The sequence below is a fragment of the Ignavibacteriales bacterium genome (assembly GCA_026390815.1).
In the GTDB taxonomy this organism is placed as follows: domain Bacteria; phylum Bacteroidota; class Ignavibacteria; order Ignavibacteriales; family SURF-24; genus JAPLFH01.
Map to the genome: position 1 here is coordinate 1 of JAPLFH010000005.1, position 57,671 is coordinate 57,671.

At 32.3% G+C, this 57,671-nt stretch carries 50 protein-coding genes (1 of these 50 running past the window's edge); 13 read left to right on the forward strand and 37 right to left on the reverse strand.

The features are described from left to right. The 13 genes from NTX22_00545 to NTX22_00605 all read left to right on the forward strand — a co-directional run. On the forward strand, nucleotides 1–205 hold a 205-nt coding region (locus NTX22_00545), incomplete at its 5' end, for a hypothetical protein (GenBank protein ID MCX6148992.1). 400 nt (nucleotides 206–605) lie between these two features. Then, nucleotides 606–950, forward strand: coding sequence for a type II toxin-antitoxin system RelE/ParE family toxin (locus NTX22_00550; GenBank protein ID MCX6148993.1), 345 nt, complete (start codon nucleotides 606–608; stop codon nucleotides 948–950). Nucleotide 951: 1 nt separating this feature from the next. Next, entirely contained in the window at nucleotides 952–1,227 is a 276-nt protein-coding gene (locus tag NTX22_00555) for a helix-turn-helix transcriptional regulator (GenBank protein MCX6148994.1), read from the forward strand. Nucleotides 1,228–1,395: 168 nt separating this feature from the next. Beyond that, entirely contained in the window at nucleotides 1,396–1,959 is a 564-nt protein-coding gene (locus NTX22_00560; GenBank protein ID MCX6148995.1) for an ORF6N domain-containing protein, read from the forward strand. Between the two features lie 497 nt (nucleotides 1,960–2,456). Then, nucleotides 2,457–2,663, forward strand: a complete 207-nt coding sequence (locus NTX22_00565; GenBank protein MCX6148996.1) for an AbrB/MazE/SpoVT family DNA-binding domain-containing protein — start codon at nucleotides 2,457–2,459, stop codon at nucleotides 2,661–2,663. Next, nucleotides 2,660–3,034 (forward strand): type II toxin-antitoxin system VapC family toxin, encoded by a 375-nt coding sequence (locus NTX22_00570; protein MCX6148997.1) that lies wholly within the window; start codon nucleotides 2,660–2,662, stop codon nucleotides 3,032–3,034. Before NTX22_00565 ends, NTX22_00570 begins: the two co-directional genes overlap by 4 nt. Before the next feature lie 360 nt (nucleotides 3,035–3,394). Beyond that, nucleotides 3,395–3,742, forward strand: a complete 348-nt coding sequence (locus tag NTX22_00575) for a four helix bundle protein (GenBank protein MCX6148998.1) — start codon at nucleotides 3,395–3,397, stop codon at nucleotides 3,740–3,742. Between the two features lie 405 nt (nucleotides 3,743–4,147). Beyond that, nucleotides 4,148–4,438: a nucleotidyltransferase domain-containing protein gene (locus tag NTX22_00580; protein MCX6148999.1), complete on the forward strand. Its 291-nt coding sequence runs from the start codon at nucleotides 4,148–4,150 to the stop codon at nucleotides 4,436–4,438. Then, nucleotides 4,431–4,799, forward strand: a complete 369-nt coding sequence (locus tag NTX22_00585; protein MCX6149000.1) for a DUF86 domain-containing protein — start codon at nucleotides 4,431–4,433, stop codon at nucleotides 4,797–4,799. The genes NTX22_00580 and NTX22_00585 overlap by 8 nt, the downstream gene beginning before the upstream one ends. Before the next feature lie 482 nt (nucleotides 4,800–5,281). Further along, on the forward strand, nucleotides 5,282–5,515 hold the full coding sequence (locus tag NTX22_00590; GenBank protein ID MCX6149001.1) for a hypothetical protein: 234 nt from the start codon (nucleotides 5,282–5,284) through the stop codon (nucleotides 5,513–5,515). Then, nucleotides 5,515–5,748: a type II toxin-antitoxin system HicA family toxin gene (locus NTX22_00595; protein MCX6149002.1), complete on the forward strand. Its 234-nt coding sequence runs from the start codon at nucleotides 5,515–5,517 to the stop codon at nucleotides 5,746–5,748. Before NTX22_00590 ends, NTX22_00595 begins: the two co-directional genes overlap by 1 nt. A gap of 632 nt (nucleotides 5,749–6,380) precedes the next feature. Beyond that, nucleotides 6,381–6,854 carry a hypothetical protein gene (locus tag NTX22_00600; GenBank protein ID MCX6149003.1) on the forward strand — a complete coding sequence of 158 codons (474 nt, stop codon included), beginning with the start codon at nucleotides 6,381–6,383 and terminating at the stop codon, nucleotides 6,852–6,854. Next, nucleotides 6,832–7,023, forward strand: a complete 192-nt coding sequence (locus NTX22_00605; protein MCX6149004.1) for a hypothetical protein — start codon at nucleotides 6,832–6,834, stop codon at nucleotides 7,021–7,023. The genes NTX22_00600 and NTX22_00605 overlap by 23 nt, the downstream gene beginning before the upstream one ends. Nucleotides 7,024–7,137: 114 nt before the next feature. Here NTX22_00605 and NTX22_00610 read toward each other — a convergent pair whose 3' ends face one another. From NTX22_00610 to rny, 37 genes are all read right to left on the reverse strand, one after another. Then, the gene (locus tag NTX22_00610) at nucleotides 7,138–7,284 is read right to left on the reverse strand and encodes a hypothetical protein (protein MCX6149005.1); all 147 of its coding nucleotides are present in this window, start codon (nucleotides 7,282–7,284) and stop codon (nucleotides 7,138–7,140) included. Nucleotides 7,285–8,112: 828 nt separating this feature from the next. After that, nucleotides 8,113–11,913 carry an Eco57I restriction-modification methylase domain-containing protein gene (locus NTX22_00615; GenBank protein ID MCX6149006.1) on the reverse strand — a complete coding sequence of 1,267 codons (3,801 nt, stop codon included), beginning with the start codon at nucleotides 11,911–11,913 and terminating at the stop codon, nucleotides 8,113–8,115. A 233-nt stretch (nucleotides 11,914–12,146) separates the two neighbouring features. After that, on the reverse strand, nucleotides 12,147–12,683 hold the full coding sequence (locus tag NTX22_00620) for a hypothetical protein (GenBank protein ID MCX6149007.1): 537 nt from the start codon (nucleotides 12,681–12,683) through the stop codon (nucleotides 12,147–12,149). A gap of 216 nt (nucleotides 12,684–12,899) precedes the next feature. Continuing rightward, nucleotides 12,900–13,490, reverse strand: a complete 591-nt coding sequence (locus tag NTX22_00625) for a hypothetical protein (GenBank protein MCX6149008.1) — start codon at nucleotides 13,488–13,490, stop codon at nucleotides 12,900–12,902. 146 nt (nucleotides 13,491–13,636) lie between these two features. Next, a complete protein-coding gene (locus NTX22_00630; protein ID MCX6149009.1) occupies nucleotides 13,637–14,716 on the reverse strand; it encodes a hypothetical protein in 1,080 nt (359 codons plus the stop codon). A 376-nt stretch (nucleotides 14,717–15,092) separates the two neighbouring features. After that, nucleotides 15,093–15,263: a hypothetical protein gene (locus NTX22_00635; GenBank protein MCX6149010.1), complete on the reverse strand. Its 171-nt coding sequence runs from the start codon at nucleotides 15,261–15,263 to the stop codon at nucleotides 15,093–15,095. 146 nt (nucleotides 15,264–15,409) lie between these two features. Beyond that, entirely contained in the window at nucleotides 15,410–15,967 is a 558-nt protein-coding gene (locus tag NTX22_00640) for a 2-oxoacid:acceptor oxidoreductase family protein (GenBank protein MCX6149011.1), read from the reverse strand. Nucleotide 15,968: 1 nt separating this feature from the next. Further along, the gene (locus NTX22_00645) at nucleotides 15,969–16,790 is read right to left on the reverse strand and encodes a thiamine pyrophosphate-dependent enzyme (protein ID MCX6149012.1); all 822 of its coding nucleotides are present in this window, start codon (nucleotides 16,788–16,790) and stop codon (nucleotides 15,969–15,971) included. Beyond that, complete coding sequence (locus tag NTX22_00650) at nucleotides 16,787–17,857, reverse strand: 3-methyl-2-oxobutanoate dehydrogenase subunit VorB (protein ID MCX6149013.1); 1,071 nt, start codon at nucleotides 17,855–17,857, stop codon at nucleotides 16,787–16,789. Before NTX22_00650 ends, NTX22_00645 begins: the two co-directional genes overlap by 4 nt. After that, nucleotides 17,854–18,141: a ferredoxin family protein gene (locus NTX22_00655; GenBank protein ID MCX6149014.1), complete on the reverse strand. Its 288-nt coding sequence runs from the start codon at nucleotides 18,139–18,141 to the stop codon at nucleotides 17,854–17,856. Before NTX22_00655 ends, NTX22_00650 begins: the two co-directional genes overlap by 4 nt. A 160-nt stretch (nucleotides 18,142–18,301) precedes the next feature. Continuing rightward, on the reverse strand, nucleotides 18,302–19,204 hold the full coding sequence (lipA, locus tag NTX22_00660) for a lipoyl synthase (GenBank protein ID MCX6149015.1): 903 nt from the start codon (nucleotides 19,202–19,204) through the stop codon (nucleotides 18,302–18,304). Nucleotides 19,205–19,284: 80 nt separating this feature from the next. Continuing rightward, nucleotides 19,285–20,934 (reverse strand): 2-oxoglutarate dehydrogenase, E2 component, dihydrolipoamide succinyltransferase, encoded by a 1,650-nt coding sequence (sucB, locus tag NTX22_00665; protein MCX6149016.1) that lies wholly within the window; start codon nucleotides 20,932–20,934, stop codon nucleotides 19,285–19,287. A gap of 195 nt (nucleotides 20,935–21,129) precedes the next feature. Next, nucleotides 21,130–23,226, reverse strand: a complete 2,097-nt coding sequence (locus NTX22_00670) for a dehydrogenase E1 component subunit alpha/beta (protein ID MCX6149017.1) — start codon at nucleotides 23,224–23,226, stop codon at nucleotides 21,130–21,132. Between the two features lie 115 nt (nucleotides 23,227–23,341). Then, complete coding sequence (gene lipB / locus NTX22_00675; protein ID MCX6149018.1) at nucleotides 23,342–24,064, reverse strand: lipoyl(octanoyl) transferase LipB; 723 nt, start codon at nucleotides 24,062–24,064, stop codon at nucleotides 23,342–23,344. Then, nucleotides 24,036–25,436, reverse strand: coding sequence for a dihydrolipoyl dehydrogenase (gene lpdA / locus NTX22_00680; protein MCX6149019.1), 1,401 nt, complete (start codon nucleotides 25,434–25,436; stop codon nucleotides 24,036–24,038). Before lpdA ends, lipB begins: the two co-directional genes overlap by 29 nt. A 226-nt stretch (nucleotides 25,437–25,662) precedes the next feature. Then, the gene (locus NTX22_00685) at nucleotides 25,663–26,523 is read right to left on the reverse strand and encodes an EamA family transporter (GenBank protein ID MCX6149020.1); all 861 of its coding nucleotides are present in this window, start codon (nucleotides 26,521–26,523) and stop codon (nucleotides 25,663–25,665) included. A 64-nt stretch (nucleotides 26,524–26,587) separates the two neighbouring features. Further along, entirely contained in the window at nucleotides 26,588–27,298 is a 711-nt protein-coding gene (locus NTX22_00690; GenBank protein MCX6149021.1) for an endonuclease III, read from the reverse strand. A 359-nt stretch (nucleotides 27,299–27,657) separates the two neighbouring features. Then, nucleotides 27,658–29,136, reverse strand: a complete 1,479-nt coding sequence (locus NTX22_00695; protein MCX6149022.1) for an IS1182 family transposase — start codon at nucleotides 29,134–29,136, stop codon at nucleotides 27,658–27,660. Between the two features lie 190 nt (nucleotides 29,137–29,326). After that, a complete protein-coding gene (argF, locus tag NTX22_00700) occupies nucleotides 29,327–30,259 on the reverse strand; it encodes an ornithine carbamoyltransferase (protein ID MCX6149023.1) in 933 nt (310 codons plus the stop codon). Nucleotides 30,260–30,519: 260 nt separating this feature from the next. Continuing rightward, the gene (arcC, locus tag NTX22_00705) at nucleotides 30,520–31,464 is read right to left on the reverse strand and encodes a carbamate kinase (protein MCX6149024.1); all 945 of its coding nucleotides are present in this window, start codon (nucleotides 31,462–31,464) and stop codon (nucleotides 30,520–30,522) included. Next, a complete protein-coding gene (locus NTX22_00710; GenBank protein MCX6149025.1) occupies nucleotides 31,461–32,780 on the reverse strand; it encodes a cyclic 2,3-diphosphoglycerate synthase in 1,320 nt (439 codons plus the stop codon). The genes arcC and NTX22_00710 overlap by 4 nt, the downstream gene beginning before the upstream one ends. Nucleotides 32,781–32,909: 129 nt before the next feature. Beyond that, the gene (glmS, locus tag NTX22_00715) at nucleotides 32,910–34,742 is read right to left on the reverse strand and encodes a glutamine--fructose-6-phosphate transaminase (isomerizing) (GenBank protein ID MCX6149026.1); all 1,833 of its coding nucleotides are present in this window, start codon (nucleotides 34,740–34,742) and stop codon (nucleotides 32,910–32,912) included. Between the two features lie 259 nt (nucleotides 34,743–35,001). After that, nucleotides 35,002–40,695, reverse strand: a complete 5,694-nt coding sequence (locus NTX22_00720; protein ID MCX6149027.1) for a C25 family cysteine peptidase — start codon at nucleotides 40,693–40,695, stop codon at nucleotides 35,002–35,004. Between the two features lie 182 nt (nucleotides 40,696–40,877). After that, nucleotides 40,878–41,339 carry an IS200/IS605 family transposase gene (tnpA, locus tag NTX22_00725; GenBank protein ID MCX6149028.1) on the reverse strand — a complete coding sequence of 154 codons (462 nt, stop codon included), beginning with the start codon at nucleotides 41,337–41,339 and terminating at the stop codon, nucleotides 40,878–40,880. 192 nt (nucleotides 41,340–41,531) lie between these two features. Continuing rightward, complete coding sequence (locus NTX22_00730; GenBank protein MCX6149029.1) at nucleotides 41,532–43,469, reverse strand: nucleoside-diphosphate sugar epimerase/dehydratase; 1,938 nt, start codon at nucleotides 43,467–43,469, stop codon at nucleotides 41,532–41,534. Beyond that, a complete protein-coding gene (locus NTX22_00735; GenBank protein ID MCX6149030.1) occupies nucleotides 43,466–44,065 on the reverse strand; it encodes a sugar transferase in 600 nt (199 codons plus the stop codon). The genes NTX22_00730 and NTX22_00735 overlap by 4 nt, the downstream gene beginning before the upstream one ends. 526 nt (nucleotides 44,066–44,591) lie before the next feature. After that, the gene (locus NTX22_00740) at nucleotides 44,592–45,752 is read right to left on the reverse strand and encodes a DegT/DnrJ/EryC1/StrS family aminotransferase (GenBank protein MCX6149031.1); all 1,161 of its coding nucleotides are present in this window, start codon (nucleotides 45,750–45,752) and stop codon (nucleotides 44,592–44,594) included. A 7-nt stretch (nucleotides 45,753–45,759) separates the two neighbouring features. Next, a complete protein-coding gene (locus tag NTX22_00745) occupies nucleotides 45,760–46,983 on the reverse strand; it encodes an O-antigen ligase family protein (protein ID MCX6149032.1) in 1,224 nt (407 codons plus the stop codon). Between the two features lie 342 nt (nucleotides 46,984–47,325). Continuing rightward, nucleotides 47,326–48,018 carry a methyltransferase domain-containing protein gene (locus NTX22_00750; protein MCX6149033.1) on the reverse strand — a complete coding sequence of 231 codons (693 nt, stop codon included), beginning with the start codon at nucleotides 48,016–48,018 and terminating at the stop codon, nucleotides 47,326–47,328. 43 nt (nucleotides 48,019–48,061) lie between these two features. Next, entirely contained in the window at nucleotides 48,062–49,285 is a 1,224-nt protein-coding gene (locus NTX22_00755; protein MCX6149034.1) for a glycosyltransferase family 4 protein, read from the reverse strand. Nucleotides 49,286–49,342: 57 nt separating this feature from the next. Next, entirely contained in the window at nucleotides 49,343–50,185 is an 843-nt protein-coding gene (locus NTX22_00760) for a D-glucuronyl C5-epimerase family protein (protein ID MCX6149035.1), read from the reverse strand. A gap of 165 nt (nucleotides 50,186–50,350) precedes the next feature. Continuing rightward, nucleotides 50,351–51,430: a glycosyltransferase family 9 protein gene (locus tag NTX22_00765; protein ID MCX6149036.1), complete on the reverse strand. Its 1,080-nt coding sequence runs from the start codon at nucleotides 51,428–51,430 to the stop codon at nucleotides 50,351–50,353. 100 nt (nucleotides 51,431–51,530) lie between these two features. Next, nucleotides 51,531–52,688: a glycosyltransferase gene (locus NTX22_00770; protein MCX6149037.1), complete on the reverse strand. Its 1,158-nt coding sequence runs from the start codon at nucleotides 52,686–52,688 to the stop codon at nucleotides 51,531–51,533. An 89-nt stretch (nucleotides 52,689–52,777) separates the two neighbouring features. Beyond that, entirely contained in the window at nucleotides 52,778–54,331 is a 1,554-nt protein-coding gene (locus tag NTX22_00775) for a polysaccharide biosynthesis C-terminal domain-containing protein (protein ID MCX6149038.1), read from the reverse strand. Between the two features lie 319 nt (nucleotides 54,332–54,650). Beyond that, nucleotides 54,651–55,490, reverse strand: a complete 840-nt coding sequence (pheA, locus tag NTX22_00780) for a prephenate dehydratase (GenBank protein ID MCX6149039.1) — start codon at nucleotides 55,488–55,490, stop codon at nucleotides 54,651–54,653. Then, nucleotides 55,487–56,101, reverse strand: a complete 615-nt coding sequence (coaE, locus tag NTX22_00785) for a dephospho-CoA kinase (protein MCX6149040.1) — start codon at nucleotides 56,099–56,101, stop codon at nucleotides 55,487–55,489. The genes pheA and coaE overlap by 4 nt, the downstream gene beginning before the upstream one ends. 104 nt (nucleotides 56,102–56,205) lie before the next feature. Beyond that, on the reverse strand, nucleotides 56,206–57,671 hold the 3' portion of the coding sequence (gene rny, locus NTX22_00790) for a ribonuclease Y (GenBank protein ID MCX6149041.1). Its footprint extends 112 nt past the window's final position; the window shows 1,466 of its 1,578 coding nt (coding positions 113–1,578); its start codon lies beyond the right edge, outside the window; its stop codon occupies nucleotides 56,206–56,208.

Consider the following 57,671-nt stretch of genomic DNA (forward strand, 5'->3'; position numbering starts at 1 on the left):
TTTGCATTTAGCTGAATCAAAATTAAAATATCATCAACAACAGGCAAAATTACCTTATGAAGAAAAATTTAAAATAATTTTAGCATTACAGAAGATAGATTCTGAGATGAGGAATAATAATAAATTGAGAAATAAAAATAATATTAAAAATAGAGCCTGGTACCCACAGGATTATGAACCGGAAGAAAATAAAGATGATATATAATGAACAATTGTAATGCGCAAGCAGGAATGGCAGCTTTAAAAAATAATTTTGTCTCATTTCTATTGCCAAGTTCCGATCCCGAGAATCGGGACGCGAAACTAAATTTAGTTGTTAGTCTTAAATTCTTAACTCAAGACTAAACACTAAAAACTTAAAACTCGGTAACTAGGTTATTCTTCCTTCTGTTTTCTGAATTCTGTTTTCTGATTTCTATTTCTCGACTTTTTCTAACTAAACACTAAAAATTCAAAACTTAATTTGTTATTCCTCCTTCTGTTTTCTGATTTCTATCTTTTGACTTTTTTAACTAAAAACCAAACACTAAATTAATTGTTAGCACAATAGATTCTATAAAAAATAGCATTTTACTTTGGTTCACAAATAGGTTAACTTTGTCTGCGTGAGAGAAATAATATTTTATAAAACCGCTAATAATAAAATTCCGATTGAGGAGTTTTTTGAATCGCTTTCTGATAAGCAAGCAGAAAAGATTTTATGGGTTTTACGTTTAATAAAGCAACTAGAAAGAATTCCTGTTGAATATTTTAAGAAATTGGAAAGCACTAATGATATTTGGGAAGTAAGAGCTAGTTCGGGAAATAATGAATTTCGATTGCTGGGTTTTTGGCATAAATCCAACTTTATTGTTTTAACTAATGGATTTAGAAAGAAATCTCAAAAAACACCTAAAACAGAAATAGAACTGGCTGAAAGCAGAAAAAAAGGTTTTTTAGAAAGGAGCTAAAATGGATGATTTAGAAAAATATATAGTAAAGAGAAAAAGTAAGAGTAAAAAATTTGCTATGAGTTTTGAAAAAGGTTACGAAAGTTTCAAGATTGGGATATTGCTTCGTCAAGCAAGAGAAGAAGTTGGGGTAACTCAAAAAGAGCTTGCAGAAAAACTCAGCACCAAAAAGTCTGCAATCTCTCGAATTGAAAATCACGCTGAAGATATTCGTCTCTCCACACTGAAGAGTTACTTAGAAGCATTAGGTAAAAAATTACAAATAAACATACAATAAATTAAATACTATAGTATTGACATTTAAGTTTTTGTTTTTTGTGCCTACCTGCCGGCAGGCAGGCCTGCTTGCTTCGGGCAAGTCAAGATATTTTAAATAATTTTTACATCATCCACCTGCCTTTGCCGGCAGGCAGGTCATCCATCAACCATTGCGGCTTGCCGCACTATGTGTCAACAAGCCGCTCAACCGGGCAGCGCTTTTCAAGGTGGCTTTTTTTCATTTGTAAGTTTTGTTTTTAAAATCGAATTGCTTATTCAAGAAACTCGAGATATCAATGAAGCAGTTAAAAATAATCCCGATAAGTTTCCTGAAGGATATGTTTTAGAACTTACCAAAGATGATTGGGATTTTTTGAAGTCGAAATTTTCGACTATAGATAAAAGGAAAAAAGTTGAATCATCAAATGTGGTCGAAAATTTCGACCACCTCGAAAAACTAAAATATTCGCCATATTTACCAAAAGCCTTTACTGAAAAAGGTTTGTATATGCTGGCAACAATATTAAAAAGTAATATCGCTACTCAAACAACCTTAGCTATTATTGAAACGTTTGCTAGAATAAGAGAATTATCAAAGAATATTAAAGATTTGTCAGAAATAAAAGATGATAGTAAAAAAAATAGGATGTTAAAAAAAAGTGGGCAAATAATTGCTGAAATACTTGATGATAATATGAAAGTTACCGATACAGAGACATCAATTGAAATTAATCCTGCCTACCGCATTTAGCAACCTCTGGCTGAGGCAGGTTTGCCGTATTAAAATTTAAGCACTTAATAAAGAAGAAAAAAGATGATTAAATTTTGCATTTTTCTAGGCAAGCAAAAACTTAATTAGTTTTTAGTTCTTAGTTTTAAGTCTTTAGTTATCTTCTTTTAACTCAATACTCGATTAGTCTTCTGTCTTAACTTAAAACTAATAACTCAACACTAAACACTGAATAAGGCTCAAAACTAAAAACTCTAGCATTTTTGTCTTTTGTCGTCTTTCGTTTATCGTTTCTCAATTTTTAACTAAAAACTAAGAACTAAAAACTCAAAACTGAATAGGACTAAGCACTAAAAACTTAAAACTGAATAAGGCTCAAAACTTAAAACTAAATAAGACTCAACACTGAATAAGGCTCAACACTAAAACCTATGTTGCTTAGTTTTTCTGCATCGATATAATATTGACATACCGAAAACTTATCGATATATTTATTGTAAAACAATAAATAAAATAATATGACTACTGTAACAGTTTCACCAAAATATCAGGTAGTAATCCCAAAAGAGATCCGGGAGAAACTAAAATTAAAACCTGGTCAAAAATTACAAATAATACAGTTTGAAGATAGGATTGAATTTCTTCAAATAAAAAATATCAGGGACGCCCGTGGTTTTTTAAAGGGGATGAATACCGATATTGAAAGAGAAGGAGATAGGCTTTGAACCTGGTCGATTCATCTGGTTGGCTGGAATACTTTGTCGATGGAAAAAACGCAAAATTCTTTGCACCTGTTATCGAAGATACTGAGAACCTGATAGTATCAGTAATAAATATTTATGAAATTTATAAGAAAATACTGATCGAAAAAGATGAAAATAAAGCACTTCAATCGGTTAGTTTAATGCAGCAGGCTAAAATTGTTGAGGTAAATTCATCTATTGCAATCCAGGCAGCAAAACTAAGCAGTTTATTAAAATTACCAATGGCTGATAGCTTAATATATACAACCGCACAAATATTTAATGCTGTTTTATGGACGCAGGACGTAGATTTTAAAAACCTTGAGAATGTTAAATATTTTAAAAAGAGTTAAGACATTTTCAAACAGGATCTCTATTTATTAAAAATCCTTTCTTTAAACATTTACCTTTTGATATTTGACCTTTGAAGTTTCATAACTATAAACTCAACACTTAATTAGTCATTCTTCCTTCTGAGTTCTGTTTTCTGAGTTCTATTGACATGTTCCGACTAAAAACTATTTCCTTCATCTTTTAACTTTCGGCTTGTAACTTGCAACTAATTTCTTCCTTCTGTTTTCTGATTTCTATCTTTTGACTTTTTTTAACTCAAAACTCGATTAGTCTTGTGTCTTAACTCAAAACTAATAACTCAAAACTAAAAACTGAATAGTGCTCAACACTAAAAACTAAATTAGTGCTCAAAACTAACTATGAAGAGTATTGTAAAAGAAAAATCTTTTCAATTCGCATTAAGTATAGTGGCTTTGTATAAAAAATTGATAAATGATAATGAATATGTAATCTCTAAGCAATTATTAAGAAGCGGAACAAGTATTGGTGCAAATGTAGAAGAAGCGCAAGCTGCTCAATCTGGCAAGGAATTTATTTCTAAAATGTCCATCGCTTCAAAAGAAGCTCGTGAAAGTAACTACTGGCTTAGACTTTTAAATGAATCACAATTAACTAAAATAAATTTAGAAAACTATATCAAAGACTCAGAAGAAATTATCAAGTTGTTAACTTCAATAGTAAAAACAACGCAACAAAAACTCAATTAATTCTTAGTTTTTAGTTTTAAGTCTTTAGTTATCTTCTTTCAACTCAAAACTAAACACTAAAAACTCAGCACTAAACACTGAATAAGACTAAACACTAAGAACTCAAAACTAAAAACTGAATAGTGCTCAACACTAAAAACTCTAGCAGTTTTGTCTTTTTACATTTGACGTTTCACTTGTGCCTTTTTCTAACTAAAGACTAAACACTGCACACTCAAAACTTAATTAGTTGTTAGATCTTAGTTTTAAGTCTTTAGTTAAGCTCTCTTAACTAAAAACTCGATTAGTCCTGTGTCTTTTAACTAAAAACTAAACACTCACAACTCAAAACTGAATAAGACTAAACACTCAAAACTTAAAACTAAATAGCGCGCAACTTTATTGAAAAATTAAAACTGAAAAATAATGAATAGAAAAACAATTATAGAAAAATTAAAAGTTTATAAAAGTAAATCGGATTATAGTCATAAAATTAAAGAGTTGGGTCTGTTTGGTTCTTACGCAACAGGAAAAAACGCTACTAAAAGTGATATTGATGTTTTTGTAAAACTTGAGCCTGCTAAAATGTTTGATTTAATCAGTATAAAAAATGATTTAGAAAAGTTGTTTGGTAAAAAAGTAGATATTATCGCTTTAAGAAAATCTATGAATGAATATCTTAAAAATCAAATTAAGCAAAATGGAATTTATGTTTAATCTTGGTCTTGTAAAAGAAGTATTGAGTCAAATTCTTACCGCCACAAACACAATACAAAAAAGAGTCAGATCGATTAAATCACCAGATGATTTTCTAAAAAACGATAGGAATTTAGAGAAACTTGACTCATTATGTATGCTGTTGATTGCTATTGGAGAAAGTATTAAAAATCTTGATAAAATAACACAAAGGACTCTGCTTAAAAAATATCCTGAATTTGAATGGAAAAAGGCTATGGGTATGAGGGACATTATTTCTCATCATTATTTTGACTTGAATAGCGAAGTGGTTTACCAGGTCTGTAAAGAGGAAATTCCTAAACTCAACAAAGTCATAAAAAATATCTACTCCGCAATTTAATAAGTTACGATTGTAATATTATTTTTATTATTAAAAACTCGATTAGTCTTGTGTCTTTTAACTAAAGACTAAACACTCACAACTCAAAACTGAATAAGACTCAACACTAAACACTATAATAGTTGTTAGTTCTTAGTTTTAAGTCTTTAGTTATTCTCTTTTAACTCAATACTCGATTAGTCTTCTGTCTTAACTCAAAACTAATAACTCAACATTAAAAACTGAATAAGGCTCAAAACTCGATTAGTCTTGCGTCTTAACTAAAAACTAATAACTCAACACTAAACACTCTAATTGTTCTTTCGTTTGTCGTTTCTCAATTTTTAACTAAAAACTAAGAACTCAACACTAAAAACTATGGTAGTTCTATTTTTTGACCTCTGACGTTTGACTTTTAATAACTCGTACTTGGTTTAAATGAGAATTTCATTTGTTATAAATCGAAAAAAAATGCTTTTATTTTAAAAAGGGTGTGGAGCAAAATGGAAAAAATTATAAATGTACATATTGAAAAGTTACCCGAAGGATATTACCTTGCAACTTCTGAAGATATTCAGGGATTAGTTGCACAAGGCAGAACTATTTCAGAAACCTTAGAGATTGCGCGAGATGTTGCAAAAAAGATTATGGAAGCTCAAAAAGATACTTCTGGCATTTTAATAGAATTAACTGAAGCCGGAACCAAATTTGACTATCCTCTTGTTGTTGGGTTATAATGGGCAGATTAAGTGGTTATAAGTATCGAGACGTTATTAAAGGTATTAAAAAATTTGGATTTGAGTTTTATAGGCAAGCAGCCGGCAGTCACGAAATCTGGTTCAATCCTTCGACTAAAAGGTTTACTACAATTCCAAATCATTCAGGCGATATACCCGAGGGTACTTTAAGAGCGATACTAAAACAAGCGGATATTACTACAGAGCAATTTCTATCACTTAAAATGAATTAAACTAAAATAGTAGTTAATTTTTAGTTCTTAGCGTCTTAACTCAAAACTAAAAATTCAAAACTAAAAACTAATAACTCAAAACTAAACACTAAATAAGACTAAACACTCACAACTCAAAACTGAATAAGACTAAACACTCAAAACTCTACCTGTTCTATCTTTTGACTATTTTTTAACTAAAAACTAATAACTCAACACTCAAAACTAAAATAGTTGTTAGTTCTTAGTTCTAAGTCTTTAGTTAAGCTCTTTTAACTCAAAACTAAAAATTCAACACTAAAAACTCAATTTGTCTTTCGTCTTAACTAAAAACTTAGAACTTGCCTACCCTGCCTACCCTGCCTACCGCAGGCAGGCGTCAGGCAGGCGCCAGGCAGGCTCAAAACTAAATTGGTTGTTAGTTTTAAGTCTTTAGTTATCCTCTTTCAACTCAAAACTAATAACTCAAATCTAAACACTTGAATAGTGCTCAAAATCGCAGCAAAGCGTAGATCCCGTGAATCGGGACTAAAAACTCTATTAGTTTTGTCTTTTCGTTTATCATCTGTCGTTTTACGTTTCATAAATTCATAACTTACCTGCTTAATTTATCTGCTTTTTATAAAGGCAGGAATGAAGTAGGAATAAAAAAGATGAGACAAAAAATATATATTGATACTTCAGTTATTGGGGGTTATTTTGATGAAGAATTCAAAGCGGTATCAAGAAAATTTTTTAAACGGTTGGAACAAAAAGAAATTATTTTTGTCCTGTCGGATTTATTAAATCTTGAGTTAATAAATGCACCAAGAAGGGTAAGGGAACTTCTTAATAAATTTCCTAAAAACTGTTTTGAGTATGTTATATTTACTGAAGAAGCAGCAGATTTAGCCGACAAATATGTAACTGAAGGTGTTGTTGGTAAAACTAGTATCGAAGATTGTCGTCATATTGCTTTAGCATCCATTAACAGGGTAAATGTTTTAGCGAGTTGGAATTTTAAACACATTGTAAATTTGGAAAAAATTAATGGTTATAACTCCGTAAACATAAAATCAGGCTACGGCATTTTAGAAATCAGGAGTCCAAAGGAATTGATTCATTATGGAAACAAAGAGCAAGATTAAAAGAAAACATAATTTTGATAAAAATTTTGATGCAGTGCAAATGATGTGTGATATCCGTGATAAAATAAGTTTCGAAACGCAGAATATGTCTTTTGAACAATTGAAACAATATATACAAAACAAATTAAAAACAGACTCAGTTATTAACCTGCAAATAAAAGATAACTAAAACATACTCTGGTAAAGTTGAAAAAAAGTGTAAATATAAATTTGTGTTAAAGTTTATAATGCTGCATTGTTTAGAAAGTAAATTTATTAATTTTTAATCATAAATGAGTCCGGTCTAAAAAGCTAATATTGCCCAATTGTCATTCCCACGAACCTGCCTGCAGTAGGCAAGCCTGCCAGCGGTAGGCGGGAGTGGGAATCTATTGCAGTTATAAATGTTGTTGGATTCCCGCTTGCCTGCTGCAAGCAGGTTTTCACGCATAGGCGTCAACTTAAGGATATCAATTACTGATTAATTAATTGCTAATTATTTTATTTTTCGGTTTAATAAGCATTTTTTATTATATCATGCCTACGGCATTTTGCTCTATTTATTCTTTCTGTTTCTACAATTATATCATCCCTCTGGGATGAAGAAATATACATCCCGATAGGCTTGCCTGCTGCAAGCAGGAATGAAATATTTATAGGAAAATGAATAAAAAAGCAAATAAAATCCCTTTAGGCTTGCCTGCTGCAAGCAGGGATGATATATAAAAACCTTATTTATTCTGAAATCAAAACAATTGTACCAATTTTGATTGAAAAACATAATCGTTAAGTTGACGCCTATGAGATAAGATCGGGATTTCATTTTATTTAACATTTTTGTTTTTGTTCTTTACGTATTAGAATTTCTAAAATGTCCATAGTTGTTAATCTGTTATATGCCATTATCTCCTCAATAACTGATAATAATTTGAGGGACAATGTTAGTCAATTTATTAAAAACTATGGGTGGAGAATACTTTTGGACTTTGACAATTGGTCTATCAGAAGGCAAACCGCTTTCAAGATCATATTGAAAACAGATAGGTACACTTCTCAATTCTATTATAAGCAGACTTCGGTTTATAAATCTGGTTCACAATGGATAATATACAAGGATAATTTACGGACGGTGGAATAAGTGAGAGTGTTTAATAAAAATAGTGTTAGCCTTTATTGCATTTGCATTGATTGTTGTGGAACTAAGGAGGATTGAACGCTTAAAAATTTTTTAGAGAAAGTAATATTTGGAAAACGACTTTTATACTTTGTTGGATGCCACTTATTTCTGTTCAACTATTTTAATTTCTTCTTCTGTTAAGCCGTAAAGTTTATAAACTAATTCGTCAATTTTCTTTTCAAGTTCATTGGTGTCGGTTTGTTGGTCCTTGCTTTTTACAGCTATTATTTTTTCAACGATTTTTACAAAGTCATTTTGATTTTTAGCTTTCTTAATTCGCAATTGTCCAACAGGTCCAGGATAATACTCAAATCGATAATCCATTAGTTTACCGTAACTCTTAAAATAAAAATCAAGCAATTTTGAGTTTACTAATGCAAGTATAAATTTCAAGTCATACTCTTTTGCATACTCTTTTTTCAAAGCAACTATTGTAGTGTCTGCACTTGAATAAAATTTCTTTTCGTCTAAAGCAAATGTGTTTTTAGAAGCTTTAAAACGGCAGACTAATTTATGGCTGTTAAATGTGTCAGGGTCTCGTCCCCATTGCAAATCATACCACCTAAGTTTACCAGATTTTGCCTCTCTGCGTTCTGAAAGTTTTTCTTTGAATTGCGTTAATCTCTTAAGTAATTCAGGATATTCAGCAATATCTTCAATTTCGTTTGTGTAAATTAATTGTCGATCTTCAACTGGATTAATTGAATACCTTGTAATGTCGCCAACCTTAATCCAAGTTTTTACAAATTTTTTGGGAATGCTTTTAAATTCTTTTGTTGTTGTAATAAACGCTTTATCAAGTCCTGTAACAATGCCTTGTGTACAATTTGCAATGGTTTCTAAGAGCACTGTTTCGATCTCAATTTTCTTATAAATATTTAATTCGCTTTCCTCTCCGAATACCCATTTTGATTTATTTTTTATATCGTCATTAAAAATTGAAATTGTTGTGAAGTTTTCTATTTCAACGGACTTTATTTTTTTGCTGTCAATATATTTGTAGTTGAAAGTATCTCCTTTTTTCGCCTCTCTTTTTTGAAATGTTGCTATTGAAGTCTTTATTCCAATACCGTCGAAAATGGTTACATTTTTAAAGTCGATAATTTCTTTAATGGAGAACGTATTGGCTAATGACTTTCTTAGTTTTTCGGCAAACTCCGCTTCAAGCCAGTAGCGTGAGGTGATATAACTGATAATACCGTTTGATTTAATTGCTCTTAAACCTTGTAAAAAGAAATAATAATAAATGTCGGCTTTGCCGTCAAATATTTCTTTGAAGTTGTTTTTAAAAACTTCTCTTTCTGCTTGGGAATACATTTTAAAATTTACGTAAGGTGGATTACCAATAACCACATCAAATCCATCAAATTCTCCTGCATTATTCAACACTTCTGGAAATTCAAAACGCCACTCAAAAGAATTCTTATAAATGGCATTGCTTTTTATTTCTTCAATTTCTTTAAAGAGTTTATTGATATCAAATTCTAACTTTTGTTGCTTTTCCTTTTGTGATTTTTTCTGTTTGCTGTCCAGTTCGAACAACTTGCCTTGGGTTAACAAAGTGTCAAGATCACCGCTTAGGTTTTTCAATTTTATTTGTTTGGAATCATTTTTGCCTATTTCAGTTCTAAAATCGCTTTTAATACTATCAATAATTTTTTGCAAATCTCTTTTTACATCACGATTTTTTTCATTTTTATAATCGTTCACAAAACCTCTGTATGCCTCCATATCATACTTAATACTTTTAAGAGCTTTGCTCAAATCTGCATCTAATGCAAAACGGCTTAACAAACTGTTTCCACATTTTATGTTGATGTCAATATTTGGAAGTGTTTCTAATTCCTCAAACACTTCGCCTCCGCTTTGTGTAACGGTTGGCTTGTAGTAAGCATTTTTCAAGAGCTCTATCCACAAACGCAAACGACAAATTTTTACAGAGTTAGGATTGATATCAACTCCAAATAAACAGTTTTCAATAATGGTTTGCTTTTCGTGAAAAAGAGTTTTTTGAAGCCGCTGAATTTCCTTACTTATTGGTTTACCGCCTTGTAGTTTATATTCTAAAATATTGCCTTTCGGATCGGTAATTATTAGTTCATCATTTACAATTTCAATTTCGTAACCGCTGATGCTGTTGCCTTTTTGGTCTGCAAGTATTCCTAATTCTGCTTTTATACTTATTATTTCATTGAGTGATGAAACCAGGAAATGACCTGAACCTACGGCTGGATCGCAAATGCGAAGTGAATTGACTATTACATTGGCTTTTAAAATGTCCTGCGTTTTAAAAAGTTGTGAAGTGTAATTTTTTACATCTTCAAATTTGTCGAACAAAGATTTTCCATTTGGAGATAATGCTGCATTAAATTTTTCTACCACAGCCAAGCGGATTGACTGTTTGCACATATACATTGTTATAAATCCAGGAGTAAAAATTGAACCATCTTTGTAGCCGTTTATTTTCTCAAACACTTTACCAAGCACCGATGCATTGATAAGGGTTTTGTTGTCTTCCTGAACATCTTCTGTCCCTTCACTGGCAAAGTCATAAGCATCTAAAAACTGAAAAAGATAATCCAGGGTAGGCAGCTTGTTTGCCTTCTTCTTTATATCTTTTAAAATGGTTGTATTGATTAATTCAAGTTGTCCTTCATTATCAAGCGAATTGATTTTGATTGTTCGGTCTTCCAATTCACTGATTTCAAAAAGCGAACTGTTTAAGTATGGAATACGGTTGTATTTTCTTTTTATTGCCTCCGTTCTATCATTTAGGTTTACTGCTAAAACTTTGTGAAAGAGTTTAAATAATTCGTCAAAGTCGTTTATAGTTTCGGTGTTTAAAAAACGATAATCTTTGTTGCCTTGATGATAAGTTATTAATTGTCCTTCCAGTAATTTGAGAAATAAAATCCTGTTTATCCAGGTAATGCAAAGCTCTAAGGAAACATTGAAAATTCTTTCGTCTTTGGTTTCTCCGTAACTAGTTTGGTCGGGTAGGCGATGAAATGGATCGTCTGTAATTAACGCTTCAATGGTCGCTTCGATAATGGAAGCTGTGTTGCGGTTTACATTTTTTCTTCTGATGATGTTTTTGCCATTTTCTTTCGCTTCTTCCAGTCCAATGATGTGAAGCAGTTCCTTGTAAAACTTTTCGTCAAGTGAATTGCTGTCATTTGGCGTTGCAATTTTTAATAAATGCTGTGGAGAAAGTATTTTGAGCAATGCACTTAATTCTCTATCATCTTCTTTTTTATTGTTTCTTAAAATAGTGTCGTACTCTCTGATGTCGAAGTAAACGCAAGGAATGTCAACATCCATTTTGGGAACTATTTTAGCAATTTCCTCATAAAACCAAGGATTGTCTTTTTTGTCGTTGAGTTTAGTTTCGTAAAGTTTTTTGATTTGTGTATTGCGGTAAATATGCTTGTCAAAATAGTTAGCGTCTATGATATACCACTCGTTTACATTGGTCATCACAAGCTGTTTCAATTGGTTGTTACCAGCCTGGATTCTCTCGTCTAAATAATAAAGTATAAGTTCGTGAAGTGCTTTTTTGTTGGGATTGTCAGCCGAAACCATTTCGTTAATGTTGGTCGGTCGTTTGGCTTCAATGATTACTCCAACTTCGCTGTCGGTGGTTTTGCCTAAATGAATTACTAAATCCTTTCTGTCTTTGGTATTGATGGCGTTGGTGTCTTTGTAGAAGGTGTCTCGCAAAAAATCACGCAGATCGTTTTTTAAGTGTTCTTCACTTTCATCTTTAGGTCGGCTTTCAATAGCACTAATCCTGGCAAGCAAAGCGATCAGGTTTGTTTTGAAAAGATCTATTTCACTTCGCAAAGGTTTTTGCTTTAAGAATGCTTTGAGTGCTTTTTTCGGTGTATGCGTTGCTAATTTCATAAAACAATCACTGTAAATTAATTAGGTTGTAGAGTTAAGTTTAAAAACAATGTTTATTTTAAATGTGCAATCAAACAGTTGTCTTTAGTAATTCCAGTAAAATATTTTTACACTCAAACTTAACAGCCTGGTTTTATTATTCAAAACTTTTTTATTTCAGTTTTGAGAAATGATCTATACAAATGCTGAATGCGAAAACGGCGTCCGCCTTGATTGGCGGGTTAGGTTGTTTTTTACCTTTTATAAATGATAAAAGTATTTGACGTATCACTTAATGTATCAACTGAAGTTTGAGAAACAGTTTTGTAGTAATTTATTCTCAATCTAAATTTCCCAATACTGTTTGAATCCAGATATGCTGTTGCGTGAAGATTATATTTTCTCGATGGAAGTATTCTTATAATTTTACTCCCTTCGAATAATATTCCACGATTCAATTGCTTCCAATTGTTATCACCAATATTTTTTTCAAAATAACCGTCAGTCCCTTCTGCAATCAGCAATTTATCGTGGTCAATACCAGCAGCATAACCATCACCTAAATTTGTGTAAAATGTATCTGAAGATGAATTAATAACTGTAGCTAAAACTAAAGCAAAACTATTAGAAAAATCATCGCCAATATAAAACTCAGATTTCTCTGTTTTTATTTCTAAATTTCCATAGAAATCTTTTTCGTTTGGTATCAGTGGATTGTTATCATTTGAACAATTCCAAGAAAATAAAATAGCTAATGCTATTAAAGTTGTTTGAATAAATATTTTCTTCATAACTTCTTATCCATTATTATTTTTGTAGAACAACCTAACGACGTTGCGCCTAACCCGCAGCCCATAACAACAATGCAACTTTGAAAAACAAACGCCAATAATTTTATAATTACTTTTTTATTGCGACCTACTTTAAAGAGCAACTACCTTTTACAACGCTACTTTATAACAACACAAATGTCGCAATGTTTAAAGCAGTCGGCCTTGAAGAACAGGTTATACAACTTTTACTTGTTGAAATAGTTTATCCCATTCCTTTTCAGCAATTCTAATTAGTTCAAATGAATCAATAATTTCATTTTCATTACAATCATAAACGGGCAAAGATAATTCAGCGTCATTTGCCTCTTTAGGATCAATCTCGACTTCATCTTTATAAAAAGTAATCTTAGCAATATTATTTTGAGAAATAGTCACTTTCAGTTTACCCAATTTGGGGAACAATCCAGATCTACTTTCACGTAAGGTAGAATGCTTCAATCGATTCGCAATATCGCCAGACACTTTTAGATTGATGTCATTGTTCACAAAATCTTCTATCATCTGCTTGTTTTTAGATATTGATTTTAAATAGTCTTTCAAATTCCACAGCCAAAGGAAATAATTTTCAACATCGTCTTGGATGCTTTCAAAATCACGAAATTTATGAATTGTATATTTGGTTGTTGTTCCATCATCAAAAGTATAACTCCAACCAGTTCCTTTACCACCAAAATCACTCAATTTTTTATTAAGTCTGCTAAGTTTTGAAAACAATATTAATATTTCACTGTATTTCATTAGTTGTATAACGGCGTTGCTTTTCACCCGTCCGCCACAAACAGCAATACTGGGATGAAAAACTACCGCCAATAATATTTAACAATTTTATTTATTAGAACAATGTTGCAAGTTATGCTTACCTTTTTCACCTAACCCGATAATTAGAAAAATGTCACAATGAAAAACGGCGTTTATTTTATTAGCGGATTAGAATTTTTTTTACGCAATTTCTCCATATAGAATTTTTCTAAATCATCCAGATTAATATTTGACAATTTTGTATGTGCGTTTTGAAACCAATCTTTTATTTTCTTCAAATTATTGATGTCCTCTTCTTTTTCTAAATTATCAATAATATTTTGCAAATAATTTAGTATGCCTTCTGAATGATATTTTAAACGAGAAAAAATATATTCCTTATTCTCGATGAAAAATCTCTGATAATCTTTTTGAGAATTAAATAGATTAAAGAATTTATATTTAATCTTACGAAAGTATTTTTGAAATCTCCCTTTAAGAGATAACTGATTTTTATTTTTAATCGTGTCTTTTAAATTGGGAAAGACAGTTATTAAACCTTCACCATATTCTTTTAGGAAATCTAAATTCTTTTTGGCTTTCATAAAAAATGCATAGCTTGCCAAAACGCCATATTTAGGAATGAATAAAAACTGAAGTGTAATAAAGGTAAGCCACCAAGAAGAAAACAGTTCTAACTTTTTATAAATATCTTCAATTCTGACAAATGATATTTCTGTTTCTTTATTATCGCATATCGCAACTATAGTTGAACTCTTAACAGTAAACCTATGGTTTTTCCCATTTCTAATTATTCTCATTTCTTCAATTGTTTTGGAATCTAATCCAAATGCCCTTAAATGACTAAATACAGCTGTCTTCTCATTTAGACTAATTAATGGTGCTTGAAAATCTGACAATAAATATGAGGCAAATTTATAAAGTGATGCTATTTCCCAATGCATTGAGATAATAGAAATTTTCTTGTAAATACATTCTTCTTGCTTATTAACACTAGCAAGTATAGTTGTATAAATATCACTGGTAAATGTTTCATTTAAAATATCAATAACAATTTGTGGTTTTTGTAATACAATATTTTCCAGATTATCAAAAGCCCTTGATGAAATAGCATTATAATTTTTAAAATGCTTTTCTAAATATTTTAAGGTATCAGTTTTTCTTGATGAAAGAATTTCTTCTTTCCCAAGGAATTCAAATATTGTTTGTTCAAAATCAAATTTTACTTTCATATATAATACTGACCATAATGCCTAATTATTACATGTTCTGCATTCAATTATTATTTAAGGAAGATAGATATGCATGCATTTGCATATCAACGTTCCAATAATAAGAACTATAAAACAGTATTTGTTTTTATTCAATACTTTTAAAATTTTAAAAAATCTATATTAAAATTTCTCTGGAATTACTTCGTTAATTTTGTAATTGGTCTTGCCTGCTGCAAACAGGTTTGGTGTTCTATCGTTTACCCCCGTTTTTTGTTCTCAACTTAAAACTTTAACTAAGCATTGTCAATCAATTTTTTGTCTTTTAATTGCGCGCATTGCAAAAAAAGATAAAGCAATAGCAACAGTTTTAATTATCTGCATGAAAGCTAACAGATCATTTATATTCTTGAAATCCAAGTTTTTTAAGCTTCATTAAAAGTTCATCTGCGCTTCTTTTAATATTATAATCTTTTGATTCTTTAGTAAACGCAATTTGTATTGCCTTGTACGGTTTATCAAACATATTATTTTCAAAATACAAATATGCCAGCCTTTCATAAAACAATCCTCTCTGCGGTTGGTCCTTTATGGCAGCTTCCCAAAAGTTTAGTCCATTTTTGTATTTAGCTGATTGTAAAACATTTAATGGAATAAAAAACCCCGGTAATTCCGGGGATTAAAATAGAATTTAATTTTTTCTTATTACTTTTTCTAACTCTGCATTAAAATTCCTTCAGCTAATTCCATCCCTCGTTTTAGTGCTTGCTCATTCAGTGGTAATAAATGATGATATCTTTCGGGAAGAACTTTCTTCAATCCTTTTAAAATGTTTTCGAACTCAATGATTGGCTTTTTCTTTAAAAAAGCACCAAGCATAATCATATTTAGAATTTTAGTATTCTTCATTTTAGCTGCTTCGTTAGCTGCATCAATACCCACTATATCAATGTCAGTTCTGGTTGGAGGATTAACTGAAGTGGAGGTATCATACAAAAACAGCCCACCTGGTTTTACAGCTTTTTCAAATTTATCTATCGATGGTTGATTTAAAGCTATCACAGTATCGAATTTTGTAAGTATTGGTGAACTGATCATCTCTTCACTGATAATTACAATACAGTTAGCTGTTCCGCCGCGCATCTCTGGTCCGTAGGAAGGCATCCAGCTTACTTCTTTATTTTCCATTACTCCAGAGTAACAAAGTATTTGTCCCATTGAAAGAACACCTTGTCCGCCAAACCCTGCAATTACAATTTCTTCGTTCATCATATTATTTTTCCTCCTTTGGAACTTTAAGATCACCTAATGGATAATATGGAATCATATTTTCTTCCATCCATTTATTTGCTTCAACAGGAGTCATCTTCCAGTTGGAAGGACAATTAGAAACAATCTCAACAAAGGATAATCCTTTTTTAAGTTTCTGATATTCAAATCCTTTTTGAATTGCTTTCTTTGCTTTGCGTACATTACCCGGAGTGTTTACGGCTTGCCTGGTGCAATAATATACTCCCGGAAGATTAGCAACAAGGTCGGTAATCTTTAATGGATTTCCCATCGTAACAACATCTCTTCCAAATGGTGATGTTGTCGATTTCATTCCTGGTAAAGTTGTTGGAGCCATTTGTCCACCGGTCATTCCATAAATTCCATTATTGATAAAAACAATTAGAATATTTTCCCCACGGTTGCAGGTATGGATAGTTTCACCTGTTCCAATTGCAGCTAGATCTCCATCACCCTGATAAGAGAAAACATATTTATCAGGTAGAACTCTTTTAATTCCAGTAGCAACTGCAGAGGCTCTTCCATGCGGAGCTTCCTGCATATCAATATTAAAATAATGGTATGCGAAGACAGAGCAGCCAACCGGAGCAACACCAACTGTTTCGGATTGGATTCCAAGTTCATCAATCACTTCTGCAATAATTCTGTGTGCAACACCATGTCCGCAGCCCGGGCAATAATGGAATGGAGTATCGGTAAGTGTGGTTGGTCTTTCATAAACCAGATTTTCGTTTATACAAACACTCTCTTCGGAAAGAACTTCTTCAAAGTGTTTTTCTTCTTCTAAAAGTATTTTCTCGTTCATACCAATTCTCCTACAAATTTTTCTTCAAGTTTTGCAAGAATTTCTTCAGGCGAAGGAATAACTCCCCCCATTCTTCCAAGGAATTCAACCCGGACTTTTCCATTAACTGACAATCTAACATCTTCTACCATCTGACCAGCATTCATTTCAACATCTAAAAATCCTTTTACACTATCCGCTAAATTGTTTATCTCTTCATAAGGAAATGGGAATAAGGAAATCGGTCTCATTACACCAACTTTAATTCCCTTTTCCCGTGCAAGAATAGCAGCTTTATGGCAGATTCTTGCAACTAATCCAAACGCTACTAAAATAAATTCTGCATCATCGCATAACATTTTTTCAAAACGAAGTTCTTCTTTTTCAATTTCTTTATACTTCTTTTGTAAATGAATATTTATCTCTTCCATTTTATCAGATTCCATATGCAGTGAAGTATGTATGTTGCGTTCTCTGTCTTTTGGTTTACCAACAGTAGCCCATGATTCAATTGAAGTAATGCGTGGTTGCTGTTCAAACAGTTCAACCTTTTCCATCATTTGTCCAATTGCACCATCTGCTAAAATCATTACAGGATTGCGCCATTTGAATGCAAGTTCAAATCCAAGTTTAACAAAATCAACCATTTCCTGAACGGTAGATGGAGCAAGAACAATCATTTTATAATCGCCGTGTCCGCCTCCTTTAACAGCCTGAAAGTAATCTCCTTGTGAAGGTTGAATTGTTCCTAATCCTGGACCTCCGCGTACAACATTTACAAGCAAACAAGGAATTTCAGCACATGCGATGTATGAAATACCTTCCTGCATTAAACTTATTCCTGGACTTGAAGATGAAGTCATAACTCTTTTACCGCAACCACCAGCACCATAAATCATGTTTATTGCTGCAATTTCGCTTTCAGCCTGAAGCACAATCATTCCTGTTCGCCTGTTTGCTTCAAGGCTTAAATACTCCAGCACTTCCGATTGTGGGGTAATGGGATAACCAAAATAAGCATCGCATCCGCTGCGTATAGCTGCTTCTGCCATTGCTTCGTTACCTTTCATTAATTTTAGTTCTTTCATGATGCCACCGTTAATGTCATATCTTTAGAAACATTTGAAATGGTAGCAACGTGTTCTTTTTTGTTAAGCGTTTTTCGATATACTTTGATGATGCCCTCCGGGCAGACCAATGCGCAGTTAGTACAACCAGTGCAGTTATCTTCTATCCTTACGATATAATGATAACCTTTCGAATTTATTTTTTTCGAAAGTTGCAGCGAGTCTTGTGGACAAGCAACAGCACAGAGTTCGCATCCTTTGCATTTTTCAATATCAACAAAGATATCTCCTTTCACTTTAGCCATTTTACACCTGCTTTTTGTTTAAAAATAAAAAGGTTACTAATTGTGTTAGTAACCTGTTAAATGGTTAAAAAATTTATAACTAGAATGTCTAGAATTTCACAGTACACTAATATTGTATTATTTCTTAAAAGCATTTACCTTTCTATCAAGTAAAAATAAATTAAAAATCACGGGCATGCTTATCAGCATGGTAAGAACTTCTAACAAGTGGCGATGATTCAACCGCCTTAAATCCAAATCCCATTCCATTTTCTTTAAACATTTTAAAATCTTCCAGTGTAACATATCTATCAACCGGAAGATGCTGTTTTGTTGGTTGCAAGTACTGACCAATTGTTAAAATGTCGCAACCATGTTCAACTAAATTTTTCATTAGCGCTAAAACCTCAAAATTTTCTTCGCCTATTCCAACCATAATTCCGCTTTTTGTTTTTAAGCCTTTATTCTTAAACCAAGAAAGTAATTCCAAACTTCTTTCATATTTTGCCTGCGGACGAACTGCATGATATAATCGTTCAACCGTTTCTAAATTATGGTTTAGAATATCAGGTGGATTTTGCATAATAATTTCGAAGGCTTCTTCTAATCCTTTAAAATCAGGAATTAGAATTTCGATTGTGCACTCAGGCATTCTTTCACGGATCAATCTAACCGTTTCAGAAAATATTAATGCTCCGCCGTCTTTTAATTCATCCCGATTTACAGAAGTAATTACAACATGACGCAATTGCAATTCTTCAACTGCTTCTGCAACTCTTCTTGGTTCATCCAGATCAAGTTCGTTCGGTAAACCAACTTTAATATTACAGAATCCGCAACTTCTTGTACAGGTATCACCAAGAATCATAAATGTTGCGGTTCTGCTGTTCCAGCATTCACCCATATTAGGGCATTTAGCTTCTTCGCAAACTGTATGAAGCTTAGATTTTCTCATTAAAGAAAGAACATCTTTATAATTTTCTCCTGAAGGTAATCTTACTTTTAACCATTCAGGTCTTTTACCTAAATTTTCTTTTTCCTTCTCTGCAATATCCTTAAATGCACGCTGATGTTTATTAATCAAAAAAAATCCTTTCGTTCAGTCAAATTCTTCTTTTTCAAATTTCTCGGTTCAAATTTAATAAAAACTATAACACAAAAAAATTATATTTGCGTTGCCTCAAAATTTTCTAAAGAATCCTTAATTGTCTTTAAAAATCTTCCACCAAGCATGCCATCCACTAATCGATGATCGTGGCTAAGTGATAGATACATCATTGGTCTAACGGAGATAGTATCTGTCCCATCAACTTCCATTACAATTGGTTTTTTAGTAACTGTTCCAACACCCAAAACTGCAACTTCAGGTTGGTTGATGATAGGAGTTCCAAACAATGTTCCAAATACACCATAGTTAGTTATTGTAAAAGTACCTCCAGAAATATCGTCTACAGTAAGTTTTTTAGATCTCGCTTTTTCTGATGTTTCTGCAATCGAACGAGCCAAGCCTTTTACATTCTTATCATCAGCATTTTTTATATTAGGAACAATTAAACCATTAGGCTCCATAGCCACAGCAAAGCCAAGGTTTATATGTTTCTTTAGGATAATATTGGTGCCATCTACCGATGCATTCATGAATGGGTATTCTTTTAACGCTTTAATACACGCATAAGCAATAAAGGGTAGGTAAGTTAGTTTAAGATTTTCTCTTTTAAGGAAATCCTCTTTATTGTTTTTGATAAAATTATGGATTCGATTCATATCAACTTCAATTACTGCTGTAACATGAACAGATGTATCTTTACTGTTTACCATATGCTTCATAATTTTCTGCCGGATATTATCCATTGGAATTGTTACTATATCTTGACCTTCTTTCCATTGAATACTGGTAGCGACAGGTTTTAGTACTTTCGGCTGTTCATCAATTTTAGAAACTGGTTTTTCACTCTTTTTGATTTTCAAATTTTCTAAATATTTCAAAATATCTTTCTTAGTAATTCTACCTTCAATTCCACTTCCCGGAATATTTTCCAATTCTTCGAAACTAATATTTTCTTTTTGTGCAATGCTTAATACTAACGGAGAATAAAATTTCCTTCCTGGTTTATTTTTATAAGAGCTTGGAGATGACATCTCAAAAGATTCAATTACCATTGCGTTGGATTCTGATAATGCCGGTGATTCAACAAAATCCGTTTTAGTTGATTCAGTCTTTTGCTCATTCGTTTTATTCAGCCCACTTCTGGAAGACAATCTTGCTACGATTGTACCAACCAAAACAGTTTGCTGCTCTGCAACCAAAATTTCTGAAAGAGTTCCATCTTCTGGTGAGGGAACTTCAGTATCAACTTTATCAGTACTTATTTCAAATAATATTTCATCCTTCTTTACAGTTTCCCCAACTTTTTTATTCCATTTTATAATTGTTCCTTCCATAACCGATTCACCCATTTTTGGCATAGGGATATCAATCAAATTTCCGCCAACTTGTTTGGTTGATGGCATTTCATCAAGTTCTGCTTTCGGATTTCCACTCACTTTTACTTCCTGAATCTTTACTGGTATGTTTATATCCGTTTCAATTATTGCAACAACAGTATCAACAACAACTGTTTCCTGCTCAAATACTTTTATCTCAAATAAAACTCCTTCTGCAGGTGAAGGAATTTCAGTATCCACTTTGTCTGTGGATATTTCAAAAATTATTTCATCTTTCTTTACAATCTCTCCAACTTTTTTATTCCACTTGATAATTGTTCCTTCGTTTATGCTTTCACCCATTTTGGGCATAATTACATTAACTTGCATTTGCTAATTCCTTGTGTTAAACAAATTTTATTTTAGAATAACCGGTTGCATGATTTAAACGATAAATTGTTGAAACAGTTCATAGTCCCGGTCTTTCTTTAGTCAACCCACGAATTAATTCGTGGGTTACTTAATAATCCAAACAAATAAAAACCGTTTCAACGGTTTACTACCTAATCCACAAAACAAGTTAGATTAATAATCAAGTAAGTTTTTAATCGCTTTTATGATTTTTTCTTTTGTTGGAAGAATTGCCATTTCCAATTTTGGATGATAAGGAATAGGTGTATCTTCCGCCGCAACTCTTCTAACCGGTCCATCTAAGAATTGAAAACATGTATCCGATATTCTTGCAGCGATCTCGGCGCCAAATCCTGCGGTTAAAGTATCTTCATGAATGACAATTGCCTTACCAGTTTTCTTAACTGATTTATAAATCGTTTCTTCATCCAATGGATTTATTGTTCGAATATCAATCACTTCAACTGAATAGCCATCGGCAGCAAGTTTATGTGTGGCAAATTTGGAATCGTGAACAGTTGCACCATAAGTTACAACTGTTAAATCGTTTCCTTCATTAATAATTTTAGCTTTGCCAAAAGGAAGAAGATAATCCGCATCTGGTTCCGGTGATGTTGCATAACTTTGTCTATAAAGTCCTTTATGCTCTAGAAACAAAACCGGGTCGTTCAATCTGATTGCAGTTTTTAATAGTCCCTTTGCATCAGAAGCGTTTGAAGGATAAGCAATATAAATTCCCGGCATGTGTGCAAAAAATCCTTCAATGTTCTGACTATGGTATAACCCACCGTGAATATATCCTCCAACAGCTACACGTGTTACTACTGGTGTTTCCCAAAAATTATTTGAACGATAACGGAACATAACCATTTCATCACGGAATTGCATAAACGCTGGCCAAATGTAATCACCAAATTGAATTTCTATTACCGGTTTCAATCCTGCTAAAGACATACCAATTGCAACACCAACAATGCTGGCTTCAGCAAGAGGTGAATTGAATACTCTTTCATTTCCGAATTGGGTAGAGAGTCCCTTTGTTGATGTAAACACTCCGCCCTTTTTATCAGCAACATCTTCACCAAAAATATACATCTTTTCATTTCTTTCCATCTCTTCGCGAAGGGCATGATTAACAGCATCAACCAGTACAACCGGTTTGCCGGTAGGAGCTGATTTTTCATATTCAAGTTTTTCTTTTTTTCCGCTTTCATCAAAGACAAAGAGCTTTGCTGTCTCAATTTTAGGATCTGATTGAGTGAGCGCCCAACTTGCTGCTTCATCAAGATGATGATTTATTTCTTTTTTCAATTCCTCATAAGCAAGTTCGGTAAGCACACCTTTTTTCATTAGAAGTTGAGCAAAATTATTTATCGGGCATCTTTTAAATTCTTCGTCAAGTTCTTTTTGATTTCTATATTTTCTTTGATCATCAGAAGATGAATGTGGAAAAAGTCTAACTACTTCAGCTTCAATTAAAGCTGGTCCTTTCCCCTGCCTTGAATATTTAAATGCTGATTGTGCCGCTGCGTGCATTAGAAGAAATTGTGTACCATCAATTCTTTGACGAAATAAATTTTCATAGCCTTTCATCATCTCTGCAATTGAATAATTCTTTCCACCAGTTTGATTTTCTACTGGAACTGATATGGCGTATTTATTATTCTGGATTAAAAAAATAACGCTAAGTTTATCGCGGCTTGCCCAGTTAACAGCTTCGTGGAATTCACCTTCACTTGTGGTTCCTTCGCCGCTGCTTACATAAACAACAGCATCGTTTCCCTTTTTTTTATTTGCCAATGCAACGCCAACGGCTTGTAGAAATTGCGTTCCTGTTGGACTTGATTGTGTTGGAATATTCAATTCTTTTGAACCCCAATGATTGGGCATTTGTCTTCCGCCAGTCATTAAATCATTTGCTTTTGCAAGATGTTGTAGAAACAGATCCTGTGGCTTAGTTCCTAGTGCAAGTACAAATGCCAAATCTCTGTAATATGGAAATGCCCAATCAATTCCTGGACGCATAGCTAACGCGCAGGCAACTTGCGCGGCTTCATGACCTGCTGCTGCAATGTGAAAAAATGATTTCCCTTGTTTAAGCAGATTCATCGCTTTGGTATCAAACTGGCGGGAAGTGTACATCAATCGAAGTGCATTCATCAGTTCATTTTTTGTTAGTCCGCCAAATGAATCTATTTTACCTGTTGGTGCATCATCCACTTTTTCTATTACATTAAGATTTTCATTTTGGGAATTGTTTATTCTATTCATCTTTTAATTGATACTTTCATTTTTATTTGGTTAACAAATTTTGCAATCTTTACCAAAGAAATTGTCTAATTGTTTCATTGTTAAATTGTTTTTACCAGGAAATATTTGTTGTGATCTAATCTTTCATTCCATCTAAATGAATTACCTGATTTTCTTCTTTTAAAATAGTATTTACAAAATCATAATTGAAAACAGTTTTGAAATTGCTTAACAATTTTTCCTTTACTTCATCTAAGAAAATTATTTTCGCCAATTCTTTTTCCAATGAAGTAACAGCTTTATCTGAAATACCACAGGGAATTATTCCGTTAAACAAAGAAAGATCAGTATTAACATTGAACGCAAAACCGTGCATCGTAATCCATCGGCTAACTTTAATTCCTATTGCCGCAATCTTTCTGTTTTCGATCCAAACGCCAGTTAAACCTTCAACTCTGCCAGTTTGTAATCCAAAATCTTTGCAGGTAATAATGATCACTTCTTCTAATCCTCTTAAATACTTATGAGTATCTTCGTACCAATCGCCAAGATTAATAATCGGGTAACCAACTATTTGACCTGGACCATGATAGGTGATATCACCGCCCCGATCAATATCATAAATCGAGATCTGATTTTCATGCAAATATTCCTTTGAACTGATCAAATTTTTCTTGTCCGCAACTTTACCTAAAGTATATGTATGTGGATGTTCGAGCAAAAATAAAGTATCGTTAATTTTATTCAACCTTCTTTGCTCGAATGTTTCAAGCTGCAAATCCCAGGTTTGTTTATAATCAACCAGACCGAGATCGCAGTAATCTAATTCTCTATATATGAATTGCTTCGCCGTATGCATTTGCTGCTGCTTCCATAACTGATTCTGATAATGTTGGGTGTGCGTGAACAGTTTTAATTATTGATTCATAAGTTGCTTCCAGGGATTTTGCCAAAGTGAATTCAGCTATCAATTCAGTTGCTTCAGCTCCAATGATATGTGCACCGAGAAGTTCGCCATACTTTGCATCAAAAATACATTTAACAAATCCTTCTCTTTCACCAGCTGCAAATGCTTTTCCGCTTGCACTAAAAGGAAACTTACCAACTTTAATTTCATATCCTTCTTCTATTGCGCGTTTTTCTGTTAAACCAACACTGGCAACCTGTGGCTGGCAATAGGTACAGCCAGGGATTGTTTCATAATCAACTTCGGGTGGATTCAAACCTTTAATAGTTTCCACACAATGAATTCCTTCCGCCGATGCAACATGAGCAAGCCACGGTGGACCAATCACATCACCAATTGCAAAAACATTTTTTAGGTTGGTTTGATAAGAATGCTTATCAATTTTAATATGATTTTTGAATAACTCAACTCCAAGTTCTTCAAGACCAAATCCTTCCACATTTCCAACAATTCCAATTGCATTTACAACTACATCTGCAGTAAGAGTTTTGGATTCACCATCTTTTAAAATTTTAACTTCAACTTTATCGCCTTTCACTTCAGCATTTTCAACTGTGGTTTTCGTAAGAATAGTAATCCCCTTTTTCCTGAACTCCTTTTCGAGCAATTCACTTACTTCTTTATCTTCAATCGGAAGAATGTTGTCCATCATTTCTATAAGTGTGATTTTAGTTCCAAATACATTGTAGAAATAAGCAAACTCTACTCCGATTGCACCCGCCCCGATTATTATCATTTCTTTTGGTAACTCTGGTAGGTTCATTGCCTCTGTACTTGTAATAATTTTCTTTCTATCAATTGGGATTTGGGGGATTGTTCTTGTTCGTGCTCCAGTAGCTATAATAATTTTACCTGCTTCAACAGTTTCAATTATTTTATCTTCGTTGGCATAAACATCAATCCTGGAATTGCTGATAAGTTTTCCAAAACCTTTTATTCTTTCAATTTTGTTTTTCTTCATCAGGAATTCAACGTTTTTAGAAATCCTATCGGCAATATCTCTGCTTCTTTTAATAATTTTCTGAAAGTCGAAAGAAATGTTTTCAACTTTGATTCCGTAATTTGGAGCATATTTTAACTTTTCGAAAAATTCAGCACTTTTAAGAAGAGATTTAGTCGGAATGCAACCCCAGTTTAAGCAAATACCACCAAGATTGTCTTTTTCAATTATTGCTGTTTTTAATCCTAACTGCACCGCTCTTATGCCAGCAACGTAACCACCAGGACCTCCGCCAAGAATTGCAATATCAAACGATTTGGACATTGAACCCTCTTTATTATATCTGTAATAGATTTAAGATATTAAATATTAAGTACAAATTCTATAACACAATCTGGCTAAAATTAGTTTATAATTTTTATTGTTTGCTGATTTAATATTAATCTACAGAAAGAATTGTTCGATTGTTTAATTGCTAAATTGTTTTTAACAATTGAACAATTAGCAATTAAACCGATTTAAACTTTTTTCTAATTCCAATTGCTTGGTTTTAAGATAGTACTATAAAAATTACTCCACAAAACATCAGAAAAGCTCCCAGCAATCTTTCCTGCAAATGAGGTTCATCCAGAATGTAGTGGCCAAGAAATACAGAAATCATTCCTGACACTCTTTTAAGTGAAATTACATAAGCAACTAATGTTAGTGAAAGTGCGGTCATTTGAAAAATATATGTTGTAGTTGTGAACAGACTCATAATAACCAAATTTTTTCTATCGTGATTAATTTGAGAAAAATCCAACTTCCCTCTAAAGTAAACCACAATTGTAATCCCGATAAAAACAAAAATATTAACAAAAAGAATATGCTGGATTACCGAAGAGTTGTTGATAGATATTTTATCGAAGTTAGCCGAGACCGCCCAGATAACTGCGACAATTAGCATATACCGCGTTCCTTTGTTAACTATCAAAGATTTTAATGGAGCTAAAATATTTCTGGATTTAAGATTAACATTCAGAAGATAAGAACCAATAACTATTAACACCATTCCAACTACACCCCAGAATTTAGGAAACTCACCAACAAGTATTGGCGAAGTTAATAGAAGAAACAGTGGTGTAAAACTAAGCATCGGAACAACTTCAGAAATATCACCTTCAGAAATTGCACGCATATAAAGCAGAGAAGCAAAAACATTTATTGTTCCGGTCATCGTCAAAGCAAAAAAGAATTTTGAATTAAGTTTAAGTTCGATGAAAAAAAACGCTGGCAAAAAAATAAGTATTGGCAAAATGTTGTTGCACCACGAAATCATATATGGATTGACACCATTTAGCGATGCTTTCTTTGAGAAAAGATTTCTGAATGCTTCTGAAAAAGGATTGAGTCCGGCAAAGATTAACCACATAAATAATATTTAGGATTTTAGATTAAAAATTGTTTTGGGAAATATAAGAATTTTAAATTGGAAATCAGGAAACGTTGTCCAGCAGCATAAACTCATTTGATTTGGATTGTATTGCTTCAGTAAGGTTTTTGTCCTGGTATTTACAAATCTTTATTAATGGGCAAATTGAGCATTTAGGATTTTGTGGGCGGCAGATTTCCCTTCCCAACCTTATAAGGTTTGTGTGGAATGAATGGGCAATCTTTTCTGGGAAATCCTTGTTGACTGCAAAAAAAGTTTTATCAGGTGTCTTTGTTTTTACTAGACCAATTCTGTTTAAAGTACGATGAACATGAGTATCAATCGGGCATATATTTCTATCAAGAGAAAACAATAAAACGCAGCTTGCCGTTTTTACTCCAACTCCATCAAATTTTGTTAATTCTTCAATGGCAGAATTATTTTCTAAACTGAGAATAAAATCCAAAGATATTTTGGCGTTTTTTTTCTGTAAGAAAGATAAAACGTTTTTAATCGCTTTCGATTTTTGATTTCCTAATCCTGCAACTTTTATTTCCTTTTCAATTTGCGATCTGGTTGCTTCAGCGGCATCAGTCCATGCTGGAAATTTCGTCTTTAACTTTTTATACGCCTGGTACGAGTTTCTATCATTTGTATTTTGGGAAAGGATTGTTGCAATCAGCATATCTAAAGGATTAGGTAGATTAGAATTTCTTGAAGGAACACCAAATCTTTTTACAAGTAATTGATTGATTTTAATTATTTCATTTTCCATTGATGAGATTAATCCAAAAAGTCGAATGATGTTATTATTGTCGAATCCATTAGTAACTCACCTTACGCAAAACATTTAATGGTATAACCACGTCCCTGCCTTTGCCGGCAGGCAGGCTTCAGGACGTGGACGAATCAACACGATGTATACTACCGGCTTTAGCCGCAAAAACAAACTTGTTTTATGGCTAAAGCCTGAATTATTTGGGCTTGTTTAATCCCCTCCATGAAGAGGCTGTGTTAAAATCTACTTGCCAGAGCAGTTATTTTTCCGTTGTCTTGTATTCCGAAGTTAATTATCCATAAATTTAATTTGCCTCTTTTTTCACAGCCTTATAATTTGGATAAAAAAACGGCGTTTTATACCGTTTTCCATTTATAGTTTTCTATTTTCATCAATAAGTTCTCAAATACTTCTATGTTGACCAATCGCTTTAAATTATACACCGTTGCGTAAATGTTTATCTCTGTCATTACTTTCTTCAATCCACGCAGCAACAGCGGTATCTTTCCCATCAGGTATTTTATTGTTCCGAATGGATGCTCTACTATCGTCTTCCTAATTGCTGTCTTTGTCTTTCCTATTTTGCTCATCATCTTTTTCTTATACTCATCACGCCACTTCTGATTTAAATATCGTTGAACCATTCGTCCTTTCTTTGACTCTGTGCAATGACTCCTCATTGGACATCCTGCACATTCAATTCCCCTATATATGTTTGCCAGTGACTTCCTTTTCAATTTATGCTTTTGTACTAATACTAAGCTTTTCCCCTCCGAACATTTATATTCATCTTTCTCTGAATCATACCCGAATTTGATTTCTTCTTTATCTCGGCTTGTCTTTTCTTGCGATATATATATCTTGATTCCTTTGCCTCCGGCGGATTCTTTCTTTTCTACTGCTTCTATTAAATCGAGATTGTTGTATCCTCTGTCGGCTATTACTTCTTCCGGTAATTCTCCTAATTCTTCTTTTATTGATTCCACCATTCGGGGAAGCATTCCCAAATCAGTTTCATCTGTTACTACTTCGCTGTCTGCTATCATCTTGTTTGCTTCATCTACGACTATCTGTACATTGTATGCCGGTATCTTTCCATCTCTGCTTTTCATAAGACGCGCTTCCGGGTCTGAGGCACTTATATATTTTCGATGCTCTTTTTCTAATGTCTCTTTCTGCTCCCGCAGCTCTTCTACTTGCTTTTGTAGCTCTACTATCTTTTCTAAATATTTACGGCTCGCAGTTTCACCTTCATTTCCTTCATCTTCATCCAACTCATCATCACGTCTGTCGCTCTCGGCTATCTTGCTTAAGTATTCCTCTATCTTCTTGTCTATTCCTTTTAGCTTTGTTTCTATCTTTTCTACTGAAAGCATATCTCGGTTTGTATTTGCCTTTACTTTACTTCCATCTATTGCTACTGTCTTCAGCTTGATATAACCGTTATCCTTTAGAAATTCTCTGAACTTCTTTGTTACAAACTTTATATTCTCTCCGTTTTCTTTTCTGTAATTTGATATCGTCCAGTGATCTGGCGTTAAGTTTCCTAATAGCCACATTACTTCTTTATTCCTATATGTCTCAACTTCTAATTTCCTTGAACTGCTTATCCCGTTAAAGTATCCATACAAATACAGCTTCAACATTATTGAGTCATGATATTTCGGTCTACCGGCTTCCGTTTCCCTTGCTTTTTTAAATTTCTCTTGGTTACCTAAAACTATTGAATCTACTATCTTATCTATTATTCTTACCGGATTGTCTGCCTCTACTAAGTCATCAAGGCTGCTCATAAGTTGGTATTGATATCTATCAGCCGATTGTATGTATTTCATTTTATGACCAAAACTTTTCCCGTAAAATTATTAATTTATTTTGAGCTTTCATATTAATTTTGTATAACTTGACTAATAATTTTCACACAGCCTCTGAATGGCGGGGTTAATAAGTAAAAGTCTGCGAGAGGAGAGTTATTAATTATCCTCAGTAAAAAAAGGGCGAAACAATGTTCCGAGCTAAAGTTTTTTACATCACTAAAGCCATTATTGCTTTTTGAACATGCAGACGATTCTCTGCTTCATCGAATACAACCGAGTTGGAAGAATCAATCACTTCGTTTACAACTTCATCTCCGCGATGAGCCGGCAGACAATGAAGGAATAAATAATCATCTTTAGCATTCTTTACTAATTCCGGATTAACCTGGTACTTCTGGAATTTTTTCTTCCGTTCAGTAGCTTCTGCTTCTTGCCCCATACTTGCCCAAACATCTGTATAGATTATGTCAGCATCTTTAACCGCAGCAATGGGATCATCAATAATTTCAACTTTGCTTCCCATATACTTAGCATTTTCTACAGATTCATTAACTACAAAATCGGCAGGTTTATAACCGGATGGAGATGCAATTGCTATATCCATTCCTACTTTTGAGCAGCCGTGCAAAAGACTATGAGCCATATTGTTTCCATCGCCGATGTATGCAAGTTTTAACCCTCTCAGTGTTCTTTTCTTTTCAAGGATTGTAAACAGGTCGGATAGTACCTGGCAAGGATGATGCAAGTCCGTCAATCCGTTAATAACTGGAATTGAACCATTCTTCGCAAGATCGATTACATCCTGATGATCGAAAGTACGGATCATTATTCCATCCAGGTAACGTGAAAGTACCTTTGCAGTATCCGATACACTTTCACTTTTTTTCAATTGCATATCATTCTGATTGAAATACAAACCAGTTCCACCAAGCTCGTAAATTCCAACCTCAAAAGAAACTCTTGTTCTTGTAGAAGGTTTGGAGAATATCATTCCCAATTTTTTTCCTTCAAGCACTTTATGCTGTTCACCAATTAATCGTTTCTTTTTTAATAATTCGCTCAGCTCAAAGATTTGATAAATTTCTTCAAGTGATAAATGGTTAATTTCAATAAGGCTTTTGCCTTTCATATTGATTGCCATAATTTTCTCCTATTTAGTTTTAAGGTTCATCAAGTTTGAAAGTTAAAAAGTTCATCAAGTTTGAAAGTTAAAAAGTTTATCAAGTTTGAAAGTTAAAAAGTTTATCAAGGTTGAAAGTTAAAAAGTTTATCAAGCTGAAAGTTACAAAGTTTATAAACCTTCCGAACATGACGAGCTTTCCAACTTGACGAACCTTCACTCTTGATGAACTTTCCGAAACTGATGAAGTTTTTTAACTTGCTAACTTTTTACTTGATGAACTATTTAATTATTCTCGTTCCACTGTTTGGAATTCCAAGTTGCGTTGCTTCTGTAATTACAGTTTCTCTTCCAGAATTCTCTACAAATTTAATTGCTGCTAAAATCTTTGGACCCATACTTCCAGCCGGAAACTGACCCTGTTTAAAATACTCTTTTGCTTCCTCAAGATTCAAGACATCAATTTCTTTTTGCGTTGGTTTATTGAAATTTATGCAAACCTTTGCAACATCGGTTAAAATATAATAAGTATCTGCTCCAATTTCGCTCGCAAGTAAAGCAGAAGCCAGATCTTTATCTATCACTGCATCTTCAATTGGTCTGTATGTTTTTTTTTCGTCCAGATAAACCGGAATACCACCGCCACCGCTTGCAATAACAATATGCCCGGCTTTAGCAAGATTGCCAATAATTTCCGCATTAATTATATCTAAAGGAATTGGAGAAGCAACTACTCTTCTCCAGCCGCGTTTTCTTGGATCTTCTTTAAAAATCCAATTATTCGCTTTAGACATTAATTCCGCTTCTTCTTTAAGATAATATGGTCCAACTGGTTTAGAGGGATCTTTGAATGAATCATCATTTCTATCAACAAGCACCTGAGTTAAAATCGTAATGATTTTTTTGTTAATACCATATTCAATTAACAAATTACGCATCTGACGTTCTATCATATATCCAATTTCACCTTGAGAATCGGCTACTGCAATATCGAGTGGCATTTTGGGAATATTGTAAACCGAATAACCGGCATCGCTTCTTAAATAAATATTTCCAACCTGCGGTCCATTACCATGAGTAATTACCAGGTTAAAACCCTGTTCTAAAAGCGGAATTAATTTCTTACACGTGTCGTAACTATTTTGCTCCTGTTCATCGGCTGTACCGGATTGCCCGGCACGAAGTAAGGCGTTGCCGCCAAAGGCAACAACGGCTAACTTAATCATATAATACCTTTTTCCCTAAGAACGCTTTCCACAGTTATTGCACCAATTTCCTGCAATTCATACATAACGCGTGTTGATGGTTTATTCAATTTTAGAATTCTCCCTAAATCGATTGGTGTACCAATTATGACGGAATCGCAATCAGTGTTATTAATGGTTGTTTCAAGATCATTAATTTGATCTTCTCCATAACCCATTGCAGGAAGAAGAATTCCAATCTTTGGATATTTTTCATAAGTGGAAGTTATTGATTTAACGGTATAAGGTCTTGGATCAACTATTTCAGCAGCTCCATAATTCATAGCTGCAATTGTTCCAGCACCATATTCCATTTCACCGTGTGTAAGTGTTGGTCCATCTTCTACAACAAGTACTCTTTTACCTCTTATTAATTCAGGTTTTTCAACAAAGATAGGTGAGGCTGCTTCGATAATTTCTGCATGTGGATTTATAGCACGAATATTATTTCTAACCGTTAATATATTTTTAGCGTCTGCTGAATCAATTTTATTTATAATTGCGGCATCAGCCATTCTTAAAGAGGTATTACCGGGATAATATGTTAATTCGTGCCCAGGACGATGTGGATCTACTACTGTAAATGTAACATCAGCATTATAGAATGAGCAATCATTATTGCCACCATCCCAAAGAATTACATCAGCTTCTTTTTCCGCTTCGGCTAAAATAGCACCGTAATCCACACCTGAATATATAACTCCGCCTCTTGCAATGTGTGGTTCGTATTCTTCAATTTCCTCAATTGTGCAATCGTGAATTTTTAAATCTTCCAATGATCCAAATCTTTGAACTTTTTGTTTTACCAAATCGCCATAAGGCATTGGATGACGAATTGCCACCACTTTCTTTCCAGCTTTTTTAAGAACATCTACAACTTTTCTTGAAGTTTGAGATTTACCTGATCCGGTACGAACTGCGAGAACAGCAATAACAGGTTTATTACTTTTGATCATCGTTTGTTGTGCGCCAAGCAATTTAAATGATACCCCGGCAGCATTAACAATTGAAGCTTTGGTCATTACATAATTGAAAGGAACATCTGAATAAGAGAAAACTACTTCCTCGACTTTAAATTTTTTGATCAAATCGATTAATTCCTTCTCTTCATAAATCTTAATTCCATTTGGATATAATTTGCCTGCAAGTTCTGCCGGATAACTTCTTCCATGAATATTAGGAATTTGAGTAGCAGTAAAAGCTACAACATTGTAATCTTCATTATCTCTGTAGTAAACATTAAAGTTATGAAAATCGCGCCCTGCAGCGCCCATAATTAATACATTTTTACGAGACATAAAATTAACCTCCGGGTTTGGGATCCATTATTAAATTTTTATTTATCAGTTCATCAGTTCTCTGTCTTCATTTTACATTTTTAATTATACATTCTACATTTTAATTCTGCATTCTTATATCTTCGTTCTTCACTCAACAGTAACGCTTTTTGCCAAGTTTCTTGGTTGATCCACATTCAATCCTTTCTTTACAGCAATATGATAGGCAAGCAACTGTAACGGTATAACTGTTAAAATGGGCATTAACATTCTTATTGTATCAGGAATTTTAATTGTATAATCCACCATTCTATCAATCTTATCATCGCACTCGCTTGCAACAGCAATTATTTTTCCGTGTCGTGCTTTCACTTCCTGAATATTGCTAAGGATTTTATCATAAACAGAATCTTTTGGTGCAATTACAACAACCGGCATATTTTCATCTATTAAGGCAATAGGACCGTGTTTCATTTCTGCTGCAGGATAACCTTCTGCATGTATATAAGAAATTTCTTTTAACTTAAGCGCCCCTTCCAGTGCTACAGGAAAATTATAACCACGACCGAGATACAGGAAATTTTTTGCGTTAACAAAGTCTTCTGCAATTTTTTCTATTTCATCATTTAGCTTAAGAATTTTTTCAATCTTAGCTGGGAGTAATTCAATTTCATTTGCAATACTTCTTCCATCAACCTGGCTTAAATGTTTTTTACGAGCAATTAACAAAGTAATTAATGCCAAAACTGTAAGCTGAGAAGTGAATGCTTTTGTAGATGCCACACCAATTTCTGGTCCAGCATGTATATAAACACCGGTATTGCTTTCTCTTGCAATAGAACTTCCGACAACATTGCAGATACCAACCGTTAAAGCACCACGTAATTTTGTTTCTTTAAGTGAAGCTAAAGTATCTGCGGTTTCTCCACTTTGTGAAATGAAAATTACAGTATCATCAGGATTTATAATTGGATTCCGATACCTGAATTCTGAAGCATATTCAACTTCGGTGGGCATTCCTGCAAACTGCTCGAACATATATTCCCCCACTAAACCAGCATGCCAGGAAGTACCACATGCAGAAATTATTATTCTTTTTGAAGAAGCAATTCTATCAGTAAAACCATCTAAACCGCCAAGTTTGGAAGTACCTTCTTCAAACAATAATCTTCCGCGCATAGAATTTCGGACTGATTCTGTTTGCTCCATAATTTCTTTCAGCATAAAATGGTTAAAACCACCTTTGCTTATCTCATCAAGTTTAAGTGTTATTTCCTGAATCTCTTTCTGGATTTCTTTATCAGCAACATCTTTTGCTATAAATTTATCTTTGAATACTTCCACAATCTCCCCATCTTCCAGGTAAACTACATTACGGGTATGAGCAATTAATGCGCTTACATCAGAAGCAATAAAATTTTCATTATCGCCAACACCAATTACTAACGGAGAACCTTTTTTTGCAACAACTATTTTGTCTGGTTCATTTTTGTAAATAACAGCAATTCCATAAGTTCCTTCAACTTCATTTAAAGCTGCCTGAACTGCTTTAAACAAATTAAATCCTTTAGTTAGGAAACTATCGATAAGTAGAGTAAGTACTTCTGTATCCGTATCACTATTAAAAATGTATCCGGATTCAATTAAAGTTAGTTTAAGTGCAGAATAGTTTTCAATTATGCCATTATGAATGAGCATTAAGGAGCCATCGGAATTTATATGAGGATGAGCATTAACTTCGTTTGGTACACCATGCGTTGCCCAACGTGTATGCCCGATTCCTAAATTAGCAGTAAGATTTAATTCCTCAAGTTTCTTTTCCAGGCAAGAAACTTTTCCAACACTTTTAATAATTTTGCTATGATGGTTATGAATTAGACCAATTCCAGCCGAATCATAACCGCGGTATTCGAGCCGTTTTAAACCACCCAACAATATTGGAATGCAGTTTTTATCACCTATATAACCAACTATACCACACATATTTTATCTCCTATTTGTTGTCTAAATAATCTTAGGAGAGACGGATGACAGATTTCTAAGATTGAATATTTGAACTCACCCCGTTCCGCTTTAGTACAAGATAAAAAATTTCCTATTAAATAATATTAGGTAAATCACTTGCGGGAACTTGACAGTTCAACAAGAAAGTTAGAAAAGGTGATTTATAAGTCCGGGCAATGCCGCAACAATAGTGGATTCGTTTTTTGAAAATAGAATATGTTTACCTTTACGGTAATCATTATTTCACTTTTGCTAGTTTTTGAATGATTGTTTTAGAAACATTTTTATTTCTGGATATAATCTTATAAAAATATACACCATTTGCAAGTATATTTTCATCCTGATCCTTTCCATTCCAATAAATTTTATTAAAACCAAAACGAAGTTCAGATGATGGAACTGATATATCTCTGATTAATCTTCCGGCAACTGTAAAAACTTTTATCCGGAAATCGTCCGGAAGCTCGCGCCCGGTTACATTAAAAGTAAAATAAGTATCATCTTTAAATGGATTAGGAAAATTGTAGACATCAAAAATATCATTCTTACTGTTTACTAAGAATGAAATTGAGTATGCTGTTGTATCAAAAAAATTTCCTGATGCATCTTTAGCCAATACTTCAATAATATGCTTACCGTTGTTAAATCGAGGTTTCCAGATTATGGTTGCCTGGTTATTTGGATATTCGCTGAATGAAAAATTTAAAGAATCTTGTTTAAAAGATAACGGTTCATTATTGTGGAAAATAAAAAACCTGGAAGTATCACTTAACGGTAACGGACTGTTATCCTTTAGTGTTATCATTATCTCTGGATTTGATGAAACAATATCTCCATCAAGAATCTCCTGGTTATCAAATTTTATAGAAAAAACTGGTTTAATAGAATCCCGTACTATGTAGAAATCTTTTTCGGCAATATTATTGAATGTAAACAACTCCTGCTTTGGTAACACAGCAGTTGCCTTAACCTGGTGCTTCAGAACGATATTAGTGGTTTGAATTACATGCGAGAATTCGCGAATGGAATCAACCGGAACAGTAACCGTTTGTGAATAAAATGAAGAATCTGCAGCATCCAAATAAAAGTTTAATTTAAGATTTTCAGCAACAGAATAACCATAATTTTTAACTTTGAATTTCATTGTTATTGGAAATCCCTGTAGACTAGAATCCGGGTTGAAAACCAAATTTTTATTAATTAAAGCTATCTCTGGAAAATTTGTATACTGAATATTCAGATTCTTCAGCTTCATCCGTTCTGTTGCACCAAGGGATGAATCAACCATATTAAAATGTACACGAAGTTTCGGATAGGTATTGCTATTTATAGAATCCAATTTTACATCACTTGCTAATTTTGCGGAAAGCGTATCCCATAATTTAGTCTTAGAGTTAAGTCCTTGAAGTATTGCATTAAAAATACCAGAAGTTCCATTCGATTCGAGTGAATAAGTCAATTTTTTCCAATTGACTGCAGGACCAACTTCCTGCGATGTAATTGAGCCGTTGGCTTGTTTATAAGTGCCGGCAAATTTGGAAATCTTTGGAGCAAATCCATTTCTAAAAACTGAACCGTAAACTACATCATTAATCCAATCGTAGCACCAGGCATAGTAACCTTGAAAAGGTTTATAACTAACCCATTCGTCTATGAATTCTCCATTGTTAATTTGAATTTTCCGCATCCATCCGCTAAGAAAATTTTCATAGGTATAAATATAATCTGGTGTAACAAAGAAACTGGAAAAGCCTACAAAACTTTCTCCAGAAGGTTTAAAGTCGCGTACCTTTTTCCAACCTGTAGATGGTTCCAGTACTCTTACAGTATACTTTAAGTTACCAAGACTATCCCGATAAGCCAGGTTATAAACATAATGTCCATCGGAAGCCAAATAGAAAGCTCCGTTATGTATTCTGGCATCAGTGGAATTTAAAAGACCATCTGGAATTTTGACTCTTGATGTATCGCCCGTTAACGGATCCATTTGAACTAAACTATAAGCGTCTCCATCAGGAATATAAATATATCCATCACTATGGTAAAAAATCTGGTCCCAGATATTCACTAATTTATCAGAAACTTCGCCATAGAATTTTCCTTTTTCAGTATTGTTATATCCAGTTCCAATTTTATATATTTTTGAAGCTCCACCATAATATGCCATTGATCCAAAGTAGATATAATTTCCATCTGTTGTAATTGAACTTATCCCTTTACTGCTGATAGGTAAAACAATTTCTAAATCCTCAATAAACTTTTGATTTGAAGGTTTTGGTGGTAAAAGTGAAGTATTTAATGAAAGGCTTTTATCTCCATCAGAGAATACAACATTGTTTAGATCAAACAGTTTAAATTGGCTGCCAGAAATGGCATAACCGTTAACAGGTTCAGATGAAATTGAGAATGTTTGAACAGTTGTCCATTTACTGTATTGCTGGTTATCGAGCATCTTTGCCCGCCAAAAATAGTTACCATTTTGTAAGCTTGGGGAAGTCCAATCTACCATTCCATCTGTTGGAATTATTCCAGTAGAAGTTAATACTGGTTTTGTAAAAGCTAAAGTTGTATCAATCTCAATAAAATAAACCAATGGTTTGGAAATGTAATATCCGATATCAGCAAAGGAAAATTTTATTGTATGTTCTGATGTGTTATATCCATTGAAAGGTTTGAGGATATTTGGTTCGCTCATATTAAAAACAACAAATGAATTTGATGCTGAGTTATCTGAAAAATCAATTTCCTCAATTTTATTTTCTAAGTTAACATCAACTTTAAGATTTACTAAACCAGCCCTGGTAGGTATCCAGCTAAAAATAACAGAATCCTGCTCTCCAAAACTTCCAAGCTTTTTACTACCAATGTTAAATGTTGAATCCGGATATAATGCAAATAATTGAACGGTTACACTATCATTTGGAAAAATTCTGCCAACATTATCTATCCTAACTTTTACCATAACGGTATCTTTTGTAATTGGATAAGTTGGATTGATAGAAATGGAAGATGCATTAATTATAAAATCCGGTTTGTCGGGCAATGCTAATTCAAGTGCAGGATCAGCGAGCAGCTCTGAAAGTGCAATTTGATCCTGAGAAAAAACTGATAAGTTCGTGTAGTTTGATTTTGCAAAAAGCAGCGCATCACCAATTATATATTTCTGCTTGTTAAAGATTTGATTAAATAGTTTGTTGTTCATTTCAACACCATAAAGCCAATAAGTAATGCCGGTGTTTCCAATAAATCCAATACTCCCCTTCCCAGGAACTTTATTAAATTGTTCTCCAAATACATTTTGATTGTCAAAGTGAGCCGTGTAGCAGGTTACACTAAAAATCATTGGCAATCTATTTTCATTTTGAAGCAAATAAATATCATCATTTAAAAAAACAAAATCCCATTGGTAGCCGCCTCCATGACCGTAAAAGTTTGCCATTACACAACCTTTATTAAATACATCTCTTATTTCTGGTCTTTCACCAAAAAATTGATTATCACCTGGGGCTGGGTATCTGAAAACCTTTTGTCCATAAAATCCATTTGTCTTAAGAAATTTATTTTCTAAATATTTGCTTTCAGTGTTAAAACCAAAATCATTTTCATCACTAACACTTTCTCCAGCACCTATTAGAAGTACTTTCTGTTTCCAGGCTTTTGAATTATCCGCGGGATAATTAAGTATTTTATCCACAAGAATATTTGCTTCACCAACAGTTTCGCAGGAAAGTCTTCCAATTGCAAGATCAGGAATAACATCATCACCACTAACAGCGGCAAACATATTATCACTTACTGCCTGCCCGTATTTATATGAATGATATGGGATTGAAGGAATATAATTTTTTCTACTGTCAGCAAGCAAACCCCGATAATCCCAGCTCATATCACCCATCAATGCAATATAAACCGGTGCTGGCTTAGTATAATTTTCATATGCATATTTTATATAGTCGCGAACTGCATATGGATCGAGCATTCCAAAGGAAAACTCATTATAGATTTCTGCAATATCAACAATTTTTATTCTTGGAGAAGAAAAACCTTTTAAATGATTACTACGGAAACTGGCTAATCTTTCTGCTGCACTACGGAATTTGGAATGTATAATAATTATATAATCAGCACCAATTGATCTATCATGAAGATTTGAATTAATATTTGAGGTAATTGAATCAGGGCTCATGAAGAAATCGTTTGAATAACAGAAATATTCTGTTTGTTCTTTTACGCTGTCTGTAAAAAGAACTTCCTGGTATTTATCGTTTGTAATCTGTGGATTTTTAATTGCAAATCCTTTTTGAGGAATGAAAACATTCATGTTATTTCTTTTCCAACCAAAAACATTGAAACGAATATTTCCATTTATTCCTGGAGAACTTATAAAATCAAAATAATTGCTATCAGCCCGATGTTCTCGCAAATATTCTAGTTCAAACCAGTTAACACGTATTTCATCATACGCCGTAACAAATGGATCAGCAGATATATCACCCTTAGCCACTATCTGAAGATTATTGGTAGCAAAGAATCCAACTTCATTCAGAGGAACAGTTTTTTCGAACTCCGCAATATTTTGTCCGTCCCAGCTTATATCACCCACTGGTTGCGAAGATAAAAGTATCTTTACTTTATGATCAGGATAAATTGATGCATTGTCAGTCATACCGTGCATATTTACACGAAGGATAAATTTATCCATATTAAATGTGAATCTTTTAGGATGAGGAAAGGAATAAACAAACACTTCATTTTCAACACCGTTTTGTCCGGAAGATCTACCCCAAAACCAATAATCGCGTTTATCATTTGGTGCTAAACCTAATCGCTCGTAAATCGAATCTACTTCATAATGATTTGTGTGGTAAGATGATTGAATTGTTTGATCCCAAACTTTTGGATACCCATCAATATTTTTGTACCGGTATCCGGAAGTATCCGCTTCATAAGAAAACCAATAAACATTTTCTCTGTTATAAATATTTAATTTGGAATTAGGTGAATGTTTGGGTTGAGAACCTACAAACTGGAAATAACTATTGTGACCAAAATTACCGTCCTTATTACCAACAACTTCAATTGGAATTGGCTTACCATAATTGAACAATTCAATTTTTTCGCCCTGGATATTTATATCAGATGGTAAACCAGCAGCTAAAAGTTGTTCGTATGTTACCCTGTAAACTCCTTTTTCCTTTAAATATATTTTCAAATATTTTTTATTTGGATTATACCAGTTCTGACTATCGGAAATTTTAGATAAAGAATTTATGTTCTCTTTCCCTATCCAGTTTTTTGCAAAGGAAGGATTGAGAGTATTAGCTTTAATATATTCTTCAGTAAAATTATCTGCTATAGATTGTTGCTGGAAACTAAGACTTGATGTGGAATTGTAATTTATTTGCACCGTTAAATTTTTATGAAAAATCAATTCTTTAGTAACAGGATTAAACTGGAATGGATTGATTGCAATCTGCACAATCTTAGCGAATCTAAATTGGTAAGGTTTAGAAGGTTGAACCATATTGTTTGGGAAAAATTCATTTTTGTTATAAATATTTTTATTAAATACTATATTCTTAGATTTAACTCCATTTGAATCTTCCTCAATACAAGGAATAATAAATTTACTCCTGAAACTTTCTTGCAAATTATTTATAACATTAACACTTAATTTGGCATCGAATGGTATCCCCAGGTTAAAATTAAAATTCGGAAGTTCAGGTTCACCAGGCATTCTTAGTGCAGGCAGTTTTCCCTCAATTTTCTGAAATACGATATTATTAATTAGTGTGTCTTTTAGTTTATAATCTCCATCAAAGCTAATGTAAACTTTAATATACTCTGCATTGGATTCAAGAACTTTAATGCTTTGAGCCAGTAAGAGCTGCTGTAACAGAATGATTGAAATAAGAAGGAATAATCTTTTCATAAGCTTCTGTAAAAAGTTTGTTTAACTTAAATAAGAAAGAAAATAATAACAATGATAAATTTAATCTGGTTTTACTGCAAATTGTGTGAAAAAGATTACATTCACTAATCCCAGAGGGATTAAATAATGGTAATATTCTATCAATAGAGTATTAGCAAAGTCCCGTCAGGGACGAAATATTCTTATTCAGGTTCTCTTAAAATGTATCGTTCATCAAATTCAATGTTATAGGCTTTAAGCCACGATTTATACTCTTCGGTAAAGGTTATTTTTTTATGGTGCTGTTCTTGATTCTTTATGTAATTGATTACTCTTGATAAATGTGAATGACTGTATGAGAATGCTCCATATCCTTCCTGCCACGCAAATTTCGAGCGTGTAAACTTACTTTCATTAATCCATTTTGATGAACTACCTTTTATATCCTGAAGCAAATCAGATAATGATTGATGAGGTCTATAACCGATTAGTATATGAACATGGTCTGCAACTCCATTAATTATAACTAATTTGTGTTTTTGTGCTTGAATAATTCCAGTAATGTATTTGTACAATTCATCCTTCCATATACCATCAATAATTGCCCTTCGGTATTGCACAGCAAAAATTATTTGAATATGAATTTGTGTATACGTGTTGCTCATTGTTGTATGCAATATTTCGTCCCTATGGGACTACTTACTGTTGTTAAATTTATTGTCTACCTATTTTCAGTCCCTAACGGGACTATCATTCTTTACAAATTTATATGGCTTTCACACAATAAACTGTAGAATTTTTTATCTTAATGGATCTTGTAATGAAATGTAGAATTTAGATGATAGGAATCTTCTCCTTTACTTAAAAACTCTTTTAACAGTTGCGGGTTTAGATGAATCACCAAGGAAAAATAATTTTTGATCTCCGGTAGATATAAAGGAAGGAACATATTTTTTAAAAAGGTCCAGCCAATCAGCTTTGCTGAAACCATTATCAACATGTGAAAATTCAGAGATCAGGTCACTCAAATTACAGACAGTACTTTTAGACATTCTTGCTTTAAAAATCTTTTCGTGCTTAGTTGAATCAACCCCCTCTTCAGCAGTTAAAATTTCTTCAAATAATTTTTCACCTTCACGTATACCGGTATAGATAATCTTTATATCTTTATCTGGTTCCAGATTATTTAATATTATCAATTCCCTTGCAAGGTCAACAATTTTAACTGGCTCGCCCATATCAAGTACAAAAATATCTCCATTCTTTCCGGTGGCAGCAGCTTGAAGAACCAATGCAACTGATTCTGAAGTAGTCATAAAATATCTTTTCATATCAGGATGCGTAATTGTAAGCGGTCCACCTCTTTTTATCTGATCAAGGAAAATCGGGAGAACACTGCCACGGCTTCCGATAACGTTTCCAAACCTTACAGCAACAAAATGAGATTTGCTGTTAAACCCGGCGTTAGTTACAATAATCTCTGCAATTCTTTTTGTTACACCCATAATACTGGAAGGATTAACAGCTTTATCAGTAGAGATTAATACAAAATGCTGCGAACCAAATTCAACCGCCGCTTTAGCCAGGTTATAAGTACCAATAATATTTACTCTAACTGCTTCCTCAGGAAATTTTTCCATGACCGGAACGTGCTTATATGCAGCAGCATGAAAAACCACATCGGGTTTAAATTCACGGAAAATTTTATTTACTTTATCATTATTCGAAACATCACATAAAAACATTTTTACTGGTAAATCCGGAAAAGAAAATTTTAATTCTAATTCAAGTCCTGCTACATCACTTTCGTTAATATCCAAAATTCCAACACAGGAAGGATGATAGAAGTTAACCTGGCGGCTTATTTCTGAACCGATTGATCCAGCAGCACCGGTAATGAGAACTCGTTTACCTTTAATGTAGCCACTTATTTCTTGCGTGTTTATTGATACGGCTTGTCTTCCTATTAAATCACTAACATCTAAATCTCTAACATCCTGTACGCTTACCTGTATTAAATTGGATGTATCATTAATTGTGGATACAACTTTAACATCATGAACGCCAGCTTCCCGTGCAAGCTTTAATATTTTTTTATGGAAAGCTCTATCAGCCGTTAGAACTGCAATTATAATTGATTCAATATTATATTGCCTGATAATTACCTGGAGTTCATCAGTTGTTCCAAGAACTCTTATCCCCTGCATATAAAGATTTTGTTTATTCAGATCATCATCTACAAAACCAATAGGATAAATTTTTCTATTTTGATTTCTGTTCCAATCTCTTAGCAGTTGTTCACCTGTACTACCAGCACCAACAATTATTGCTTTCTTTAAATAAGAATTCCCGATATGTCTTCTGATTACTTCCAGGTACATTCGTTTGGATATTTTTAAGCCTGATGAAAATAAAAAACTCAACACAAGATCAACAAGCAAAACTATTCTTGGAAATCCTTTAAATAGTTCTAAGGGAATTCCGTAAATAACTATAAATAGAATACCATTGCTGAATAAGCAGGCTTTGCCAATATTAGCTAAATCGTGTAGTGAAACAAAACGCCACGAAATATCGTACAAGCGGAAATAAAAAAACATCGAGGTTTTTACTATTAGAAAAATAAAAAGAAGCGGTAAAAAATTTGTGTTAAAAGCACCAATTGAACTGAATTCAAATCGAATCTGAACTGAAATTAAAAGAGAAGCTGTAAAAGCAGCTAAATCAAAAAAAATGAATGTTAATTTTCGCTGAAAGTTACTGTAATTTATAGAATCTTTAATCTCTTTATTCATCTTACAAGAACTTTTACAGTTGCAAAAATAATTTTAAAATCAGTAAGCAAACTCATCTCATTCAAATATTGCCTGTAGAGAACAATTTTTTGAGGTAAAATTTTAGTCTTATAAATTTCTTCAGCATTTTTCGTATAAGCTATCATAGAAGCCTCATCGCTAAACTTGATAGAAGCAAAGTCAGACAATCCTGGTTTTACTTTCAATATATCAGAATACTCTTTAGAAAATAATTTAACAAATTTTGGAACCTCTGGTCTTGGACCAACGATACTCATATCACCCTTAAAGACATTTATAAGTTGCGGTAATTCATCAAATTTATACTTTCTTAAAAATTTACCGATAGGAGTTATTCTTTTATCGTTATCGCAGGAAATTTTTGGACCTATTTTTTCGGCACCATTAACCATAGTTCTGAATTTTAAGATCTTAAAAGATTTCCAACCTCTACCAACTCGTGCTTGTTTATAAAATATTGGTCTTCCGGATTGCAGGTAAATAAAAGCTGATATTACTATAAAAAATGGTAATAGTGCCAGTAGAGCTAAAGAAGAAAACAGTAAATCGATAAATCTTTTTAGAAAATTATACATACGATAGTTATGTTTTATATTTGATTAGCAATTTAGTTAAAATTCTTGAATAATCTAAAAAAAATTTTAACTCATATATATCAAAATCTACAATAAGAAGTTAATCAAATAGTATAATTCCGTTATTGTCATTCCCACGTAAGTGGAAATCCAAATTATAAATTCAGTCTGTAGATTCCTGCCTGCTTACCAGTAGGCAAGCTTTTGCACATAGGCTTCAACTTAAGAATATTAATTTCTGATTAATTAATTGCTGATTATTTTATTTTTCGGTTTAATAAGCATTTTTTATTATATCATGCCTACGGCATTTTGCAATATTTTTTCTTTCTATTTCTACAATTATATCATCCCTACGGGATGAAGAAATATACATCCCGATAGGCTTGCCTGCTGCAAGCAGGGATGATATACAAAAACCTTATTTATTCTGAAATCAAAACAATTGTACCAATTTTGATTGAAAAACAGAATCCTTAAGTTGACGTCTATGTGCTTTCGCAGGAATGACGTTATGAGAATAAGTTCACATAATATTTTGCTTTAAAATGGAAAGTACACTTTCTATTACTTTGTCTACCTGCGCATCAGTCATTGCGGGCCAAATTGGTAAAGAAACTAATCTGGGAAAAGCATATTCAGAGTTTGGAAAATCATTTTCATTTAGATTATATGCATTTTTATAATATGGATGACGGTAAAGTGGGATAAAATGAACACTGGAACCAATTTCATGTTTCTTTAATTCATCTATAAACTTAGATCGGGTTATTCTTAGTTTTTCTAAATTTAACTGGATTGAGTAAAGATGAAATGATGATTCACGATCTCCAAGTCTGGGTGGAATTCTTAACAGATCAGTTTCCTTAAATGCAGCATCATACTTTGCTGCTATTTTTTTCCTTAATTCAAAAAGCTGATCAATTTTTTTTAATTGAGATAGACCTAACGCCGCTTGAATATCTGTAAAATTGTATTTGAAACCAGGTGAAATTACCTCATAAAACCAGGAGCCTTCTTCAGAATATCTTTTCCAGGGATCATGACTAATTCCATGCAGGCGCATAACAGTACATCTATCCGCAATTTCATCGTTTTCTGTGCAGATCATACCTCCTTCTCCAGTAGCAAGAGGTTTTGTAACATAGAAGCTAAAGCAAGTAACGTCCCCAATTGTTCCAATTTTTTTTCCTTTATAAATTGCTGGTAAAGAATGTGCGGCATCTTCAATTATTTTTAGATTATACTTTTTAGCAATTTCAGAAATCTCATCCATATCGCAAGGTAAACCACCATAATGTACGGGAATTATTGCTTTTGTTTTTGCAGTTACAACCTTTTCTATTGCTTCAGGAAGAATATTTAATGTAATTTTATCAACATCAACAATAATTGGTATAGCGCCAAAATAACAAACAATTTCTGCCGTAGCCGTAAATGTAATTGAAGGAACAATCACTTCATCTCCCGCTTTTAACCCTATAGCTTCAAGTGCAAGATGGGCGGCAGCAGTCCAGGAACTTGCTGTTACGGATCTCTTCGAACCAATATATTGGTTAAACTCGTGTTCAAATTTTTGTACTTTGGGTCCAGTTGTCCACCATCCGGATTTAATTGTATCAACAACTTCTGTTATTTCATCATCAGTAATAAAAGGGCGATGGAAATGAATGAATTCCTGTTTCATGATTTATTTAATTCAATTTAAGTTTTGTTTTATTAACATTGATATTTTTATAAAGAAAAATTGTTATTATAAAAATGAGCCAAAAAGGCAAATCCCTTGTTATCCAACCATGAGTTAATAATCCTGTTGATTCAAAAAATGCTCTTGCTAATAAACCTAAAAATATTCCTTTGATTGTAACTCCCAAAATATACATTTCATTATCAACACTTTTGTAATGTTCAATTACTTTTTTGGAGTACTTTAGTATAAGAGCAAACAACCAAACTGCACTTACCAATCCAAGAATACCGAGATCAGCCATACGGAATAAGAAAAAATTATGAGCAGTTCCAGATTTAGCCCACTGCATTTGATGTTCAACAAAACTACCAATTGTAACTGGTAAATACTTATAAATATATTCTTCAAAGACACCTGGACCAACCCCAAAGATTGGATTTGTTTTAATTATATTAAATGCGACTGACCAAAAATACTCTCTTGTATTAGAAAAAATTCTATCTGCTCGGAAAAGAATTGATAAAAAATCCTGAACTTGAGGAAGTATTAAAATTAGTATGCAAATTATGACTACAGGTTTGAGTACTTTCATAAAAAGTTTCTTCCTCAAACTGTAAAAAATATATACAAAGCTGATAAAGACAGATAACATTGATGATCTTGAATTGGTTATTATCAAAATAAAAAGCAGAAATAGAAAGGAAACAATAAATAAAAGTTTAATCGACCATTTTTTAGAAAAAGGAATGAATAGTATTGAAAATGCAAAAGGAATTGTTGAAGCATATAGCAAACCTACAGCATTTGGGTTATTATATATTCCACTCACTCTTACAATGGAATTGGATTCAACTAAAAATATTTTAAAACCTAGATATGCCAACTGATATAAAACACCCAAACCAACTACCAACGAAGCAAACAATAATGAAATAATTATTATATAAATATCTTTCTTTTCTTTAATAAAGGAATAAAGGAAATAACACAAGAGAAAGAATATCAATTGTTGAATTAACGTCTTTAAGCTTAAAGTGAAAAAACTTGAAAGTAATGTAGAACTAAAAAGCGAAATTAAAACCACCAACAAAAATATTTTCAAATCGGTTGGCAATTCCTTAAACTTTATCAACTTAAATCCATTTTCCCTTATATATATAAATGCTAAAGTAATAACGCCAATAATGTTCAAAATATTTCTGGCAACCTCATTTAAATTACTTGTCATCACCAAGTAAGAAAAAATAATTAGGAAGAGAATAGAATCAGTTTTGTATTTATAGATTATAAAAAAAAGGATTATAAAAGGAACTACAAATAATGAATATTGTAGAATCGAAGCATAAATTATTGCTAACGAGATAGCAATAAAGAAGATAAATTTATTATTCCACTCTAAACTAAAAACCATAATCTAATTTGAAGGATATTTTCCAGAATTTTTTACAAAACAAATTTAATTATCTAGTTTCTTCAATCCAATTATTATTTAATTCGATAATCCAATATTATAATTCCAATAATATTCACAATGAAAAGTTGCAATCATCATATTTGTTGTAATTATTTTTTATTTGCCAATCCAGCATAAAACGTGAGTTCTTAATAAAGGAATTAGATTAAAAACTGAATATAAAGTTGGGTTAATTTTTGTTAAAAACCTTGCTAAAGGAGGATTAAGTGTTATTTTTTTTATTTTAATCTTTGCCAATGGAAATAGTTTCTTAATTTCATTTATTGGAATTCCTTTTACATCCTTATTCCAAGGATTATTATAAATGAAATCGTACCATAAAATACCACCGTTATTCTTTACCAAATTCCACATTTTACTAGCAAGTTCTATTTTAAACTTTTCATCTAAAATTGAGGAGAATACAGTTGATTGAAAAATAATATCAAAATATTCATTAGGATAATTTAAATCGAGTGCATTACCAAAATTAAAATTAATTTCAGATGGCAAAAGAGTTTTAGCTTTTCTAAATCTATCTTCAATCAACTCATTAAAAAAAATGTTTTTCGGTGTGAATCCAAATTTTAAGAATAAAAAAACGTTTGTACCAATTCCACCACCAATTTCCAAAAATTTTTTTTCGGCATAGTTTTTTAATGGAATTTTCTTGAACAACTTGAAAATTGCTCTTTCCTTTTCTTGTTCTGAAAGATAAACATTTGGATTAAGAATATTATATTTGCTCGTTAAATTTTCTCTTTTTGCATATCGTTGTTTAATATTTTCTATTTCATCATTCATCAACATAAAATATTCTCAATCTTTTAATTCTAATAAACACACTTATTGATCAAGACAATACTTGAAGAAAGTTATTTGCAATAATTTTGTAATCATGCTTAGCCATACAATATGTCTTTCCATTTGATCCCATTTTAATTAATGATTCTTTGGATTGAGCTATTAAATGTCTAACTGCGTCAGCAATGGCATTAGGATTTTCTGGTGTTATTGCGATACCACAATTAGCTTCGGTAACTAAATTTACACCAGCACTATAACTCTGTATTATTGGTTTACTCGCCATCATATAATCAACCATTTTGTTTGGGCAAATTCCAAACCTAAATAAAGGCTGATGTTTTAATCCGATAAAAAGAATGTCGAGTTTATCTAACGCTGAAGGAATAAGATTTTTATTAATCGACGGATAAAAATATGTGTTCGCCAAATTTAAATCTTTAGATTTTTGAATTAGGTTTTCCTTTTCAGGACCGTTTCCAATCATAATTAATGCAATATTTTCTCGCTCAAGTATTTTCATCGCATCAATAAGTGAATAAAGAGCATTAGCTAATCCATGACTACCAGCATAACCTAAAAGTAATTTCTTTTGATCTTTTAATTTTTGAATCAAACTACTTAAATCATCGGGAAGATCTTTCGTTGTGTCCCATTCCTCTGTAACAATACCATTTGGTATATACACAAATTTTTCAGGTTTCATTCCGTGTTTTACCATATGTTCGAGTGCTTTTGGCCAAATTGAGACAACTGTTGAAGCATGTTTATAAGCATAATTTTCAGCATGTTGAATAACCAAAATGAAGGGATGCCATTTAGAATAACCACCAAGTTCAATAGGAGCCAAAGGCCATAAATCATGAACCTCAAATACCAATTTTGCGCCCGAAAGAGTAGCTATTTTTTTTGCCGGATATATATCAAGCGGATATGTAGAAGATGCTATTACAACATCAGGTTTAAATTCATTTGAAATCTTATGAGAATATTTATTAAGTTTTCGTACAAATCCAACCATGTTAAAAATGCGTCTTACACCATTTCCTTCATAAGAAGGTGTTTTAATTATTAAATAATTTATTCCTTCAACATTATGTTTTTCAAAATCATTATTTAATTTGAATTGGGTTGATCGTACATGAGCATTTGATGCTGCAACAATCATTACCTTATTTCCACTCTTTTGCCATTCCCTTGCCATATAATAAGGTCTGTATTCCATTCCAAGTGAAGGGGATCCAGCGTAATGGTTAATTAATAGAATGTTCATCTTAATAGTTCTCGCATAATTTTAGATTTAAAAAAAATCCTTTCCAAACTTATTAAATCAGAATTTCTTTTGTTGTAATTTTTTTAGTAATGCTTTTGTTTTATAATAGAATTTTTCACTGTAGGTTTGCCATTTTAACGCATATTCCAAAAATATTTTATTCCCAGTTAGTATATACAAAACTTTTAACTGTTCAATATGAATCATATGATATGTATATGAAGCAGGATTATTAGGTGAATTTTTACATAAATCATAATTTGTCCAATAATTTATATCAAATGATGGGAGTAGATTCACAATCGAATTTATGCCTTGCAGAAATAATTCTTTCGCATCTGTAATGTTTAATAATGCTAAATCATATAATCCAAACAGGGAAAAGATAAATCCATTTAATACTACAATTGGTTTGGTAGAAGGATATTCTTCAAATATTTTAATCCCATTAAATTCACTTAAAACTCCATTGTTCGATGTTTCGTTGTAAAAAGGGACAAGCGCAAATTTAGCATAATCAAGATATTTGTTATCCTGAGTTAAAATAAATGCTCTTGTTAATACTGAAATTGCTTCACCTTGTGCCATAGCAGAAATCCAAGGTTGCGTTATTTCATATTCCTTTACTTGAATATTTAAATACCAATAGACACCCTGGTCAATTCGGACACAATTGTTTAAAAGCCAATCTGCCTGGGTTAAAAATTTCTTAAGTTCGCCATTATTTTCAGTTATTCGTTCATAAAGCCCGAGCGCATATTGAGATATTACAATGGGATGATAAATATAAGATTCTTCATATTTATACAGAGGGATATTATGTGAATCAAACTTCCCCGGATAAATTGATTTAGATTTAAAATCCAAATAATAATTACCGATTGAAATAGGTTTAGCCACAATATTACAAGGAGTCACAGTATCCCAATAATTCGCTTTATTGGGCAAATAAAAAATTATTACTTTATTAAATAATTCTTTTAAGGATTGCATTTTGTCCGGTTTAATTGCTTATATATTACAAATATTATTGTTTACAAAATTTTATCTGTACATAAAGATAAATTAATATTTAGCTTTAATTCCAAGCTCCTTGATAAACTTAATTAAATTTACTGTCACATCTTCAACAGTCAGCAAATTCATACATTCATTTGTCGAGCAACCATTTCTACCGGCATTAGTAAAACAATACTGCTCATTATCGTTAGATGAACACTTTAGGATTTTTTGTACATAATTGTGGTTCTTACCCTTAGGTATACTATAACTTGGATTTGTTGGTCCATAAATGGAAAACGTCGGCTTACCTAAAAAAGCAGCAATGTGAATGGGTCCGGAATCATTTGAAATTAACAAAATGGATTTATTTATTTCACAGATAAGTTCATTAATGTTTTTTGTAAAAATAATATCAATTTTTTCCTTATAAAATTCAATTTCAAAATCTTTTAATAAAGAATTCTGAGCCATTACAAATTTGATGTTGTACTCTAATTTTAATCTTAAACCTAGTTCAAAATATTTTTTAATTCCCCATTCTTTTGCTTTCCAACCAGCAAAAGGATTAAGTAATATTGTCCCTTCGGGAATAATTACAGTCGGGAAATAATAATCAGTACGAACAGATTCTTGATGAAGATATTTTTTAATAGGATCAGCATACATGTCTACTAAATGTGGTTCTTTTTTTTTAGTTAAAAAACAATCATAAATACAACCAAAAATTTGAAGGTTAAATCCTATATTAATTTTTGAACTGCTTAACAATAAAATTAAAGCTGTAAAAAGTCCCGAAGTGAAATCAATTATAAACTCCGGTTTTTGCTTCCATATTTTTTTTAAGACTTTTAGATTTACGAATATCGAGTCTAAATTAATTTCATTCTTAGCAAAAGTTTCATAACTTATATCAGTAAACGCTATATTGTAAAGTACTTTACTCTCTTCAAAACAAAAAATAGTTATATCTTTGTCGGGAAAATTATTTTTTAAATATTTTATAGCAGGAATAGTTAGAATAGTATCTCCCAATAATTTGAAGCTAATAATTAATATTTTATTGCTGTTCCTTTTTCTCTTTGCAAGTAAGAAACGAATTGATTTAAAAAATTTATTTATTAAAAAATAATCCCTTTTAAACATTTTTTCTTTTTTTTCATTTAAAAGTATTAGTCAGTATTTGGGTTTTAATCATAGTTAAAATAATTATGATATTTCTCATTACAATAATCAATTTTAATTTTCAATTGTCATTATAACCGTTTCTCAGATCAATTTGAAATTCGGCTATTAATTTTTTATACATATTTTTCATTAATTCAACAGTTTCATTCAAATTATATTTTGCTAACACTCTTTCCCTTCCATTTTTCCCGAGCCGTATGCTTAAATCCCTGTGTAGAATTATGCTTTGCAAAGCATAGGCAATTTTTTGAACATTGGCTGCCGGGACTATTAAACCAGTTACATTATTTTCAACTATTTCAGTTAACCCTCCAACATCAGACACCAACACAATTTTTTCGCAGGCGGAAGCTTCTAAAATAGAAACACCAAAACTTTCCTTAAGTGATACTGCAACAAAAATATCGATCATATTATGATAAATCGGAATATCATCTGGATTTATATAACCGGTAAACATAGTACAATTATCAAGATTTAATTTTGTAATTAATTCTCTGTACGAACTTTCCATTGATCCTTTTCCAACAAGCAACAACTTTAATGGTAATTCAGGACATCTATCTTTCACTATTTTAAATGCCCTGATTAAATGTTCTATACCATATATTTCTTCCAATGCTTTTATTGTCCCTACAACAATATCATTTTTATTAAAATAACTATTAACTTCCATTGGCTTGAATTTCTCAACATCAATACCAAACGGAATTACTTCAATTTCTCTTTTGCTATAATTTTTAATTTCTTTACCCATTACATGACTGGTTGAAAGTATTTTATCTGCTCTAAAAAAAATCCATTTTAATAATAGTTTATGAAGAAAACTCTTATGAGGAAATTCATAGACGTCAGATCCCCAAACAGAAATAATATATGGATGAAAACCTGTTAATGCACCTAACAAACCGTAACTAGTAGCATAATGCGAATGTAAAATATCTGGTTTGAACTTTATTATAACTTGTTTCAGTTTTTTAAGAGATTTGAGATAAATAATTTTAGAAAACGCACCATCACTTTTTGTAAATATTTCATCATTAAATTCCATTGAAACAACATTAATATTATCAAGTCCTTCATAAATCTCTGGTTGATGTTTTGATAAGCCAAATATCAATATCTCAAAATTGAATTTTGCTAATGACTTAACCCATTTAATAGTGTGATATGATGTAGGATCTGAAATTATTAATAATCTTGTTCTTCTGTCCAAACCAATTCTCTTTGTTACGTAAGTTAAATTTTTTATCAACAAGAAATGTTTAGCATTTATTTCTTTAATTGTTCAATCACTTTTATTTATCATTCGCTAATAATTCTCTTGGATTGAATTCTTCTTATTAAAGAATATATCATTTTATGTAAAATAATTTGTGCGGGATGTTTAATTATAAAAATATTTACTGTATAAATGAACAAATAAAACATAATTTCAAAAGGGATTGTTGCCATTCCTGGTGGTAAAATTATTGACAAATATTTTACAATTGTTATAGATATTGCTGCATTAGTAAGTTGAAAGAAAACTTCTTTTATAAAAACATACTTATTCTTAAACTTAAAATATTTTATTACTAAGAAAGTGCTTACAATAAAAAAGAATAAATAACTAAATGATGTACCCAAAGCTAGTCCGTTTTGTCCATATCTGTGGACAAGAAAATAATTCAATATAAATTTAATTATTACTCCAAAAATGGTGATATACAATAATTTATGTATAAGACCAACGCTGTAAAGAACTTTATTAATAACGCTATAAACTGAATAAAAAATTAAACTAAATGAAAAATAAAATAATACCTCTTTAACAAGCAAAGTATCGGTGGTGGTAAATTTACCTCTTTCGAATAATATTTTAACAAAATAATCGCCATAAAAAAGAAAGATAAAAGTTATGGGGACAAAAATAGCCACGTTAATCATAATGCTTTTATTCAATATTCTTTCAAGGTCATCAGTTAATTTTTGACTAATATAATTTGCCAATTGAGGAAATATGGCTGTAGATAAAGCGATGGCTAAAATTGAAATTGGAATAAGATAAATGGTTTGTGCATAATTTAATGCAGCAATACCACCCTTCGGAATATAAGAATAAAAATATCTATCGGCGATTAAGAAAAGTTGACTTGTACTTTCAATAATTATAATTACTATCAAAGTATTTGGAATAAACTTTCTATATTCTTTAAATAAAAGATAAAATTTGGCAATTTTAAAACTGATAGATGTTCGCTTATGAAGATATAATAATTGCAAAATGGAACCAAAAACATATCCAACCGGTATTATATAGACGCCAAAAGTATCTGTAAAAATAATAATCAAAATAATCAGCGAAATATTTAATAGTAACTGCGAATATGCGGGATGTTTAAAATCAAAATGTAATTGTTGGTAAGCAGATAATATTGAAGAGGCACAATTAATTGGGATCGTAATTAAAAAAATATTAAAGATAATTTTTACGGTATTTAATTTTTCATTCTGAATGCCTGGTAAATAAGCGTTAAGAATACTATTTGAAAAAAGATAAAGTAAAACAGCTATAAAAAACCCGCCTCCAACAAATAAATAATAATTAACATTTAAAAAATTATCATCAAATGCCGTCTCATGCCTCTTTAAATTATTATAAGTTGGGATTAGATAGTTTTGAGCTAAGTATAATATTATCGTATTAATTGTTAACGGTATTACTGCACCAACAAGATAAATATCAAATTCTTCACTTAAGCCAAATAAACTTGCAAAAATCATTTCCCGGAAAAAGCCGATACCCTTGGAAATAATTCCCGTTATTGTGATAAATATTGTTGCACCAGCAACAGTTGATGTAAATTTATTTTTCAATCAGTTATATATTTTAATATTTAGATAACAATTGTAAAGCATTAACTCCTTTAATATTTTTATACCATAAATACATTTATTATTTAAGTTTTACAAAGAATAATTGGAATAAAGTATAACTATAAAGAAAATTAATTGAACCAGAGTAATGACAGTTCCTTAACTCGCTTCAGCAACTCACCAGGTTAATAATTCTTGTATTTACACAATTATAAAGATTCAAATATTTCTTTGAGATACTTTGTGGTTGGATTTTGTTAAACGGATTTCACCAAGCAGGTACAAAGTTGCTCGAAGTTGGTTGAGAGTAAAGACTTTATTAACTCAAATACGTTTCCCCAACATCGTAAGATCCAAATATTTTTACACTTTTAGATATTTCCTTAAGATGATTAACTGCAAGTTTAACTTTCCTATCGCTAAGACTTCCTATCAAATCGATATAAAACATGTACTGAAATGCTTTGTGAGGAATTGGTCTGGATTCAATTTTAGCAAGATTAATATCCCGTAAAGCAAACACGCTTAGTGCTCTGAACAATGCACCTGGAATACTCTTCAATTCAAAACAAATTGAAGTTTTGAAATCTTCACCACCTTTTCCAGAAGTTATCTTCTTTTTTGCTATCACCAGAAATCGTGTAAAATTCTCTTTATTATTTTGAATATGTCCTTTAATTATTTTTAATCTGTATTCTTCAGCAGCAAATTTGCTCGCAACTGCGGCAGCAAAGTCTTCCTTTTGAATAGAAATTATTTTAGCTGCACCTGCAGTATCATAAACCGGAAAGATTTCAGTGGTTTTTAATGATCTAAGAAAATTTGAGCATTGTCCAAGCGCCTGCGGATGAGAATAGATTTTTTTCAACTGATTAACTTTATATTTTTTATGACTCATCAGGAAATGATTAATTTGTAGATTTAATTCACCAACAATTTTAAAAGTATGTTGTAGTAAAAGATCATAGGTTTCAAAAACACTTCCATACAAACTGTTCTCTACAGGAACAACTCCAAAATCGGCTTCACCATTCTTTACTTTATTAAAAACAATTTCAAAAGTTAATGATGGGGATAAATAAATTTTATCGCCGAAAAATTTCTTAGCAGCCAACTCACTATATGCCCCCGTCTCACCTTGATAAGCTATAGTTTTCAATTTTCTACTCCTATTGATTGCAAAAGTGTAAGAAAGAATTTTGCTTTATCTTTTAGTTCTTCAAGACTGCCATTATTTTCAAAAACAAAATCCGCCCAGTTAATTTTTTCTTCATCTGGAATTTGATTTTCCATCCGTCTTTTAATTTCATCTTCAGAAACTTTACTACGGTTTTTAATTCTTTGAATCTTCTTTTCATCTTCTGCTGTGATTACAATAATGTAATCAAATAATTCTTCCATTTCAGCTTCATAAATAAGTGCGGCTTCAACAAACACAATTGTTGATTCCCTTAAAATCATTTTCATTTGTAATTTAATATTATCAATTACTTCTGGATGAATAATGGCATTAATTCTTTTTACTTTATTTGAATCGGAAAAAACTTCTTCTGATAAATACTTAATATTTGGTTGGGAATTTAAATATGATTTTACACCGAAGGCAGAAATTATTTTTGATCTGATTTTGGGATGTGTTGACAGAAGACTTTTTGCAATATCGTCAGCACCAAGAACGGTAAAGCCAGCTTCTTTAAGGTAATTACAGAATTCTGATTTACCAGATCCAATGCCACCGGTTATTGCAATTTTCAATTTTCTTTTGTTCATAAAAAAGCCACTCAATATTGAATGGCAAGATAATTCTTTCAGTAGTCAGAATCCAGAAAACGAAAGCCGGGATGTAAATTTTTTCCGGCTCCATTTTCTATACATTACCTGGCGTATGCAATTTTTCTTACTTCACGGATAACCGTAACCTTTATTTGTCCCGGATATTCCAAATCTTGTTGAATTTTTGTAGCAATATCATTTGCTAATTTATCAGCATCAGTATCATCAATTCTATCCTGTTCAACAATAACTCTAATTTCTCTTCCCGCCTGGATGGCAAAAGTCTTAGCAACGCCTTCAAATGATTTAGCGAGATTTTCTAAATTCTCTAATCTCTTAACATAACTCTCAAGTGGCTCTCTCCTTGCACCTGGTCTGGCGCCGCTGATTGCATCTGCTGCTTGAACCAATGCAGCGATTGGGTGTTCCATTTCAATATCTTCGTGATGGCTGCCGATTGCATTTACAACTATATGATGTTCTTTATATTTCTTCGCTAATTCATATCCAAGCAAAGCATGCGGTCCTTCAACACTTCTATCAATCGTTTTTCCAATATCGTGTAATAATCCAGCACGCTTTGCTAAAGTTGTATCTATTCCAATCTCGGCAGCTAAAATGCCTGTAAGGTAAGCAACCTCAATACTATGCTGAAGTAAATTTTGCCCATAGCTGGAACGATATTTCATTCTACCAACGTGCTTAATAATCTCTGCGTGTGCTCCATGCAATCCAAGCTGAATAAAAGTATTTTCACCTTCTTTTTGGATTTCCTCTTCTAGTTCCTCACGGGTTTTTTGCACAACCTCTTCGATTCTTGCGGGATGAATTCTGCCATCAGCAATTAATTTTTCCAGCGATATTCTGGCAACTTCTCTTCTAAACTGGTCGAAAGCCGAAAGGATTACTGCCTCAGGTGTATCATCAACAATTACATCTACGCCGGTAGCAGCTTCAAACGCACGGATATTTCTTCCTTCACGTCCAATGATGCGCCCTTTCATTTCTTCATTTTGTACCTGAACAACAGAAACCGTAGTTTCAACAGAATGATCAATTGCAGTCCTTTGAATAGCCTGAACTATTACTTTTTGTGCTTCTTTTTTTGCGTCCTGTTTTGCCTGGTCTCTAATTTCCTTAACATACTGTGCTGCATCTACTCTTGCCTGGTTAAGCATATTTTCTGATAACATTTTTTTCGCTTCTTCGGAAGTTAATCCCGCAGTGCGTTCAAGCCGAATATTCTGCTCGTAAATCAGCTTATCTAATTCACTAACTTTTGTATCGATAGAAAGTTTTTGAACTGTAATATCCTTTTCGAGCTGTTTAGTTTCTTTTTCTTTTTTAAGAACTATTTCATACTTTTTTTCAATGCTATCTTCTCTAATCGAAAGTTGTTTTTCATAACTCTGAACCTTTTGCTTTTTAGCATTAATTTCAGTATCGAAATCTTGCTTTTTCTTTAACCATTCATCTTTTACTTCAAGCAGTTTTTCTCTTTTAATATTATTGGCTTCTTTTTCTGCATCAACAATAATTTGTTTGGCTTTTACATCAGCCGAAAAAA

Coding starts and splice junctions, on each gene's coding strand:
- tnpA (MCX6149028.1), bottom strand. CDS start 41,339: ATGAGCAACACGTATACACAAATTCATATTCAAATAATTTTTGCTGTG.
- NTX22_00670 (MCX6149017.1), bottom strand. CDS start 23,226: ATGAATAGAATAAACAATTCCCAAAATGAAAATCTTAATGTAATAGAA.
- NTX22_00765 (MCX6149036.1), bottom strand. CDS start 51,430: ATGTTTAAAAGGGATTATTTTTTAATAAATAAATTTTTTAAATCAATT.
- NTX22_00750 (MCX6149033.1), bottom strand. CDS start 48,018: ATGTTGATGAATGATGAAATAGAAAATATTAAACAACGATATGCAAAA.
- NTX22_00560 (MCX6148995.1), top strand. CDS start 1,396: ATGTGTCAACAAGCCGCTCAACCGGGCAGCGCTTTTCAAGGTGGCTTT.
- NTX22_00590 (MCX6149001.1), top strand. CDS start 5,282: ATGGAAAAAATTATAAATGTACATATTGAAAAGTTACCCGAAGGATAT.
- NTX22_00595 (MCX6149002.1), top strand. CDS start 5,515: ATGGGCAGATTAAGTGGTTATAAGTATCGAGACGTTATTAAAGGTATT.
- NTX22_00740 (MCX6149031.1), bottom strand. CDS start 45,752: ATGAAACAGGAATTCATTCATTTCCATCGCCCTTTTATTACTGATGAT.
- sucB (MCX6149016.1), bottom strand. CDS start 20,934: ATGCAAGTTAATGTAATTATGCCCAAAATGGGTGAAAGCATAAACGAA.
- NTX22_00630 (MCX6149009.1), bottom strand. CDS start 14,716: ATGAAAGTAAAATTTGATTTTGAACAAACAATATTTGAATTCCTTGGG.
- NTX22_00720 (MCX6149027.1), bottom strand. CDS start 40,695: ATGAAAAGATTATTCCTTCTTATTTCAATCATTCTGTTACAGCAGCTC.
- NTX22_00690 (MCX6149021.1), bottom strand. CDS start 27,298: ATGGAAAATGAAATAATTAAAATCAATCAATTACTTGTAAAAAGATTT.
- argF (MCX6149023.1), bottom strand. CDS start 30,259: ATGGCAATCAATATGAAAGGCAAAAGCCTTATTGAAATTAACCATTTA.
- NTX22_00565 (MCX6148996.1), top strand. CDS start 2,457: ATGACTACTGTAACAGTTTCACCAAAATATCAGGTAGTAATCCCAAAA.
- lpdA (MCX6149019.1), bottom strand. CDS start 25,436: ATGTCCAAATCGTTTGATATTGCAATTCTTGGCGGAGGTCCTGGTGGT.
- NTX22_00710 (MCX6149025.1), bottom strand. CDS start 32,780: ATGTCTCGTAAAAATGTATTAATTATGGGCGCTGCAGGGCGCGATTTT.
- NTX22_00555 (MCX6148994.1), top strand. CDS start 952: ATGGATGATTTAGAAAAATATATAGTAAAGAGAAAAAGTAAGAGTAAA.
- NTX22_00580 (MCX6148999.1), top strand. CDS start 4,148: ATGAATAGAAAAACAATTATAGAAAAATTAAAAGTTTATAAAAGTAAA.
- NTX22_00685 (MCX6149020.1), bottom strand. CDS start 26,523: ATGTGGTTAATCTTTGCCGGACTCAATCCTTTTTCAGAAGCATTCAGA.
- NTX22_00735 (MCX6149030.1), bottom strand. CDS start 44,065: ATGTATAATTTTCTAAAAAGATTTATCGATTTACTGTTTTCTTCTTTA.
- NTX22_00610 (MCX6149005.1), bottom strand. CDS start 7,284: ATGCGTGAAAACCTGCTTGCAGCAGGCAAGCGGGAATCCAACAACATT.
- NTX22_00650 (MCX6149013.1), bottom strand. CDS start 17,857: ATGAAAGAACTAAAATTAATGAAAGGTAACGAAGCAATGGCAGAAGCA.
- glmS (MCX6149026.1), bottom strand. CDS start 34,742: ATGTGTGGTATAGTTGGTTATATAGGTGATAAAAACTGCATTCCAATA.
- NTX22_00645 (MCX6149012.1), bottom strand. CDS start 16,790: ATGAACGAGAAAATACTTTTAGAAGAAGAAAAACACTTTGAAGAAGTT.
- NTX22_00615 (MCX6149006.1), bottom strand. CDS start 11,913: ATGAAATTAGCAACGCATACACCGAAAAAAGCACTCAAAGCATTCTTA.
- NTX22_00755 (MCX6149034.1), bottom strand. CDS start 49,285: ATGAACATTCTATTAATTAACCATTACGCTGGATCCCCTTCACTTGGA.
- NTX22_00585 (MCX6149000.1), top strand. CDS start 4,431: ATGTTTAATCTTGGTCTTGTAAAAGAAGTATTGAGTCAAATTCTTACC.
- NTX22_00605 (MCX6149004.1), top strand. CDS start 6,832: ATGGAAACAAAGAGCAAGATTAAAAGAAAACATAATTTTGATAAAAAT.
- arcC (MCX6149024.1), bottom strand. CDS start 31,464: ATGATTAAGTTAGCCGTTGTTGCCTTTGGCGGCAACGCCTTACTTCGT.
- NTX22_00600 (MCX6149003.1), top strand. CDS start 6,381: ATGAGACAAAAAATATATATTGATACTTCAGTTATTGGGGGTTATTTT.
- NTX22_00730 (MCX6149029.1), bottom strand. CDS start 43,469: ATGAATAAAGAGATTAAAGATTCTATAAATTACAGTAACTTTCAGCGA.
- lipB (MCX6149018.1), bottom strand. CDS start 24,064: ATGCATACGGCGAAGCAATTCATATATAGAGAATTAGATTACTGCGAT.
- NTX22_00575 (MCX6148998.1), top strand. CDS start 3,395: ATGAAGAGTATTGTAAAAGAAAAATCTTTTCAATTCGCATTAAGTATA.
- NTX22_00655 (MCX6149014.1), bottom strand. CDS start 18,141: ATGGCTAAAGTGAAAGGAGATATCTTTGTTGATATTGAAAAATGCAAA.
- NTX22_00620 (MCX6149007.1), bottom strand. CDS start 12,683: ATGAAGAAAATATTTATTCAAACAACTTTAATAGCATTAGCTATTTTA.
- NTX22_00745 (MCX6149032.1), bottom strand. CDS start 46,983: ATGACAAGTAATTTAAATGAGGTTGCCAGAAATATTTTGAACATTATT.
- NTX22_00695 (MCX6149022.1), bottom strand. CDS start 29,136: ATGAAATACATACAATCGGCTGATAGATATCAATACCAACTTATGAGC.
- NTX22_00640 (MCX6149011.1), bottom strand. CDS start 15,967: ATGATGAACGAAGAAATTGTAATTGCAGGGTTTGGCGGACAAGGTGTT.
- coaE (MCX6149040.1), bottom strand. CDS start 56,101: ATGAACAAAAGAAAATTGAAAATTGCAATAACCGGTGGCATTGGATCT.